Genomic DNA, 57,671 nt, shown 5'->3' on the forward strand with positions numbered 1-57,671 from the left:
CGGCGATTACTATCATCCACCACATCATCGTGCACTAAAGTTGCGGTATGAATAAGCTCAATTACAGATGCACCACGATACGTTCGCTCGTTTACAATACCACCCGAAACCATTTTAGCGGTTAGAAAAACAAACATCGGACGCATTTGTTTTCCTTTTCTATTTACGATATAATAAGTAATACGGTTCAGTAAAGCCACCTTTGAGGTCATCGATTCATGGAACTTTTTTTCAAAAAGTTCCATCTCGTTAAAGATGGGCTGTTTTATTTGAGAAGTAATATTCATTTCGATCCCAAATATACTATTTTAAATAAAAAAACGTTGTCTATTTTAAGTTAGTATAACAATAATTTATGCATAAACTTAAAAAAACTCTACCAAGAACGTTTTTTATAAAGCCTAATTTGAATTCATTATTTAAAAGTAAAACCCCTTAACCTATTTATTATGAAAACAAAAGTTTTATTTATTGGAACATTAGTCGCTTTATCTTTTTTTGTTAGTTGTAATTCTGATGAAAAAACAAATGACGGAACTACTGCAGCAATTTCTAACAATGAAATTATTACTACTTCTAAAATTGATGCCTCAATTGAAGATGTGACTAATATTGCTGAAGATCAATTTAACGCACAACAAAATATCACTGCTAAACCCAGTGGTCCCGTAAAAAGCTATTTACCAAGTTGTGCTACTATTACAACAGTTTTAACGAACAATACCTGGACAAAAACAGTCGATTTTGGCATTGAAGGATGTACACTGAATAACGGAAATATTGTTAAAGGAAAAATGGTTATCTCATTCTCCAATGATTTCTCTTCTTCTACTCAAACTATCAGTTATACTTTTGACGGATTTTACCATAACGGCAAAAAACTTCAAGGAAGCAAAAGCATCGTTAGAACTATAAAAACAACTAATTTATTGGCAACAGAGCATCCGGTTTTGACCGCAACGATCGATATGACCATTACTTTTGATGATGGCGGTGTTTATACAAGAAAAGGCTCATTGGTAAAAGAAATGGTTGCTGGTTATGATACCTGGTTTGATTGGGAAGATGATGCTTATTTAGTAACAGGAAGCGGAACAACAACTTTTCCTAATGGAGATACTTTGTCGGCCGAAATTACAACTCCGCTTGAATTTGATTCATCATGCAGAAAATCATTTGCTGTAAAAGGGGTTGTTTCTATTACCAAAAATGGAGCTGTTGCTATTGTTGATTTTGGAGACGGAAGCTGTGACACTCTTGCCAAAGTAACAAAAGATGGGGTAACGGAAGAAATTGATTTGAAAAAATAAGAATCCTTTTTGCTCCAAAAAAAAGCATTAAGAACAAGAATCTCTCTCGTTTTTAATGCTTTTTTTATGTTACCAAATGTAACCCCTACGGGACATTTTGAGGTTTGCGTTTATTCTTTTGCTACCAACATTTAATTCCTAACGGAATATCTCGGAGAAATTATTATTGTTAAACATAATACCTATTGAACATTTTCTTTCAATATCTAATTCCTAAAAATATCTCGGAGAGATTACATCTTGGTAGAAAAACATTAATGATGATGATTTTTTGTCCCGTAGGGACTACACCTATATCACTAATATAAATTTATCCTTCTTTATTTGCTAATTGCCCACAAGCTGCATCAATATCTTTTCCGCGGCTGCGACGCACTTTTACTATAATGCCAATATTTTCTAAAGCTTTTATATAAGCCATTATAGACTCTTCTGAAGCTTGTTGAAACTCTCCGTCATCAATTGGGTTATATTCGATTAAATTAACCTTACATGGTACGTATTTACAGAATTTCACCAAAGCATCAATTGAAGCTTTATCGTCATTGATTCCTTTCCAAACTACATATTCGTACGAAATCTTATTTTTTGTTTTTCTATACCAATATTCTAATGATTCTCTCAAATCTGCCAATGGGAAGTTTTTACTAAAAGGCATGATTCGCGCACGAATTTCATCAATTGCCGAGTGCAAAGAAACCGCCAATTTGAATTTTACATCGTCATCGGCCATCTTTTTAATCATTTTCGGGATTCCTGAAGTCGAAACCATAATACGTTTTGGCGACATTCCTAAACCTTCCGGTGAAGTAATCATATCGATTGCTTTGATTACATTATTATAATTCATCAAAGGCTCGCCCATTCCCATAAAAACAATATTCGAAAGTGGGTGATTATGATATAAACGGCTTTCTTTATCAATGGCAATAACCTGATCGTAGATTTCTCCCGGCTCCAGATTACGCATTCTTTTTAAACGTGAAGTAGCACAGAAGTTACAATCTAAACTACAACCTACCTGACTCGAAACGCAAGCTGTTGTTCTGGTGTCTGTTGGTATCAAAACTGATTCTACTACTAAACCATCGTGCAAACGAACGGCATTTTTTACTGTCCCGTCACTGCTGCGCTGCATGGTATCAACCTTAATATGATTGATTACAAAATTATCTTCAAGCATAGAACGCGTTGCTTTGGCAACATTCGTCATATCATCAAAACTGTGTGCTCCTTTGCTCCATAACCATTCATAGACCTGATTTCCACGAAAAGCTTTGTCATTATTTTCGACAAAAAAATCTCGCAATTGATCTTTTGATAAGGCTCTTATGTCTTTTTTCTCAATTTGCATGGTGCAAAGTTACTAAGTATTTATGGAAACCTTTTAATTCTGAAAAAACTTTACCATTAATCTTTCAAAATTATAAATTTTGGCACAAGAATTGTCTTGCTCTCAAAAGGAAAATAATCTTACAAAGCGCGCAGTCATTTAAAAATGTGTATCTTTATTTTTCAGCTTTATAACCTTTAAATTTTTATAACCTAAAAAAGATCATTCATTATGAAAAAACAAATTTTAAGTTTAGCTGTTGTTGCTTTATTAGCATCCGCTGTTCAATCATGCGAGAAAAAAGAGCCAAAACCAGCAGAAGACGAGTTAACTCTTGGAAACAAAGTCGATTCTCTAACAACAGATATCAAAGAAGTAAAAGACAGCGCAGTAAGCAAAACAGAAAATGCTGCCGAAGATGTTAAAGATGCTACTAAAAAAGCTGCTGATGACGTAAAAGACGCTACGAAAAAAGGCGCTGAAAAAGTAGAAAATGCCGCAAAAGCTGCCAAAGACGGAACAGTAAAAACAGCCAAAGACGTTAATGACGCTTTGAAAAAATAATCTCTTCCGGATTCAAAATTGAAACCACTCGCCGTTGCGAGTGGTTTTTTTATGCAAAAAAATGAGCCAATATTTTTTTGTATTTTTGCATTCAATTTTTGAAGACACTACAAGATGCATTTTATTTCACAAGACCTAGAAGACTATATCGAACAACATTCTGAAAACGAACCGGAATTGTTAGCCAAACTCAACAAAGAAACATACCAGAAAATACTTTTACCTAGAATGTTAAGTGGACATTTTCAGGGTCGCGTTTTAAGTATGCTATCTAAATTGATTCGTCCGGTTAATATTCTTGAAATTGGAACTTATACTGGTTATGCTGCTTTGTGTTTGTGCGAAGGAATGCAGGAAAACGGACAATTGCATACTATTGACATTAAGGAAGAATTGGTCGATTTTCAACGTAAATATTTTGATGCGTCTCCTTGGGGAAAACAAATTTTTCAACATTTAGGAGAAGCCGTTGATATTATCCCAACTTTGCATGTTAAGTTCGATTTGGTTTTTATTGATGCCGATAAAGAAAACTACCTGAATTACTGGGAAATGATTGTTCCAAAAATGAATAAAGGCGGAATTATCTTGTCCGATAATGTTTTATGGAGCGGAAAAATCCTGGAACCGGTTCACCCAAATGATGTTAGCACAAAAGTGCTTTTAGAATACAATTTACTTTTAAAGAACGATCCTAGAGTTGAAACAGTTTTATTACCTATTCGCGATGGTTTGACTGTGAGCAGGGTACTTTAGAGGAAAGGTTCTGAGTTTCTGAGGTGCTAAGGTTCTAAGTTTTTTTTTCAATTTACAAAGAAACTTCAGCAACTTAAAGATTCTTTTAAAAATACTCAAGACCAATATTTCAATTGCCTCCTGCTTTAGCTGGAGGAATAAATTTAAATCATCATAAATGGCTTTAGCCGAAATCGTTGTGTATTTTGACTAAAGCCATTTTCTATACAACTTCATTTTACCTCCAGCTAAAGCAGGAGGCAATTTAAAAAATACTTATAATGAATTATAGCAATGAAATAAATTCTGAGGGTTTTGCAATTATTGATAACGTTTATTCTGAAAATGAAATCGAGAAGCTAATTTCGTTAATTGAAAATGTAACAGAGAATTCAAACGAGAATACGACTTTTAGAAAATCTCAAGATCTATTTGCTATAAGACAATTTCACAAGGAAATTCCCGATACTTTACCTTTTATTTTCAATCAAAATTTAAAAGACGTAATTGAATCAACTTTTGGAAAAGGATATTTTATTACGAAATCAATCTATTTTGATAAGCCTGAGAAATCAAATTGGTTTGTGGCTTACCATCAGGATTTGACTATTTCTGTTGATAAGAAAATAGAGATTGAGAATTTTGAAAATTGGACTGTAAAGCAAAATCAATTTGCTGTTCAACCACCAAAAGAAATTCTCGAAAATAATTTTACAATACGAATTCATATTGATAAAACAACAAAAGACAATGGCGCTTTAAAAGTCATAAACAATTCGCATTCAAAAGGAATTTTGAGAATTGAAAATCTGGGAATTGAAAATGAAAAAGAAACGATCTGCGAAGTCGAAAAAGGCGGAATCATGATTATGAAACCTTTACTATTTCATGCCTCAAACAAAACTACAAACAACGAAAGACGAAGAGTAATTCATATTGAGTTTAGCAAACAAGAACTTCCAAATGGATTACAATGGAGTGAAAAAAGTTTATAAAAATTCTGAGATACTAAGTTCCTGAGCTTTCTAATTGAAGACTTAGAAACTTAGTGCCTTAGCAACTTAGAACCTCTTTAAAAAAAACTATCCTGGAAAATAAAGCGGTTTTAGTTTTCGATATACTAAATAAAGTAAACTTCCGAAAAGTGCTCCAAAGAAATAACCTGTTAGAATATCTCCCGGATAATGCAATCCTAAGTAAATTCGGCTATAAGCGAAGATTAACGGCCATAAAAACAAGAATCCTAAGTACTTGAAATGACGTTTTAAAACTAAGAATAAAAACGTAGCAACTGCCATTGTATTAGCTGCATGCCCTGAGAAAAAACTAAATGATTTTCTAACCTGAACAACACGAATAAACGAATTGATTTCGGGATTATTACACGGACGCAGACGCTGAAAATTGTATTTAAACAAATTGGTAACCTGATCTGTAAAAGTCAACAAAACAGCTATAAACAATACAATATACAAAGTTTGTTTTCCTCCTACTTTTTTATAAATAAGATAAAAAAGAAGTAAAAAAAATGGCGTCCAATTCAATTGACTGGTAATAATAAGCCAAAGTTTATCGTATGCTTCTGAACCTAATCCGTTAAGATATATAAATAGATTTGTATCTAATTCTTTTATTTTTTCAAGCATTATATTTGGCGTTTTACAGGTCCCGAGATTGTATCTATGTCTTCTTTTACTTTATCTATTTCTGTTGCAGTATCTCCTAATAAATTAGTCGAGTCACCCATTATATTAGCTTTAGCATCGCTAATTTGGGCATTGATATTTCCAGTTATATCAGTAAGGGATTTTGTATCAAGACCATTAGCCTCGGCACCTTTCTGAATTTCGCTTTTAATATCGTTGGTTGCATTTTTCAATTGAGCCATTGCTTTCCCCATTGTACGGGCAATTTCCGGCACTTTGTCTGAACCAAAAAGCATTAGAACTATAAATAGTATGAAAACTAATTCTCCTCCTCCTATACCAAACATATCTTTAATTTTTGTGTGCCACAAAGATATTAAATTTTGTAGCTGACAGTTTTAAAATTTACTTAAAAAAAAAGACTCTGAAAAGAGTCTTTTTCCTTTTATCTTTAGTCAAATTTTGACTTTTCTTCTACTTTTGGCCAAGAATTATTGGTTACATCAATATCTGCGGTCATTAATTTTGGATCTATCTGAATGCTTTTGATTGCTTTATCAGTTGCATAAACTTTCTTAGCAGTATCATTATTCTTTCTCCAGATTTGAGCCGGATATTGATAATTTTGTTTTGAACCATCTTCATAAGTGATCTCCACAAGAATTGGCATAATCATTCCGCCTGGTTTATTAAATTCTACTTCATAGAAATATTTAGGCGATTTTAAACCTGCTTTTTCTTCTACAGTAAAAGTTTGATCTACATAATCTGATAACAATTTAAAATCAGCTACTTTCAACGGTTTTTTAGTTGAAGCATTAACCTCGGCATTATCGTTGGAAACTAAGTATACAAATGGGCCTTTATCAAATCCGAAACGTCCTTTTCTAACTTTTACATCTTTGATATCTGTAGTTGGAGTATCAGAAACATAGTATTGTTTTACCTCTTTGATTCCGATATCTACGAAATCTGTTGAGTAAAACCATCCTCTAAAAAACCAATCTAAATCTACAGCAGAAGCATCTTCCATAGTTCTAAAGAAATCCTCAGGGGTTGGGTGCTTGAACTTCCATCTGTTTGCGTATGTTTTAAAAGCATAATCAAACAATTCTCGTCCCATAACAACTTCTCTTAAAAGATTAAGTCCTGTTGCCGGTTTTCCGTAAGCGTTATTTCCAAATTGAGCAATAGTTTCAGAGTTTGACATAATTGGCTCTAAAAACTTCTGATCTCCGCTCATGTAAGGAACAATGTTTTTTGCAGGACCACGTCTTGATGGGAAATTTGGATCTAATTCCTGTTCTGCCATATATTGCATAAATGAGTTCAAACCTTCATCCATCCAAGTCCATTGACGCTCATCAGAGTTTACAATCATTGGGAAAAAGTTGTGTCCCACTTCGTGAATTACAACGCCAATCATTCCGTTTTTAACCTCTTTACTAGTCACTCCATTTTCGTCAGGACGACCATAATTCCAACAAATCATTGGATATTCCATCCCTTGATCTTCTGCAGAAACTGATACTGCTTTTGGATAAGGATAATCAAATGTGTGAGATGAATAACTTTTTAAAGTATGCGCTATAGTCATTGTCGAAGTTTCTCCCCAAAGCGGATTTGCCTCTTTTGGATAAACTGATTCTGCCATTACAATTTTATTACCCAATTTTACGGCCATTGCATCATAAATGAATTTTCTTGACGAAGCAATTCCGAAATCACGAACATTTTTAGCACTAAATTTCCAAGTTTTTTTCTTTTCAGAGAAACCTTTTTCAGTTACTTCAGCTTCAGCTTGTGTAACAATTACAACTGGTTTGTCAAATGATTTTTGAGCTTGTTCATAACGTTTTACTTGTTCTGGCGTAAAAACTTCTGCTCTGTTTGTCAATTCTCCTGTTGCATCGATTACATGATCTGCAGGAACGGTAATATTTACATCAAAATTCCCAAAAGGTAAAGCAAACTCTCCGCTTCCCCAGAACTGCATATTTTGCCATCCTTCAACATCGTTGTAAACCGCCATTCTTGGGTAGAACTGAGCAATTACATATATTTTGTTTCCGTCTTTTTCAAATAATTCATAACCTGAACGTCCATTTCCAGTTTCCTTTCTATAGTTATTGATATTATACCACCATTTTACGGAAAACGAGATTTTTTCTCCCGGTTTTAAAGGAGTTACCAGATTAATACGCATCATAGTTTCATTGATCGTATAAGACATCGCATTTCCTTTTGCATCTTTTACATATTCAATATTAAACCCACGCTCTAAATCTTTTTTCAAATATTTATTCGAAAAACCATCTAACGGTAAAACCTGGCTGATTTTTTCGCTTTCGGCTAAAGTAGATTGCGTATTTGCTTTTGCCTGATTTTGATCTAATTGAATCCATAAATACTCTAAACTATCCGGAGAATTGTTCGAATAAGTAATCGTTTCTGAACCACTTAATTTTGAATTTTTATCATCTAATTCAACATCAATCTTATAATCTGCCTGTTGTTGATAATATGCTGGTCCTGGTGCACCGGCTGCTGTACGAAACATATTAGGCGTTGCCAACAAATCATACATTTGACTGAATTTGTTAGTATCGTATTTACCTTGTTGTTTGGGTGCAACGGTGGTGGTCGTTTTTTCCTGAGCGATAAGTATTGCAGGAAAAAGCAATAATAATGAAAGTTTTTTCATAAATTTTTACTGGTAATTTTGTCAGGGTGTGAAAATAACAATTAAAATAATAATTTTATATATTATTTAATACTTTAACAATTCTTTCCTTGAAGATTCTGTAAAGAGAACACTTCTTTTAGTACCAAATGCCGTAACATGTGTAATATTCTGTTGTTCAGCATTCCAATCTACTAAAATAGTATTTGAAATCTCAATTGTCTTAAATTTCTCAATATCCTTTATTCTGGAATAACAAACCAAAACATCATCAGACTCTACTTCTTTAGATAAAAAAGTGATCGTTTTTGATTGTCCGTTTATTTTTATCGTGAAATTTTCAGAAAGGTATTTCTTTAACAAATCAACATCGGCCTGAGTTTCTTTCTCAGTACCGATGTATGTTTTTTTATGGTATTTTTTTTCGATTCCGTTATTCAAATCATCCACAAAGATTCGCGAAGTAATTTGAATCATTTTTTTTTCGGCCGCATAATTGACCTGAAAAACACCCATATAAAATTTATGGAATGCAAAAGCAGAAAGCGATAAAAACAATACTCCTAAAAGAGGATAAATAAATCTATTTTTCGGCAACATTTGCTTTTTGAAATTCTTTATTTTTATTAACCATAAAATCCATTAATTCAAACTTCTCTTCTGGTTTTAAGTGTCTTTTAGATTCCGGATCATTAGAACAATACATTAAAAACAAATCAATTTCATCGTTTTTCAATCCTAATGTTTTAGTAAAAAAGTCCGGCGAAAAATTAGCTCTGGAATATTGAATAAAAGCCATATCGTCAATAACTTCTGGTTTTACCTCATCTTTATTTTTAGTCAGAATCTTTTTTACATCTTTAAAAATTCGAACAAAATCTGTTCCGTATTTAATGGTTTGATCAGAGTACATTGCGATATTTTTTGCTGTAGATTGTTTGTCATCTTCAAACTGCATATCAACATATTTCTGAGTATCTTTATCTAGTGATTTTACTTTTAAATCTTTGCGAACAACAACTTCTTTCAATTGATTATTAGCCAAATCCAATTGAACCACAAAAAGCACATTTGAACAATCTTTTTCTGTCAGAACAACTTTTTTCGCCTGAAATGCCAGACCTGTAAACAATAAAGTATCCTTTGGTTTTGCCATAATATCAAACAACCCGCCTGAACCAATAAAAGTTCTAACGTTTGCATTAATGTTCATCACATAACCGCTTTCTATAGCCAATTTACTATTGACAACTTGCCCATGTAATGGCTTCCTTGAATTATTTTGTCCCAGCGCAATCTGGCAAAATAAGCACACAACGAGTATTCCTAGTCTATTTTTCATTTTCGAGAATTATTAAATATCTTCTTGCTAAATCTGTTATTAAAAACATACTCATTGTTTTGTTTTTAGTATTCAAAGATACGGCAAATTCAGCATCATCTACACAATATAATTGAAATCCTTTGATATCATCTACCGGAATTTTCAATCGATCTGTATAATAATTCTCTTCAAAAAGGTACTCCATTTTTCTAAATAGCATTTCCTTTTTCTCCACATTTACCTCTTTTTTAAGCATTGTGGTTCTTCCTGAAATCATGTTCAGCAACTTATCGACAGAAGTCGAAGTTGCTGTGTAAACTTTTCGTTCTGCTGGCGTATATTTTTTTTGTCCGTATGGAATTATGCCTAAATTTTCGGCTGTGATATTGGCATTTTCATTTACAACAACTTCTTTTAATTCAATTTCTTTTGCTGTCATTCTTATCAAAATCGAAGTCGCTGCCAAATCTTCTGCAGTAATTCTATGTTTGAGAGGTTCTAAATTAACGGATGAAAAAACTAAAACATCACCTTCTTTTCCAAGAATCGAAAACATTCCGTTTGAATCTGACATAGCAGAAACCTGTGAAGTATTATTAATAATATTTACACCGTCAACCGAAGTAGTTTTCTCTACAATCTGACCCATGATTTCTTTCGAAGCTGTGTTTTGTCCGAAACTAATCTGAACCACTATTAGAAGAAAAACTAGTATACTGTTATTTATTTTCACTCGCTATTATTTCTTTGTATTTTACAGCTAATTCTGCTAATAAAAACTCTGTCGAAGTTTTATTTTTTGAATTTAAGATTGCCGTAAATTTATCATTATCGACTGCATAATATTCAAATCCTTTTACGTACTCAAGCGGAATTTGCAGTCTATTTACAAAATGATCCATACTAAACATACGCTCTAAAAGTTTCATAAAAACCTCCTTTTTCTCCACTATAACCTCTTTTTTTAGCATTGCAGTACGACCTGATAAAAAATTAAACATAGGATCTGCAGAAATAGAACCTCCAGCCATTGTTCCGGCATTAGCCTCAGGATTCAAAGCGGTAGCCGTATGCAATTTCCTTTCAGCCTCTGTATATCTTTTTTGTCCCTGAGGAATAATCCCCAAAGATGTCGCATTAATTCCGTTATAATTTCGAACCACAACTTCCTGCAATTGATGCATTACCATATTCAGTTTTACAGTAAAATGAAGATCTGAAAAATTTTCAGCAGTAATCAACACTCTGTTTTCTTTGAACTGAATAGACGAAAAGACCAATGTATCACCTTCTTTGGCTGCAATAGAAAAAGCGCCCGTCTCATCTGTAGTTGTCATAACTTCAGTTTGAGCATTAATAACATAAACACCTTCTAAATCAGATGTGTTTGCCGTTATTTTTCCGTTAATAACACTACGATCCTGGCTCTGGGACCAACTAGTCTGCCCCAAAACAATCATCAAAATACATGCAACCTTATTGATCAAAATGCTGAAAAATTAGAATTATTCTTAAAGGTGTAAAAATATCTTAATGTATTCCAAATTTAGTATTAAGGAGTTGGTAAAAATATGTTAATTAAACCCCATTTATCTCCTGCGAAAAAAGAGTTTTAATATCTTTAACAGAAACAATCTGAGTTAAAATTTTATGAAAAGCATCATCATTGCCAGCACCTCTACTCTACACGGAGGCAGCTATTTAGAGTACATACTACCTACATTAGAGTCACATTTTAAAAATTGTAAAAATATCTTATTCATTCCTTTTGCGCGTCCCGGCGGAATTTCGCATGACGAGTACACTGAAAAAGTAGCTCAGGCTTTTGCTTCTATTAACATTTCTATAAAAGGGATTCATGAATTTGCAGATGCCGAAAATGCCATAAAAAGTGCGGAAGGAATCTTTACCGGAGGAGGAAACACTTTTTTACTCGTTACTCAATTGTACAAAAACAATATCATGCAGGTTCTTGCAGAAACAGTAAAAAGCGGAACTCCGTATTTAGGAACCAGTGCAGGAAGCAATATCTGCGGTTTATCAATGCAAACCACAAATGATATGCCTATAATCTATCCCCCAAGTTTTCAGACTTTAGGATTAATTCCTTTCAATTTAAATCCGCATTATTTAGATCCCGATGATCAGTCACAACACATGGGCGAAACACGCGAAACAAGAATTAAAGAATTTCATGCCTTTAATTCGATCCCTGTTTTAGGATTAAGAGAAGGAAGCTGGCTTGAAGTTAAAGGAGACCAAATAACTTTGAAAGGAAACTTAAAAGCACGTTTATTCAAACAAAATAGCGACCCTGAGGAATTAGAAACCGAAAGCGATTTGAGTAACTTAAAATAAAATTCCAAATATTTTTAAATTCCAAATTTCAAGTTTAAAACGATTAATGCAAAAGAATTGGAATTTGGAATTTAAAAATATTAGAATTTACAAACCTACTCTAAAGCAAAAATCCCCAAACAAATTGTTTGAGGATTTTGAAGAGCGAAAGACGAGGCTCGAACTCGCGACAACCAGCTTGGAAGGCTGGAGCTCTACCAACTGAGCTACTTTCGCATTAATAGGGTGCAAATATAATAATTAAATCTTTTAAAAAAAATAAAAATCAAAAATTATTTTATTTTGATAAAAAAACCGAAACATTTAAATTCCGGTTTTTTAGAGCGAAAGACGAGGCTCGAACTCGCGACAACCAGCTTGGAAGGCTGGAGCTCTACCAACTGAGCTACTTTCGCATTACTGTGGTGCAAATATAAAAAATAAATCAAGCTAAAAACAAGCTTTTTCGCAAAAAAAATCAATAAAAAACAACAATTATTTATAACTAATTTAAAACTAAAAAGTTATATATTTATTTATTTTACACAAATCATGAATATTATTAAAGAAATACCCTCAAAAGAAACTTATATCGTTCGTCAACCTGTTCTAAGAAAAGGAAAACCTATCGAAAGTTGCGTCTTTGAAGGTGATGATCTCGAAACGACACATCACTTTGGTTTATTTGAAAATAAAAATTTAACAGGAATTATTTCACTATTCAATAAAATCAACCCTATCTTTACCGAAAAAAATCAAGCTCAGATTCGAGGAATGGCCGTTTTAGAAAACCATCAGAAAAAAGGAATTGGAGAAGCTTTAGTAAAACATTGCGAAAAATATTGCAATGATAGCAATGTCGATTTAATCTGGTTCAATGCAAGAACGGCTGCTGTTGGTTTTTATAAAAAAATGAACTACGAAACTCTGGGAGAAGCATTTGACATTAAAGATGTTGGTGAACATTATTTAATGTTTAAAAAATTATGACATGAGAAAACTTTACCTTTTTTTAGTAATATGCTTATTTATTAGTTGTAAAAAAGATACACCTAAACCCGCCCCTATTGTCAAAAAAAAGGTACCCTTAATTATACTTACTGACGAAAGAAAAGTACAAATAGATACTGCAACAATAAATGTTTTTAAGAGCGAAACCTTAAAACAATTCTATAACGCTTCTGAAAACCAAACAGTTTGGGGAAATCTTAAAAAAAGAACATACGTTTTATCACAATTAGAAAAAGCAGATTTACTTGGCTTAAATCCTGAAGACTACAAAGCTTCTAAACTCAAAAAATTTGAAAGCAGAATTAGTACACTAAATGATGCTGATTTGGCAACTTATGATATTCTGTTAACATATAACTTTGAAAAATACCTGAATCACCTTTATAAAGGAAAACTAGATCCAAAGACATTATATACAGACTGGGATCTGGAAGAAAAGACATTTGATGTAAACAATGTTCTGATAAAAGCATTTAACAAAAATAAACTGGACAGTATTGTTGACAATATTCAGCCAAAATCTCATACATACAAACAACTTTTAAAAGCACTTGAAATTATCGATACGTTTCCGGATGACGATATCGGAACAATTACTCTTGATTCTCTGACAAAAAAAATAACTTTAAATGACACTAACAGTAATTTAATCAATATCAAAAAAAGACTATTGTTTTGGGGAGATATGTCCGGAAAAGATACTTTGAGTAAAATTTACAACAGAAAGACTTTCGAATCAATCAAAAAGTTCCAGGAAAGACACGGTTTAGCACCCGATGGGGTTATTGGCACAGGAACTATAAGTGCTTTAAACTATTCGAAAGACCAAAGAAAACAACAAATTATTGCTAATTTAGAGCGTTGGAGATGGTACACTACAAATTTAGCCGATAATTATTTTATCATCAATATCCCGAATTACAGCTTAAATGTTGTCGAAGATAAAGACACCACTTTAGTTCGAAATATTGTAGTGGGAACCATTAAAAGAAAAACTCCGATTATCACCTCAACTCTAAAAACAATTGTTTTTAACCCAACATGGACTGTTCCGCCAACGATATTAAAAGAAGATGTAGTTCCGGCAATGAAGCTCAACAGAAATTATCTGGCAAACAAAAACATAACTATATATGATACTACAGGAAAAGTTGTAGATCCAAATGCATGGAACGAAAACAAACCCAACAGTTATCGTTATGTGCAAAGTCCGGGATATAATAATTCGTTGGGATTAATGAAGATTTTATTTCCAAACCATCATAGCGTTTACCTGCATGATACTAATCACAGAAATTACTTTGGAAGAAGTAATCGTTCACTAAGTTCAGGCTGCGTTCGTATTGAAAATCCTCTGGAATTGGCCGAACATATTTTAGATGATCCCGAAAAATGGTCAAGAGAAAAGATTGATACTCTTATTGTGACCGAAAAAACAACCAGCGTAAAAATAATTAAAAAATACGCTTTGTATCAATGGTACTGGACCGCTTGGAGCGAAAAAAATCAGCTCATTTTCAGAGCTGATATTTATAATTTAGATCTTGATTTGTACGCTAAATTAAGAAATTAGCTTTTCTTCCATCGCAAAACTTCTTGACGGATGATAAATATACAAACACGATTTATCTTTGATAGTTTCTATTATTTCATCCGTTAATTCCATAGGAATCGCAGGACAACCTTGGCTTCTGCCTAATCTTTTATTACCTCTTATGAAGGATTCTGAAACATAATCGGCGCCATGCATAACTACTCCTCTTTCGCGGGCGTTATCATTTACTCCGTTTTCAAGACCATCTAAACGAAGAGAATCTCCATGTTTTCCTCTATAGATTTCACCTGTTGCATAAAAGCCTAAACTACTTTTATAAGAGGAGTTTGAGTTTGAAAATGCAGATGCAAATTCTTCTCCGGTATTTCGTCCATGAGCAACTAAGGAATTGAATAAAATAGTATTTGTTGTCAAATCAATCACCCAAAGGCGTTTTGAATTTGATGACAAACTAAAATCAATCAATGTCAAAATATTTTTTTGAATAATTCCTCTTTCTTTTAATAAATAAAACCCTTTTAAAGCTTCAGAAAAAGTTTTAAGTTCAGGTAAATTAAAGTTATTGGAATTCAAAGTATTGTAAACACTTTCAATTTTTGCATCAACAGTAAGTTTCTCAACTTTGGCGAAACTTTTTGTTACAGTCTTTTTAATTTCGGGTGTGCTTTTTGAATCTTTACCAAAAGACAATAGCAAAAACACAAGCAACGGATAAATCTTATAAATCATTGAATTTCTTTAGGTTAAACAATAGGATTTGGGTTTGGCAAAAGTATAAAAAAAATGCACTTATCAAAATATATCCCTGTAAATCAGGGGTCTTTTGGTTAAACTTTAACAAAACCAAAGTAAAAAATTAGCATTTGGAGCAAAAATCATTTTTATTTGTAAGAGTTTTACTTATCATAAAAATCTTAGCATTTTGAGCCACTTTCTTAAAGAAAACTTAACCAAATAGCATTTTTTATAATTAAAACTGTAACATTCCGGAAAAATTGTTGTCTATTAACATAACAGACATTACAGACGCGTTTATTTTAAATATTTCATGAAAAAAGCACTTTTTTTAATTCTTCTTTTATCAACTTTCTCAGGCTATTGTCAGAAAAAAGTTTTGCAAACCCAATCGACTTCGCAAAGCATTACTATTGATGGAAAACTGGATGAATCGGCATGGAAAAATGCTTCGATAGCAACAGATTTTGTAATGTATGATCCTGACAATGGAAAACCGATTCCGGAGAACAGAAAAACAGATATTAAAGTTTTATATAATAATGACGCCATTTATATTGGCGCAATGCTTTATGATGACGAGCCTACCAAGATTCTAAAAGAAATTTCGCAGCGCGACAACTTTGGAACTGCCGATCTCTTTGGCGTTTTTATTAATGGCTTTAATGACGGTCAACAAAATTTTGAGTTTTTTGTTTCTGCTGCCGACGTACAAGGTGATTGTATCATGACAGATGCCAACGGCGAGGATTATTCCTGGGATGCCGTTTGGATTAGCAAAGCAAAAATAACGGATAAGGGCTGGGTAGTCGAAATTAAAATTCCGTATGCTGCCTTGCGTTTCTCAGGGGAAAACAAACAAACCTGGGGTATAAATTTTTTCAGAGATATAAAACGAGAGCGTAAAAAATATACCTGGAATTTGATTAATACCAAAATTGGAACATTTACACAACAAAATGGTGATTTGACAGGAATCGAAAATATCAAACCTCCTACCCGATTGTTTTTTCTGCCTTATGCTTCTTATTATTTGAATGCTGCTGATGGACAAAAAACTTATGGCACAATAAAAGGCGGTATGGATATTAAATACGGAATTAGTGATGCTTTTACGCTAGATGCTATTTTAGTTCCTGATTTTGGACAGGCAAAATACGACGATCAAATTTTAAATCTTGGTCCGTTTGAGCAGCAATTCAATGAAAATAGGGCCTTTTTTACCGAAGGAACTGACTTGTTTAATAAAGGTAATATATTTTACTCGAGACGTATTGGCGGAAAACCATCTATTGATCCTGAGTTACATGATAATGAAGAAATCATTGACAATGTTCAGAACGTTAATCTAATCAATGCTTTGAAAGTTTCAGGACGAACAAAAAACGGATTAGGAATTGGAGTTCTAAACGCTGTTACTGAAAAAACTTATGCTACTATAAAAGATACGATAACGGGAGAAACAAGACGCATAATTGTAGAACCTTTAACAAATTATAATGTACTGGTTCTGGATCAACGCTTTAGAAAAAATTCTTCGATAACGTTTATTAATACAAATGTTAGCAGAAACGGTCATTACAGAGATGCAAACCTAACCGGATTAGTTTGGGATTTGAACACAAAAGCAAATACCTATAACTTATCAGGTAATATCAAATACAGCTTTATTAATGCTGCTGAAGATAAAAACGGGCTTTTTTCAACTATCAGTTTTGCCGAGACCAGCGAAAAATACCGCTATAGCGTAGGTTCTGATTTTGTAACCAAAGATTTTGATCCGAATGATTTGGGAATTAACTTTTATACTAATTACTATAACTTTTATGGCAATGCTAATTATAGAATTCTAAACCCTACAAAACTCTTCAATAAATTTAAAGTTGACTACGATATGTATGTCGAGTTCAATAAAGAATCAGGAAAAGTACAAGACAATAAAATAAGTTCTGAAGTAAATGTTACATCAGTAAATAATAATTATTACGGCTTTGGAGTTACTCTTTTTCCGCTGGAATCTAATGATTATTACGAACCCAGAGCAGAAAACAGGTATGTTATTATTCCCAGAAGAATTGAAGCATGGGCAAGTGTGTCCACCAATTACAACAAGAAATTTGCTATTGACTTAAACCCATCTATTGCCATTGCCGATGAATCCGGACGAATTGCTTACGGGGCTGATATTGGTCCGAGATATAGATTTAACGACAAACTGTTACTAACTTATACTTTTAGTTTTTTAAGACGAAACAACAATAAAGGGTATATTGATCGTTATGACGATGATAACATCGAAAACACTCCCGAAACTATTGTTTTTGCGAATAGAAATGTAATTACATACGCAAATACGCTAGGCGGAAAATATGCTATAAACAGTGCCATGACAATCAATCTGGCGGTTCGTCAATATTGGTCATCGGCTGAAAACAAGGATATTTTAGAACTTGAACCAGACGGAACTCTGGCTCCTTATCCACAATATACCGAAAATAAAAACTCAAGCTTTTATTCCTGGAATACTGATTTATCGTATTCCTGGTGGTTTGCGCCCGGAAGCCAACTTTCAGTTTTATACCGTAATAATGCTTCAAATTTTGAACGCATTATCAACAAGAATTACAAACATAATGTTACAGATTTATTGAACAACGATGCTTTAAAACACATTCTTTCAGTAAGTGTTAAATATTTTATAGACTATAATGCTGTCAAAAATAAGATTAGAAACAGAGCCTAGCGTGAATTAATTTTAATATTTTTAGTGTTCTACGACTAAATTAATATTTTTTAATACGCTTCATTTTATTAACCGTAAATTGTAGTAATGCTTTCGTTCACATTTTATAAATGGTTTATCTTTGTAAAAAACTAAAAATGATGAATAAAAAAGTAATTCTAATGATTTTAGACGGTTGGGGAAAATCTCCTGACCCTAAAGTATCTGCAATAGACAATGCAAATGTTCCTTTTATAAACAGCCTGTATAAAAATTACCCAAACGCACAACTTCGAACTGACGGATTAAATGTTGGCTTACCTGAAGGTCAAATGGGAAACAGTGAAGTTGGTCACATGAATCTTGGTGCCGGAAGAATTGTATATCAGGATTTAGCCAAAATAAACTTAGCCGTAGCACACAAGACACTTGCAAAAGAACAAGTACTTGTTGATGCTTTTACATACGCTAAAGAAAACAATAAAAAAGTACACTTTTTAGGATTAGTTTCTGATGGAGGTGTTCACTCTCATACTTCTCATTTACGTGGATTAATCGACGCATCGCAAGAATATGGTTTAGATAAAGTTTTTGTTCACGCATTTACAGACGGTCGTGATGTTGACCCGAAATCCGGAGCAAAATACATTCAGGATTTAGAAGATCATATTAAAGATACACCGGTAAAAATCGCTTCAATCATTGGTCGTTACTATGCAATGGATCGTGACAAACGTTGGGAGCGTGTAAAACTAGCTTACGATTTAGTAGTAAACGCTATTGGAACTCCATCTAAAAATGCCGTTGCGAGTGTTCTTGACAGTTATGCACACGATGTTACAGATGAGTTTATTGCTCCAATTTTAATGGTTGATGCAAATGACAAACCACTGGCAACTATAGAAGAAGATGATGTTGTAATTTTCTTCAACTTTAGAACTGACAGAGGCCGTGAACTTACAGAAGCGCTTTCGCAACAAGATTTCCACGAGCAAAACATGCACAAATTGAACTTGTATTATGTAACGCTTACAAATTACGACGAAACATACCAAAACGTAAAAGTTGTTTACAACAAAGATAATATTACCGAAACTCTTGGTGAGGTTTTAGAAAAAGCGGGTAAAAAACAAATTCGTATTGCTGAAACAGAGAAATATCCGCACGTGACATTTTTCTTTTCTGGCGGAAGAGAAACTCCTTTTGAAGGTGAGTCTCGTATTTTGAGAAATTCTCCAAAAGTGGCAACTTACGATTTACAACCGGAAATGAGCGCATTTGAACTTACATCTGCACTTGTTCCTGAATTGAACAAAGGTGAAGTTGATTTCGTTTGCTTAAACTTTGCTAACGGAGACATGGTTGGTCATACGGGAATCATGAGTGCTGCAATTAAGGCTTGTGAAGCTGTTGATGCTTGTGTAAAAGAAGTTATCGAAGCGGCTCTTGCCAATGATTATACTACAATCGTAATTGCCGATCATGGAAATTGCGAAACAATGATTAATCCTGACGGAAGCCCAAATACAGCACACACAACAAACCCAGTGCCGATTATTCTGGTTGATAAAGAATTAAAAAATATCCAAAATGGTGTTCTAGGTGACATTGCTCCTACTATTTTAGAATTAATGGGAGTTCAGCAACCTAACGCAATGACTTGTCACTCGTTATTGTAGAAATCCATTTTATTATATAAGAAAAGAGACATGTTTTAATAATTTGTCTCTTTTTTGTTTTTAAACACAAATCCACGTTAAGTTTTCTTGTCAATTTCGACGAAGGAGAAATGACAAAATTGGGTGTATTTCTTCTGAATAAGTACTACATCACAAAATAATGGTAAGTCCATTCAACACAATAGATCAAGATTCCGATAAGTCCACCAACCAAAGTTCCGTTGATTCTGATGTATTGCAGGTCTTTTCCAATTTCTAATTCTAGTTTTTCAGAAACCTCTTTTCCATCCCAACTTTTTACGGTTGACGAAATCAAATCTCCAATCACTTTTTTATTGTTTAAAAGAATAGAAAGTAAATCGTTTTTGATAAAATTATTGATCTTGTCAATCATTACAGGATCTTCTTTTATTCCGCTTCCAAAACCTTGAATCAGACTGGAAATATTTTTCTTAATTGAAGAATCTTCCCCTTTTTCCAAATCATTGGTAATTGACAATTTTATCTCGTCCCAAATTCCATTGATGTAATCCTGAACTTCTTTTTTTCCGGCAAAGCCAAGAATCATCGTATTGATTTTTATCCTCATTTCTTCTGAGTTTTTCACTTTATCCAGAAAATCATAAACATATTCGTCAATCTTAATTCTAATAGCGCTTCCCGGTTGTTTGGCTTCATTTAGAAAATCTGCCAATCCATTAAAAACGCCTTCTGTAATGCTTTTATCGGCTAAGCCAAAACTCAAAAATGGTGTTGATTCTTTTACTTTCCTTCTGATCAAATCTTTGTTATTAGTGAGTTCCGTGCTCATCACGTTCAAAACATTGGTGAGCAATTCGTCTTTTACGTTTCCTTTCTGCAAAGGTTCTAAAGCCAGCGCAACCCATTCTCCAAAGTTAATTGCTTCCAGTTTTTCTTTGAATTGAGTTTGAATAAAGTGTTTTATATCTTCATCTTTTAATGTTTTCAAAACTCCCGGAATGACATTTACAGCCACCAAATTGGCAATTTTATTGGCGTTTTCGTCATGCGAAAGCCATTCAGAAGCTTTTGTAGCAAAGTTGAATTCTTCTATTTTAATTTCCAATTTTTCACGATTCAGAAATTCTTCTGAAACAAAATTTCCCAGATTTTCACCAATCTCATTTTTCTTAGTCGGAATAATGGCAGTGTGCCAAATCGGGATTCCTAACGGATGACGAAACAAGGCTACAACCGCAAACCAATCTGCGATTCCACCCACCATTGCCGCTTCGCTAAAAGCCTGCAACATTGGAATTTTGAAATAAATAGCAATAATAAATAAAAGTACCGCAACACCTAAAAGTGCCAACGCATTTCCTTTCATTTTATTTAAAGCTTTTTTCTTGGATATATTTTCTTGATCTATAGACGTTTCCATAATTACAGTAGTTTTAAGTATCACTAATTTACGGCTTTTCTGTCAAATACTAAGTCTAAGAGATTTTGAGTTGAATTTAAAAAATTAAGGTTTGCCACGAATTTCACTAATTTTCACGAATAAATTTTGACGCAAAATCATTGTTTTTAAAATCTGCACACAAACTAATTAGTGAAAATTCGTGAAATTCGTAGCAAAAATTTAGACTATTCCATTTATGTTAATTCATAAAATTCGTGGCGAAAATTTTTAAATTCATCAACCTAAAAAAATAATATTAAAATCGTACTTTTGCGAACTGAAAATCTGAAAAATATGATTATCCAAAAAAGTAGAGAGGAAATTGAATTAATGCGCGAAAGTGCTTTAATCGTATCGAAAACATTAGGAATGATTGCTTCTGAAATTAAAGAAGGAGTTACCACATTATATCTTGACAAATTAGCTGAGGAATTTATCCGTGATCACGGTGCGGTTCCTAGTTTCTTGGGATTATATGATTTTCCGAATTCACTTTGTATGAGTCCAAACTCTCAGGTTGTACACGGAATCCCGAATAATACGCCATTGAAAAGCGGTGATGTTATTTCGGTAGATTGTGGTGCATTCAAAAATGGATATCATGGTGATCATGCTTATAGTTTTGAAATTGGAGAAGTTGCTCCTGAGGTAAAAAAACTTCTGCAAGTAACTAAAGAATCTCTTTATGTAGGAATTAGAGAATTTAAAGCTGGAAATCGCGTTGAAGATGTTGGAAATGCGATTCAAAAATATACTGAATCTCACGGTTACGGAGTTGTTCGCGAATTGGTTGGTCACGGTTTAGGGCAAAAAATGCACGAAGAACCAGAAATGCCAAACTACGGAAAACGTGGTCGCGGAAAACTTTTTGTTGAAGGAATGGTTGTTGCAATTGAGCCAATGATTAACATGGGAACAAGAAACATCAAACAACATAAAGACGGCTGGACAATTACAACTGCTGACGGAAAAGCAAGTGCACATTTCGAACACGACGTGGCACTAATAGACGGAAAACCAGAATTATTATCGACTTTCCAATACATCTATAAAGCCTTAGGAATCGTAAGCAACGAAGAAGACGAATTCAGAAAAGTGCCGTTAGTTCTATAATTAAAATTCAACCCCGAATAAAACCCTGTGAAAAAACTATTCAAACTAGTATTAAATACAATCCCGCGTCCATTATTAATTCGTTTAAGTTATGTGGCACGTCCAATTTTGGCACTTTCATTAAAAGGAAGTCGATTTACTGACCCAATTGACGGGAGAAGTTTCAGATCGTTTTTGCCGTATGGATATGGAAAACAACGTAACAATGTGCTTTCGCCAAGTACACTTTCGTTAGAAAGACACCGTTTACTTTGGTTGTATTTAAACGATCAGACTGATTTTTTTACAGCACCAAAAAAAGTACTTCATTTTGCTCCGGAACAAGCTTTTTATAAAAGATTCCGCAAGCAGAAAAATCTTGATTATACTACAACTGATTTATTTTCGCCTTTGGCAGATGTAAAAGCAGACATTTGTAATTTGCCTTTCAAAGACAATGAATACGATGTTATTTTATGTAATCATGTTCTAGAACATATTCCGGACGATACAAAAGCAATGCAGGAATTGTTTCGTGTATTGAAACCGGGTGGAATGGCAATTTTGCAAATTCCACAGGATTTATCTAGAGCTGTAACTTTTGCTGATGATACTATCACAGATCAAAAAGAACGCGCTAAGATTTTTGGACAATACGATCACGTTCGTATTTATGGCCGTGATTATTTTGATAAACTAAGAAGCATTGGTTTTATCGTAATCGAAGAAGATTATACGAATAAAATCTCTCCTGAATTGGTTGAGAAATATTGCTTAGCAAAAGGTGAAATTATTCCGCTTTGTTTTAAACAAGAAAACTAAACAGTTTTTTTACCATATAAATTCCTTTAAAAAGTTTTCAAAATAGCAATAATTTGAAAACTTTTTAAATTTTAGTCCACGCCCAAATCACAATTAAACTCAACCCCTAATCTTGGAACTCTCAAAATCATTTCAATTTTGTTTTGACATCAGTTTTGAAAAAAATCTGAATATCTTTATCCCAACTGCTTACGTCATCGACAATACCGATGATATTAAATATTTAGACAAAAAAGCAAGTACGGACGTACTGGAGAGTTTTGGAATCGCTTTTGAAAATTTAGATTCTAGCACCAAAAAAATACTCACTGCTTGTGAATCTTTAAAGTCTGATTTTATTTTCAAAAAATTCAGTGCCAAAATCAAATCGGCAAAAACAATTGCTGATTTGCAAAAAGACTCCAAAATTGAATTTGCCATTCGTCAGCATTTAAAATTTAACTTAGAATCCTTTTACAATCTAATTGTAAAAGAACAATATCCGTTATCTGCTAATATGAGTGCCGAAAAGGATTTTTATCGTTGGAGAGTCGATACAACTTCGTTAGATTTTGAACCTCAAATTCAATTTGACAAACATAAAGAAGGAATTACTTATACCCTATCTTTAAAAGAAAACGAAACTTCATTTTTACCAATGGATAAAAGTGTCGATATTCTTTTGGACGAACCGGGCTGGTTAATTGTCGATAAAAAATTAGGACAGCTAAAAGATCTTAATTCTAAGAAACTTTCGCCTTTTTTAAAGAAGAAATCAATCGAAATACCTTCGAAATTAGTTGACAATTATTTTAAGAATTTCATTCCTGAAATAGCCAAAAAAATAGACATTGACGCGACCGGTTTCGAAATTAAACTTCGGGACAAAATCATTTCGTGTACGATTCAGCCCGTTTATGATTTCTTTAAAAGCTGTTATTATCTCAACCTTTATTTTGATTATAACGGCTATATATTTGACGCCAGTAAAACTAAAAAAACACATTCGTTTGTTGATTTTGGTCTTATAAATGAACCAAAAATAATTCAGTTTAAACGAAGTTCTGATGAAAATTCATATACAAATAAATTACAGGAAATTGGTTTAATAAAAGTCAAAAACGAATTGTTCGGATTAAATTCAGATAATGAAATTCATGATCCTTATACCAATATTCAATTTATTATTGATCGTAAAGAAGAACTGGAAAGTTTAGGATTTACGATTGAAAATCTGAAACTGGAAAGCAAAGAAATCATTACAGAAAATCATACTGTTGCAACTTCAAAAGGAGAAACAAAAGAAGATTGGTTTGATATTAAAATAATTATTTCTGTTGGAACATATAAAATTAATTTCAGCGAGATTATTCCGAATATAAAAAGCAAGGAAAGACTCTTTTTACTGCCTGATGGAAACTATTTTCTGATTCCTTTAGAATGGCTTAGTAAATATAGTTCACTGGCAAAATTGGCTAAAACCGAAGATGGAAATCTGCTTTTACGTAAAACTAATTTTGCGGCTTTGGATGCGATTCCGGAAATCAAAGACGATGTAAATCCAATTCTCCAAGCTGAATATGTGTCTTCTGATTTATTAAAAGCAACTTTGCGACCTTATCAAATTGATGGAGTAAAATGGCTTTTGAGTCATTTTAATTCAAATCTAGGCGCTTGTTTGGCTGATGATATGGGACTTGGTAAGACTTTACAAACCTTAGCCGTTCTGGTTGCCGTACAGGAACAATTAGGTTTTACAACGAAAACAACCAATTTTGATTTGTTTCAAAACGAAACTACAATCGAAAAAGAACCTTTAAAAACGTTAATTGTTTTACCGTCTTCATTGGTTTTTAACTGGTATAACGAAGCTGCAAAATTTACACCGCATTTTTCGAAAATGCAATATGTTGGAAACGATAGAAAGCAATTACAGAATCGCTTAGAAACATCAGATTTAATTTTCACGAGTTACAGCATTGTTCATCGTGATATTTCCATTTTAGAAAAATATAATTTCCGTTATTTAATTTTGGACGAAAGTCAATACATTAAAAATAAAGATTCTAAGATTTTTAAAGCCATAAATAAAATCAATGTCTCTCATAAAATCGCTTTAAGTGGTACGCCAATCGAAAACTCTTTGGACGATTTATGGTCGCAAATGCAGTTTATAAATCCTGATATTTTGGGTACTTATGCTTTTTTTGCCGAGAATTTTAAAATTCCGATCGAGAAAAAGCAAGACGAAAACAGCTTATTAGAATTAAAAAATCTTATTCAGCCTTATATCTTAAGAAGAACAAAAGAGCAGGTTTTAAAAGATTTACCGGAATTAACAGAGCAGATTTACTATTGTGATATGGATCCTGAACAGGAAAAATTATATGAAAAAGAGAAATCTAAAGCTCGTAATTTTTTACTAAAAACTGACGGTTCAAGTCCTGACAAAATCAGCATTATCAATACTTTGATGAAGTTAAGACAGTTGAGTAATCACCCGAAAATGGTCGATCAGGAATCTGAAATTGATTCCGGAAAATATATTGCGGTTACTAATTATCTTGAAACTTTAGTAAAAGGAAAACAAAAAACCATCATTTTCAGTTCGTTTGTTACTAATTTGAGTTTTTATACCGATTGGTGTAAGGAAAACAAAATAGCGTATTGTGAAATTACAGGCGAAACTCCTGCGAAGAAAAGAGAACAGCAGATAAATTTATTTCAGGAAAAAGAAGAGCCTTTGTTGTTTTTTATTTCACTAAAAGCCGGTGGCGTTGGATTGAATATTACCAAAGCTTCTTATGTTTTGTTTTTAGATCCCTGGTGGAATCCTTTTGCTGAAAAGCAAGGAGTTGGAAGAGCGCACCGAATTGGACAATTAAATAAAGTAAATGTGATTCGGTTTATTTCGAAAAATACTGTGGAAGAAAAAATCATTAAACTTCAGGAAAACAAAAAGCTGTTATCTGATTCACTTTTAGAAGAAAGTTTTGTCAATGACGAAATCGAAGTTAATCTAGAATACATCTTGGGTTCTTAACAACTTGTTTTCAAAACCAATAAATTGGCATCATATTCGTTATATAAAATTGTTATATTTACAATCTTACAACGTAATATGATGCCAAAATTTTTATTTAGAAATCTCCTTCTGCTTTTTATTTTTGCTTCTGCGACAGCTCAGGAAGTACAAACCGAAGTAGTTCCTCCATACAATATCAAAACTGTTTCTTTTATTCAGGGCGGTAATAATGTTGTTCCGATATTTCAATTGGGCGATACTTTTCAATTTCAATTTGATGATTTATTTGGTAATGAAGCTAATTACTATTTTGAAGTAACACATTGTGATTACAATTGGGTTCCAACTGATATTCCAAAAACAGATTATATAAGAGGTTTCGATAATCAGAGAATTACAGATTACTCGAATTCATTCAACACCCTTCAGGTTTTCTCTCATTATCGACTTCCTTTTCCAAATCAGTTTACTACTGAATTGAGGATTTCAGGAAACTATATTTTGAAGATTCTTAATGAAGACAGAGAAGTTGTTTTTTCGAGAAAGTTTATTTTGTACGAAGATCATTCGACCGTAACGGCTCAGGTAAAAAGAAGCCGCGATGTTACGAATATAGACTACAAACAAAATCTGGATTTTGCAGTATTGTCAAACGACATTGTTTTTCAGACTCCATTACAAAACGTAAAAGTTCTTTTATTACAAAACGGGAATTTTAATACCGCTATTAAAAACATTCCACCACAATATACAATCGGAAATCAACTAGTATATAAATATAATAAAGAAACCCAGTTTTGGGGCGGAAACGAATTTTTATATTTTGAGAATAAAGACATACGTGCCGGAAGTAATAACGTAGCAAGAGTTGGTGCAAATAATGACATCTACAATTCTTATTTGTACACAAATCTGGCACGCGCCAATCAGATTTATACTTTAAATCAGGATGTGAACGGAAACTTTGTTGTCAAAAATATAAACGCCGCCAGTAACGAAATCGAAGCTGATTATGCCTGGGTTTATTTTAGCTTGTCTGCTCCTACTTTTAGATCATCAACCAAAGACATTTATATTACCGGAATGTTCAACAATTACAGCTTGTCGCCGGAATACAAAATGGATTATAATGCAGAAAAAGGATTATATGAAAAAGCGGTTATGATTAAGCAGGGTTTTACTAATTTTCAATACACAATTGCCGACAAAAAAGGTGCGATTGACAATGAAAATGCGATTGATGGAAATTTTTATCAAACTGAAAATGAGTACACCATACTAGTTTATTACAAAGAAACCTCTGATCGCTATCAAAGAGTTATCGGAAAAGGAAATGCAAACTCTATAAACATCATAAATTAAAACATTGCTCCTCATTCATTAAAACATTGTTAAGGTTTCGGGCGGAATGATTTTTTTTTGTAGATTTGCACATATAACGCACACATATATACTACTTTAGTATGGTTTCTCAAATTACAAGAGGCATAAAAATATCTGTTTTGACTAGTTTTGAAGGTACTTACTTCAAGAACTACAAGATTCATTTTGCCTTTAGTTATGTTGTTACAATCGAAAATCACAGCAAAGATTCTGTTCAGTTGACTTCTCGTCACTGGGAAATTTTCGACTCTCTAAACGATTTAGAAGTTGTTGACGGAGAAGGCGTTATCGGAAAAAAACCAGTTTTAAAACCTGGAGAAAATCACACTTATAGTTCTGGTTGTTTGCTATCATCTCCTTATGGAGCGATGAAAGGTCATTTTAATATGATCAATTTTACTACAACAAAAACATTCAAAGTTATTGTTCCAACTTTTAGAATGTGTGCTCCTTTTGCCTTAAACTAAATTATAGTTTAAAAACTGCATTTTTTATCGTTATCTAAATCATAAATTTGTCAAATTATTAATTTATCCTTTGTACTTTTGTGCAACGTTAGATTATTCGTAACAATCAAATCGTCTAACGCCTAAATTGTCTAATTATCTAATTTTAAATAACATGCTAAAAGGATTCTTTCATGTACCAAAAGCGGTAAACGAACCGGTAAAAGGCTACGCACCTAACTCACCAGAAAAAGCAGCTGTTCAGGCGGCTTATACCACAATGTGGAATTCTAAAATTGACGTTCCTTTATATATCGGAAGCGAAGAGATCAGAACTGGAAATACAAGAACAATGTCAGCTCCACACGATCACAAACATATCGTTGGAACTTATCATTTAGCTGAAAAACAACATATCGAAAAAGCAATTGCTAATGCTCTTGAATCAAGAAAAGCATGGGCAAATATGGCATGGGAACAACGTGCTGCTATTTTCTTAAAAGCTGCTGAACTTATCGCAGGTCCATACAGAGCTCGTATTAACGCAGCTACAATGATTGGACAATCTAAAAATATTCACCAGGCAGAAATTGATGCTTCTTGCGAATTAATTGACTTTTTACGTTACAACGTAGAATTCATGACGCAAATTTATAACGATCAGCCAAAATCAGATTCTACAACTTGGAATCGTTTAGAATACAGACCTCTTGAAGGGTTTGTTTACGCTATTACTCCTTTCAACTTTACTGCTATTGCTGCAAATCTTCCTGCAAGTGCTGCAATGATGGGTAACGTTGTGATCTGGAAACCAAGTGATAGCCAGGTTTTCTCTACACAAATTATCATTGAAGTTTTCAAAGAAGCTGGTGTTCCTGATGGAGTTATCAATGTTGTTTTTGGAGACGCTTTAATGATTACTGATACTGTTTTAGCAAGTCGTGATTTCGCTGGAGTTCACTTTACAGGATCAACTCATGTATTTAAAGATATCTGGGCTAAAATTGGTGCAAACATTCACCATTACAAAACGTATCCAAGAATCGTTGGAGAAACTGGTGGTAAAGATTTTATCATTGCACACCCAAGTGCTAACGTAAAACAAGTGGCTACAGGAATTGTTCGTGGAGCATTTGAATTTCAAGGGCAAAAATGTTCTGCGGCTTCAAGAGCTTATATCCCACAAAGTTTATGGCCAGCTGTAAAAGAACAATTAATTGCTGATGTAAAATCTATGAAAATGGGTTCTCCGGAAGATTTCGGAAACTTCATCACTGCAGTTATTCACGAAGGTTCTTTTGATAAATTAGCTAGTTATATCGACCAGGCTAAAAAAGATGCTGACGCTGAAATTATTGTTGGAGGAAATTACGATAAATCAGTTGGATACTTTATTGAGCCAACAGTTATTGTAACTACAAACCCAAAATATACTACAATGGAAACCGAATTATTCGGACCGGTAATTACTATTTATGTTTATGAAGATGCTAAATGGGAAGAAACTTTAGAATTAGTTGATACTACTTCTGAGTATGCTTTGACAGGAGCTGTATTTAGCCAGGATCGTTATGCTATTGAAGTAGCAACTACGAAATTGCAAAATGCTGCAGGTAACTTCTACATCAACGATAAACCAACAGGAGCTGTTGTAGGAATGCAGCCTTTTGGTGGAGCAAGAGCTTCAGGAACTAACGATAAAGCTGGTTCTGCATTGAACTTATTACGTTGGGCTTCTCCTAGAACTATCAAAGAAACTTTTGTAACTCCAGAAGATTACAGATACCCGTTTTTAGGATAATTTTTTAGTTTCAAGTTTCAAAGTTTCAGGTTTCAAGTTAGAAACTTTGTCAATATAAAAAGCCGAATCTTTTAATTAAGATTCGGCTTTTGCTTTATAATATGATTTATTTATTGTCTATAATGTAATCATTAACCTCTAAAGCATTTTGAGTATTTTTTTTCTTTAAAATCTATAATTCAAAACTCGAAATAGTATGAAAACTATCTGCTTCTTTATTTTTTTCTCCTTCAAAAGTATCATAATTCACAACCAGCAATTTTCCTTTGTAGACAATAGTTTCACAAGGATTATCTAATTGTCCGTCGGAACCGTTTGCGTTTTCATTTTCCCAAACCAATGAAATTGTATTGGTATCTAAATTCAGCTGATGCACACTATTATTTTCATAATTGGCTATAAAAATGGAGTTTCTTTTTTCGTCGTAAAAAAAGCCATCACAACATTTTAATTTATCGGAATCAAAAACAACCTTTTTAGATTTCAATTTTCCATCTGCAAAAAACTCCATTTTAGTAATCACGCCATCGCCAAAGTTTCCGGCGTATAAATTTCCTTTTTTATCAAAAGCAATTCCATCAATTCCGATAGATCTCTTGGTAACTTCAGGCTTTAAAGTAAAAGTGGCAATTAGATAATCTTTCTTATTTGACGGATTCAAAACGATATTTTTCTTGTTTAATTCTTCCAATGAAAAACTATAAATACCGCTTTCTCTTCTGTTTTCAAACAAAGCATCAGTTATATAAACTCTGTTTTTAGACCATCTTACCGCTTCTCCAAAATTAAATCCTTCGGCCAAAACCTCCGCATTTATTGGTTTTCCGTCTTTTACAATAACTCTGATTAATCTGGAGAAATTCTCATTTCTGGTAAAAAACTGATTGTCCATTATATATAAATTCCCATCAGGTCCAAATTCCATTCCCATTGGGTGTACTTTTTGTGTAACAGGATGCAATGGCAATTTGTCGAACCAGGTTATAGGTTTATCATTTTTATCAAAAGTTAAAATTTTACTTCCATACTTTTCAAATGAAATTGGGTTTGTAATAGCCAGAAACAAATTTCCTTTTTTATCCAGAGCCATTCCGTCTGGAGTTTGGCAAGTTTCACCTAAGTCTGCAAACAAAGTAGGCTTGATTACTTTAGAAGTTTCATTATATTTAATTTCTTGTTTGTTTTCTTGAGAAAATAAATTTGAAGTACTCATTAAAATCAGAATACCGATTGCGTTTTTAATTATTCTTTTCATTTCGTTTTTAGGTTGGTTTATTATTTTTAAGAGATTTTACTTTAGCATTTCACTTAGAAGCGCCACCAATACAAGGATAAGTTTGATCATAATTGCTTTTTAAGCGAATATAACTGGAAGAAGTTCTGAGAACTACAAGCGCAGTTGAAAAGGTCATTTTAGCATTCAAATAATGAATAATTCAATTCAATTGTGTTCGTATGCTGAAATGCTGTTTTTGAAAGCAAAAACTCATTATTTATAGCAACAAACAAAGCTTACTTCTATATTTTGCTATCTTGCCCCCAATTAAAATACCTTATGAATTTCATCAAAAAACTGGATTTAAAAAGAATTGCACTTCATTGTATCTACTGGATTTTCTTTTTATTCTTTTATATTTCCAATAAGTCTGATAATGAAAATTATTATGACTTTACATTTATTTACACCTTTAAAATTTTAGCACAAGCATCTGTTGGTTATGGCTTAATATATTGGATTATCCCAAACATATTAAACAAAAAAAGATACCTGCTTTTTATTGTTTCGGCTCTAGGCTGGCTTTATTTTGTTTTTGCTCTTTTAATGATTTTAAAGTTTTATTATCTCGAACCAAAATTTCCGGATTTCTTTAAAGATTGGTTTGGACATAAGATGACAGTTCCTGAAAGACTGACTTCAGGAAAACTGATTTTAAGAGAATTTTCTTTTATTACTTATCCCGTTATTATCTTAGGTTTTATAAGTTTTAACCGCAAACAACAACGTCTATTAAAACTGGAAGAAGAAAAAAAATCAATGGAATTAAAGGTTTTAAAGAATCAATTAAATCCACATTTTTTGTTTAATACTTTAAATAATTTATACACTTTAACCTTAAAAAAAGATGATAAAGCGCCTGAAGTAATTGCTAAATTATCTGAAATTCTGGATTTTGTATTATACCGTTGCAACGAAGATTATGTTTCGATCGAAAAAGAAATCGCCTTAATCGAAAATTATATTGCATTGGAAAAACTCCGCTATAGCGAAAACAGATTAAATATTTTATTTACTAAACACATTCAGTATAATCATAAAATTTCGCCATTAATTGTATTGACTTTTATAGAAAATGCCTTTAAACATGGGGTAATTAATGAAACCGAAAAAGCAATAATTCGCTTGCATTTAGAAAGTAAAAAACAACAAATCATTTTTAGTATCGAAAACACAAAGCCTAAAAATGAATTTTCCCGAATTTCGGATAAATCAAAAATTGGACTCGAAAATGTTCGAAAGCAACTTGATTTATTGTATCCAAAAAAACATCAATTAGAAATTGAGGAAACCCAGTATAATTATACTGTCAAACTTTATCTTACTCTTTAAACCAAAACCACTATCTAATCTTATGAAGAAACATTTAATTAATCTATTCCTTTTTTGTTCTTTTATCTCTGCAAGCAGCCAATCTAAATCCGTAGATACTTTGGTCGATGTTGGAAATCATAAATTACATTTCAAGATCGTAAAAGGCAACGGAACTCCAATTCTTTTTGATTCGGGTGGAGGAAATGATGGTTCTGTTTGGAATTCTATTTTGGAGAATCTATCAACTATTACAAATGCTCCTTTAATAACCTACGACCGTGCAGGTTTTGGAAAAAGTACAATCGATACCTTACAAACTGACGAATCAAAACATGGTATTATAAGCAGTATTGAAGATCTGGAAAAAGGGCTTAAAAAATTGGGCTATGATAAAGAAATCTTGTTAGTTTCTCATTCTTATGGAGGTTATCTTTCTGCACTTTACGCTTCCAGACATCCTAAATTAGTTAAAGGAATTGTTTTAATTGATGTGAATCATAATTATTATGAAGACGGTGTTATCGAAAAAGTAGTCGCTACACAAGACGAATTAATTTCACAATGGAAGAAAAATAATAAAGGAACTTATTTTATGTCGGCAACAATTATTGAAACCGTAAAAATAATGAGTAAAATTTCGATCCCGCAAAGTATTCCGGTTGTTGATTTCGTCAACGGAATCCCTTTCTTAAAAGCAACCGAAGAAATTGAACGCTGGAAAGAATGTCATAAAAAATTTGTTGCTAATAATCCCAACGTTACCGGCATTACTGCAAATGGTTGCGGTCACGGTATTTGGGTTGGTAATCCGCCTTTAGTAATTACAGCAATTGCAAAAATGTACGCCAATACTTCTAAACAAAAATCTGAAATTCAGGAGCGTGCTTTGCAATATGCCATAACAGCCAACAATGAAGAAAAAGCTGAGGATATTGCTTTCAACCACTCTGAAGATGATTTGAATACCTGGGGCTATCGATTGCTTGGGAAAAATGAAAATCAAAAAGCAGCAGAAATTTTCAAACTTAACATGCTTCTTAATCCTGCAAGTGCAAATGTGTATGACAGTTATGGAGAAGCATTATTGAAAACAGATCAAAAAGAAGAAGGTATCAAGATGTACAAAAAATCGCTTGAGCTTAATCCTGAAAATAAAAATGCAAAAGAAGTTTTGGAAAGAGTAACAAAAAACAACTCAAAACTGCTAAATTAGATTTTAAAATATTTATTCTTTTTGGAATGAAACACAAATGTATTATTGTTGACGACGAGCCTTTGGCAAGAGAATTAATTGCTTCTCATTTAGCAAATTTTGAAAGTTTCGAGCTAATCGATTCGTTTGAAAATGCATTAAAAGCCTATACATTTTTGGAAACAAATACCGTCGATTTGATTTTTCTGGATATTGAAATGCCTTTACTAAAAGGAAATGACTTTTTGAAGAAACTTAAAAATCCGCCAAAAGTGATTTTTACAACTGCTTATCGAGAATATGCAATTGAAGGATATGAACTCAACGTTATAGATTACCTTTTGAAACCAATAACTTTTGATCGTTTTTTTGTTTCAATCGAAAAATTCAAACAATTACAAACTCCAAAGAAAGAAATCAGCGCAGCAACTGAAAATCATATTTTTGTAACCAGCGGCAGCAAGAACATCAAGATTATCTTTGACGAAATTCTGTACATCGAAAGTTTAAAAGATTACATCACCATTCATCTTGAAAACGGAAAATCGCATCATATTAAACAAAACATTTCAGTCTTTGAAAAATTGCTAAATTCTAATTTTGTTCGGATTCATCGTTCTTTCATTATTCAGACAAAAAAACTGACGGCATATTCTAAAAACGAAATTGAAATAAACACAATAGAAATTCCAATTGGAACCAGTTATAAAGAAAATTGGTTGAATCACCTGGAAACAATTATTCTAAAATAAAAAAATCCGAATCTTACTTAATTATAAGATTCGGATTTTGTTTTTTTACTGCTAGCCATTTACAAGAAAATTACTTCGCCATTATCCAGCATTTCTTTCAAAATTAGGCTTTTTACTATTCAGCAGTTAATACTTTTTCTTTTAAAGGAACCATTTTTGCAATTGATACAGATACATTTCCTTCCGATTCTTTAGTCTGACAAAATGCATTTAAACTAAAAAGTGTAATTAATAAGCTCATTTTATAGAATGCATTCTTCATATTTCTAAGTTTTAATGGGGCTCGCGGAAATCAAAACTATAAAAAAGAAGTTATTCAATTACAGCAATTTAGAAATATACAATTCATCAATTCTATTTCACTGTATAACAACATCATAATTTCATATTCGCAACAAATTGCAGTACTTTTCTTATTATATTGATTCTCAATCACATACATCAACAAAAAACTTATTAGAACACTAAAGAAATAAGCATCCCAATAAATTTGCCTCAAATAAAAACAATTTTTAAAATTAGATGAAATTGATTCAAAGCAATTAAAAATCAACTCATTATAAATAATAAAACTTACAAAAATAAAAATAATAACAAAAATGAAAAGCTTAAATACTCCGGACATTATTTTAAAATCAAAAAGCATAGGTCATCCAATTGATTTTAAATGGACACGAAAAAGAATACACCAGTTTCTAGATCCACTAGACGAAAATATAGAACTGGAAAATGTCTTAAACGGTATTAATCACAAAGCCACTGTTGGACTTGCAGCTGCTTTATTAGAATGGATCCATTGCCGTTTTTCAGGATATACTAAATCAGCAAATGATATACAACAACGCATAGAAGCACTTTGGTGCTCAATAGACAATCCCGAAAATACAACACCTTTATTCTTTGACCAGAATCTTGATATGCCGGCATCAGGTTCTGTAAACGGACCTATTTGGATTGCGCTAATGAATGTTAGAATGATTGATGTAAGATATAGAAAAGGTTCATACTTTATTCAAAATGAAATTATTGGATTGGTTCTATTAGCGCGATACGTAACACCTAAAGAGAAGTGTTTTGATAAATGGTTCAATGATACAATAATAGAATTAAATCGTTTATATCCATCTACATACAACTACAATGACTTAGATGAAACTGATGAAGCTATCTATGATTCATCAAACGAACCAGTTATTTGCCGCGACTTTTTCTTTAACCCTGAGTTCGAGTTCACACCAGAAAACTCAGAAAACGCACTTACAGCTTTCATTGAAAATTTAGATCCTAAAGCAAATCCATTTTTACAATTATCACAAAAAGCATCTTAATTATTATTCACTTTTGATATGCAAAAACCCGATAAAATACTTAAAAGTACTTATCGGGTTTAATTATTGTAAGAAGTTCGATTAAAAATTACACTGTAAATTTTAAAGGCAAATGCACTACTTTTTTGGTTTCAAAAAACTCATCTTCAAAAATGGTTGATAAGTCATATAAAGTCGCTTTCGGAAAATCTTTTAGTTCTTCTGCCAAATCGCCTCCTTTAAGATATAGGATACCATTTTTCAAAGTGTGTTTGTGTTGCTTTTTGATTTTATCTTTTATCCACGAAACAAAATCAGGCATGTTGGTTACGGCACGGCTCACGATAAAATCGAAATCTCCTTTTACCAATTCAGCACGTTTTTGTTCTGCTTTTACATTTTTTAATTCTAATGCATCAACAACACCCTGAACCACTTTAATTTTTTTGGCAATAACATCAATTAAATAAAAACGTGTTTCCGGAAAAAGAATCGCCAATGGAATCCCCGGAAAACCTCCGCCGGTTCCAACATCAAGAACAGTTGCTCCCGGCTCAAACTTCATGATTTTTGCAATTCCAAGCGAGTGCAAAATGTGTTTAATATATAAGGCATCAATATCTTTACGCGAAATAACATTGATTTTTTCATTCCAATCGTGGTATAAAAAGTCTAATTTTTGAAATTGTTCGATTTGAATATCGGTCAAATCCGGAAAATATTTCAATATCTCATCCATTGCTCTAATTTTTTAACAAAAGTACTACTTTACGATTGAAATATTTAACTCAATTTTGCAAATTGAAAATTTATAATAATTACCTTTGAAACCTATTTAAATTAATTATGAATAACACTGCGCCTACATTTGCTAAGCAAGACAATCTGAAGTTCTTCAGAACACTTAACTCACGAGTAAACAATTACTTCAAGGAGAACAACATTCAGAAAACCGGAAACTGGAAGCTGCACTTAAAAGCTGTTATTCTTTTTGCTGTTTTTCTAACGCCATACTTTTTGATCTTAACGCTAGACATGCCATTTTGGGCACAATTGCTTTTAAACATTCTAATGGGAGTTGGAATGGCCGGAATTGGAATGAACGTAATGCACGATGGAAATCATGGATCTTACTCGTCTAAATCTTGGATCAACAAAATTATGGGTGGAAGCATCTATGTACTAGCCGGAAATGTACACAACTGGCAAGTACAACACAATGTACTTCACCATACTTATACTAATATTCACGGACATGATGAAGATCTTGATGCCGGAAGAATTATCCGTTTTACACAAAATGCCGAATGGCACCGTTTTCATAAATTTCAACATTATTATTCTTTCTTCTTATACGGACTTTTGACTTTTAATTGGGCTTTAACAACCGATTTCAAGCAAATGAAAAATTACCTGAAAAGAAAATTATCTTACGGAACACCACAAAGTCCAACTAAATTATGGACCGTTTTAGTAATCACAAAAATAATCTACGTTTTAATCTGGATGGCTTTGCCAATGATCTTAGGCGTAACATGGTGGAAAGTTGTTATTGGATTTTTTGTAATGCATTATACTGCAGGATTAATTTTAAGTATCGTTTTTCAATTAGCACACGTAGTGGAGGAAACTTCAAATCCGGTTCCTAATGAAGATGGAGAAATGGAAAACACCTGGGCAATCCACCAATTGTACACAACAGCAAATTTTGCTCCAAAAAACAAAATAATCAACTGGTTTACAGGAGGATTAAATCACCAAATTGAGCACCATATTTTTCCAAACATCAGTCATATACACTATGGAAAAATTGCCGAAATCGTAAAACAAACAGCAATCGAATGCAACTTGCCATATCATGAATTCAGAACCATGAGAGGAGCTGTTATTGCACATTACAAGCATCTTAAAGATCTTGGAATGAAACCTGAACTAGCATAAAATCTATTAATAATTAACCTTCCTTAATTAAAGTTGAAATTAAGGACATTCAAAAAATTTATAATGAATCATATTCTTTCAGACAGAATCAACAACTTAGCGACATCACAAACATTAGCAATGGCTGCTTTAGCACGCGAACTAAAAGCACAGGGAAAAGACATTATCAGTTTAAGTTTAGGCGAGCCTGACTTTAATACACCTGATTTTATTAAAGAAGCTGTAAAAAAAGCAGTAGATGAAAATTACAGTACTTATTCTCCAGTTGAAGGTTTTTTAGAATTGAGAGAAGCTATATGCAGAAAATTCAAAAGAGACAATAATTTAGAATACAAACCAACTCAAATTGTAGTTTCTACGGGAGCAAAACAATCTTTATACAACATTGCGCAAGTAATGTTAAACGATGGTGACGAGGTTATTTTACCTGCACCTTACTGGGTTTCTTATTTCGAAATTGTAAAACTTTCTGGTGGAGTTCCTGTTGAAGTTCCAACGTCTGTAGATACTGATTTTAAAATTACACCAGCACAATTAGAAGCGGCAATCACACCAAAAACAAAAATGATGTGGTTCAGTTCTCCTTGTAACCCATCTGGATCTGTGTACAGCAGAGAAGAGTTAACAGCTCTTGCAAAAGTGTTAGAAAAACACCCAAATATATACGTAGTTGCTGACGAAATTTATGAGCACATTAATTTCTCAGGAACTTTCTGCAGCATCGGTTCAATTCCGGGAATGCTAGAAAAAACAATCACTGTAAACGGAGTTGCAAAAGCATTCGCAATGACAGGATACAGAATTGGTTACATTGGAGCACCAGAATTCATCGCAAAAGCGTGTACAAAAATTCAAGGACAAGTAACTTCAGGAGCAAATTCTGTGGCACAACGCGCTACAATTACTGCTGTAGATGCTGACCCTAGCGTATTAAACCACATGGTTGAGGCTTTTCATGGCCGTAGAGATTTAGTTGTTGGATTATTAAAAGAAATTCCAGGAATAAAAATCAACGTTCCAGAAGGAGCATTTTATGTATTCCCAGACGTTTCTTCTTACTTTGGAAAAACATTAAGAGGAACCGAAATCAAAGACGCAAACGATCTTTCAATGTATCTTTTAGCTGAAGCTAATGTAGCAACTGTAACAGGTGACGCTTTCGGAAACCCAAATTGTATTCGTTTCTCTTACGCAACAAGCAATGACATTTTAAAAGAAGCGTTACGCAGAATCAAAGAAGCTTTGACTGCATAACAACATAATAATTTTATTAAAACGGCTTAAGGTTCAAAGTTTCATCACTTTATACTTTAAGCTGTTTTTTTATGCTTATTTGGGCGTGTCCCTCCGGGTCGGGCTATTCGCTACAAGTCCTCGCACTTCCTTCGTCAGGCTGTGGGCTATTCGCTGCTATCCCTCACGCAAAACGGTAATAAGAACATTTTCACTTTCAAAGAACATCAAATTAAATCTGCTTAATCTGCCAAATCTGCAAGAGAAACAAATTCTTACTTTCAAAATTCCCATTCTACAATATTATAAATCAACATTATAATTCTGTAAAACATTACCCACAGTAAATTCCCAACTTTGTATTATACATTAATTTAAATATTAACATCATGATACATACAGAAGAAACCACAACAGAAACAGTTCATACATTAGAAGGATTAATTTCTATTTTGGAAGATGGAAAACTAGGATACACAAATGCTGCTGAGCATGTAAACGACCTGTCTATTAAAGCAGAATTCTTAGATTACGCAAGAGAACGTGCACTATTCATAGTCGAATTGCAAGACCAAATCAATAAACTGGGAAAATCAACAGACACTTCTGGCGGAGGTGCTTTAGGAGCTTTACACCGAACATGGATTGATATTAAATCGTCATTTACTGGCGGAGATACCGAAGCAATCATTAATGCTTGTGTTACGGGAGAAGAAGCTGCCGTAGAAAAATACAAAATGGCACTTGAAAAAAACGAACTTGAAGGCAGTCAAATTGCAATCATTTCGAAACAATTAAACAGTATTCAAAATACATTGGATAAAATTAAAGGAAAAAGATTGTCATAATAATTGGCACTATTTTTTTGGGAGCGGAAACTACTTGGTTTAATAACCAAGTAGTTTTTTTTTATTTTGTAGGAATTTAAAAATAAATCTCTACTTTCGCCCCGACCAAAAAAATATAAATTCTCAACCAAAAAATGTTTCATGAATCTAGCATTACGCAATTCGTTCTTAATTTTAATTTTTACATTATTCTTTAGCAATCAGGCAAAAGCCCAAGCAGAAGGTAATTCCATTAAAGGTTCCATAGGTTTTGCTTCAAGCGGCTCTTACTACATTGAAAATTACGGCAGTCAAGAAGAAGTTGATGTTATGGGCGGTGGTCCATATTTTCAAGCAGAATATATCATTGGATTAAAATCATGGTTTAGCGTACGTCCATATGTGGGAGGCATCTTTACATCTGTTGAAAAAAATCAGACGCTACAAAATCAACCTCAATACAAAGTAACAACCAATGCTTTTTTACTTGGAGCAAAAGTTCGTCTATGCGCACCAATTCCTTGGGTTGCACCTTTTATTGAAGGAGGCATTGGTACTTCGATAGGTAAATTCGAAACATTTACACCAAATATTAATTTTAACAAAAGCGACGTGTTACTACATATTCCTTTCAGTATTGGATTAGCTATTGGTCGAAGAAATAATTTTGAAATTGGCATATCAGGCTACTTTCACCCCGCAGCTAAACAATCGTCTGGGGTATTTGCTGTAGGATATAATTTTCCGTTAGATTAAAAACGAAATATATATTTTGACATAAAAAATCTAAATATTTATAATATTTCAAGAACAGAAAAACTACTTGGTTAATAAACTAAGTAGTTTTTTGTTTTATTAAAAACTGAAATAATATATTTTTATATCAAATTCTATAAAATAAAAGTATCAAATGAAAAAAGTAATTTTAGATTTAGCGGTAACCCTGGACGGTTTTATTGAAGGTCCAAATGGAGAAATCGATTGGTGCATTATGGACGATGATATGGATTTTGATGGGTTTTTATCTGACATTGACACTATTTTTTATGGTCGTGTAAGTTATGAATCGTGGGGTAATTTTCAACCGGATGAAAATGCAAATTCAGGCGAAAAAGCATTATGGGAAGGAGTACATTCAAAAAAGAAATATGTTTTTTCGAGTCAAAACAAAAAAGACGATAATGCTATTTTTATAAATTCTGATATTTCACAAATGGTAAATGAACTTAAAAACCAATCAGGAAAAGATATTTGGTTGTACGGTGGAGCAAGTCTTATTAAAACATTTATTCAATTAAATCTTATAGATGTGTACAGAATATCAGTTCACCCAACAGTTTTAGGAGGCGGTAAACCATTGTTTGAAGATTTAAAAAACCGCATTGAACTAAAGCTGCTTAAAACAAATATTTTCAAATCGGGAGTTGTACAACTTATCTACGAACCAATCAAATAAAATCAAACCCCATTTATCATCATTCCATATTAGTTAACTATTTCAAAAAAAGTCACTTCAGCATTAGCAAACTCGAAATATTTATAAGAACTTTGCAAACTTTTTTCCGTGAATACCACAAAAGCCTAAAGTACTAAAAATGAAGAAGAAGATTGAAATATTAGCTCCTGCTAAAGATTTAATTGGGGGAATGGCAGCCATAAATAGTGGCGCCGATGCAGTTTATATTGGAGCTCCACAATTTGGAGCACGTTCAAATGCCAACAATTCTATCGAAGATGTTGCCGCTTTGGTACAATATGCGCATTTATTTAATGCTCAGGTTTTTGTAGTAATGAATACCATTTTGTACGACAACGAACTAGAAACGTGTCGCCAAATGATCTGGGAGTTATACGAAATTGGTGTTGATGCCCTGATTATTCAGGATATGGCGATTATGGAAATGGAGCTCCCTCCTATCGTACTTCACGCCAGCACACAAGCCAATAATCGTGATGCCGATAAAATTAAATTCCTAAAAGATGCCGGAATCAAACGTGTGGTTTTGGCCCGCGAATTGAATTTGCATCAAATTAAAACAATATACGACGAGGCTGATGTAGAATTAGAGTTTTTCGTAACCGGAGCATTATGTGTTTCTTTCAGTGGAAACTGCTATATGAGTGTAGCAAACGGTGAACGCAGCGCCAATCGTGGGTCTTGCGCCCAAAACTGTCGTTTACCTTATAACTTAATCGACGGAAACGGAGAAACTTTAATCAAAAACAGTCACTTACTTTCGATTAAAGATTTAGATATTTCAGATCAGATTCCGAATTTAATTGAAGCCGGAATCGTTTCTTTTAAAATCGAAGGAAGATTAAAAGATGTTGTTTATGTAAAAAATAATGTATCGTTTTTACGTCAAAAATTAGACAGCTTCTTAGAAGGTTCAGGAAGCGACAAATACACCAAAGCTTCATCTGGAACTTGTACCTATACTTTCGATTCTTCTTTAAACAGAACTTTCAACCGCGGTTATACCGACTATTTTGTAAACGATAGAAATCATAGTATTGGATCTTGGGAAAGCCCAAAATCAAAAGGACAATATATTGGTAAACTAATCCGAACTGTTGGAAACGCTTACGAAATTGAAAACGGCGAATTACTAAACAACGGCGACGGACTTTGTTTCATCAACGAAAATAACGAAGCCGACGGAATCTACGTAAACAAAGCCGAAAACGGTAAAATTTATCCAAACGTTTTAAAAGAAGTAAAAGACGGAACTTTCATTTATAGAAATAATGATGCTGCTTTTATTAAAATTGTAGAAAGAGAAGACAGTGCCGTTCGAAAAATCAGCACAACTTTATTACTTACAGAAAATGAAACTGGTTTCGAATTAATCGCAACCGATGAAGATGGAAATGTAAGTACTGTTACTTTAGAACATTCTAAAGAACAAACTAAAACCGGCGAATCAATCGAGGAAAACATCAAAACGCAATTGGCAAAAACAGGTTTTACGCCTTATACAGCCAATGAAATTAATGTAATGTTTTCGCAAAACTGGTTCCTTCCTATTTCTAAAATCAACGAAATGAGAAGAACCGTTTACGATCAGTTAACCGAAATTCGTTTGGCAAATTACAAACGTGAAGAACATCAAATAGTAAAAACGTCACATCCGTATCCTGAGACTAAACTTGATTTCATGTACAATGTTTCGAACAAAACGGCTCGTAAATTCTACGAACGTCATGGCGTTACAGAAATCGAAAAAGCATTCGAATTGCAATGGGATCCAGGAAAATCTCGTGTAATGACTACTAAATATTGCATTAAATACGAATTAAAAAAATGCCCAATACACCAAAAAGACATAATGGGTGTTAAAGTAAAAGAACCATTGGTATTAAAACAAGGCGAGTTGGAATACAAACTAAAATTCAACTGTAAACCTTGCGAAATGGAAATCTGGGAAAAAGATGCCGAATTCGAAATCGAAGAAGATCATTTTCATTAAAATACAAACCGATACTTTTTAAGTGTCGGTTTTTTTATTTTGGGCGTGTCCCGCCGAAAAGGCGGGTCGGCTATCCGCTACAAGTCCTCGCACTTCCTTCGTCAGGCTGTGGGCTTTCCACTTCTATCCCTCACACACAGTATAAAACGAGAAAATTTGTGTTTACTAACCACAATTATTTCCACAATCTTGTCATTTCGACGAAGGAGAAATCCTCGTAAGTAACTCCATTCCAATAAGCCAATCTTTGTCAAGCTCCTCGCGAGGATTTCTCCTTCGTCGAAATGACAAACTGTATGGTTACTTTACTTAAAAATTAAATTTCCAATTAAATTAAAATCTGCCGAATCTGCAAAATCTGCGTGAGAATAAATTCCATTTTATTTATCTTTACTCTCAAAACTAAATTTAAATGGAAACCAAAAATAGCATCCAAAAACATTCAATTATTGCTGGAATTTTGGTGTGCTCCATTTTTCCATTTTTAATCTTTTCAAAAAGCTACTTTATTGATCTTTGCATCCAAATATGTGATTTCGGCATCTTTTGGAATCCAGTATTCTGGGGAATCATATTTCCATTATTTGTAGTTTTTCTATTTTGGAATACCGCAAAAAAAATCAATTTTTCATTAAATCAAATAAGTTATTTCCAAGCTTGCTCTCAATTTTCTTTTGGAGTAAGCTCAAAATTTATAATTGCTCTTTTCACACTTTATATAATTGGATTATTTTCTAATGGAATATCTGTTGTATTGAAATCACAAATTCCTTATCAAATTTTATTTTCGCTATTAATGATTTTATTTTTATCATTTGTATTAATGATTTTAACTTTTATAAGCAGTTTAATAATTGTAAAATCAAGCCAAAATACCCAATCTTTAAATCAAACAAAATGAAAATACTACTCCTCGGTTCAGGCGAATTAGGCAAAGAATTTGTCATTGCCGCGCAACGAATCGGACAAACCATAATCGCAGTTGACAGTTACGAAAATGCTCCGGCAATGCAAGTTGCACACGGTTTTGAAGTAATCAATATGCTCGACGGCGAAGCTCTTGACCGAATTGTAGCCAAACACAAACCAGACTTTATAGTCCCTGAAATAGAAGCCATTCGTACTGAACGTTTTTATGATTACGAAAAACAAGGCATTACTGTTGTTCCTTCTGCGAAAGCAGCAAACTTTACCATGAATCGTAAAGCCATTCGTGATTTAGCTTCAAAAGAACTTGGACTAAAAACAGCCAAATATCAATACGCAACTTCTGCCGAAGAACTGCAAAAAGCCGTTCAGGAAGTTGGAATTCCTTGTGTAGTAAAACCTTTAATGTCTTCTTCAGGAAAAGGACAATCAACTATAAAAACCGAAAGTGATATCGAGAAAGCATGGCAATACGCTGTTGCAGGATCTCGTGGCGATGTTATCGAAGTTATTGTAGAAGCATTTGTTGATTTTCATTCGGAAATTACACTTTTAACGATTACTCAAAATAATAATCCAACTTTGTTTTGTGCTCCAATTGGACACAGACAAGAACGCGGCGATTACCAGGAAAGCTGGCAACCCGCAAAAATTTCTGAAGTCGATTTGTATGAAGCTCAGGATATGTCCGAAAAAATCACAGAAGCATTGGGTGGCGCAGGACTTTTTGGTGTTGAATTTTTCCTAACCAATGATGGTGTTTATTTCTCTGAACTCTCTCCTCGCCCACACGATACCGGAATGGTAACTTTGGCAGGAACGCAAAACTTCAACGAATTCGAATTGCATTTACGTGCGATTTTAAGCCTTCCAATTTTCGAAATTACATTAGAAAAAGCCGGAGCAAGTGCCGTAATTTTAGCTTCGGAAGATTCTACAAATCCAACATTTACCGGAATCGAAAAAGTAGCCGCTTTACCAAAAACTGATTTCAGAATTTTTGGAAAACCAACTTCAAGACCGTATCGACGAATGGGCGTTGTCTTAAGTCACGATTCGCTGGCAACTCCAATCGAAGAAATTGTGGAACGCACTAAAGCAACTTCTAAATTAATAACTGTAAATTCTTAAAAATGAAAAAAGCAATATTTCTATTATTCCTATTTGTTGGAATCGCAACCCAAGCACAAGATAAAAAAACAACCGAAAAACCTCAAATTGCAGAAACCGCTTGTGGCGAATGCCAATTCGGAATGAAAGGTAAAAGTTGCGATTTAGCTGTTCGCATTGACGGAAAAGCTTATTTCGTTGACGGAACAACAATCGACGAACACGGAGATGCACATGCCAAAGATGGTTTTTGCAATACAATTCGCAAAGCTTCTGTTACCGGAAAAGTAGAAAACGGTCGTTTTAAAGCCACATCATTCACTTTGCTTAAAGAAAAATAATGGAATTGATTCTTGAAAATATTGCCAAACACGTTTCGCTGACTCCTGAGGAGCAAGCGCATTTTTTATCTAAACTAGAAACACATACTTACAAATCCAAAACTATTTTACTAAGTGCCGGCGAAGTTTGTAAACATTCTTATTTTGTGAATTCGGGAATTTTAAGAAGTTTCAATATCAATGATAATATTGTCGAACATGTTCTTTCATTTGCCTGTGCAGGTTGGTGGATGAGCGATATGTACAGCTTTTTTTCGCAAAAACCGGGACAACTTTTTATTGAAGTTTTAGAAGATTCCGAAGTGGTTTCACTTTCTAAAGAAAATCAGGAACAATTGTATCTTGATATTCCAAAATTAGAACGTTTTTTCAGGATTTTAATCGAAAACTCATTGGTTGCCAATCAACAACGATTGATGGATAATTTAAGTCTAACCGCCGAAGAACGTTTTGAGAAATTCACTACCAAATACGGAACATTAGCTCATAAAGTTCCTCAAAAACAAATTGCATCTTTCATTGGTGTTACACCGGAATTTTTCAGCAAAATGAAAGCACGACTTTTAAAAAAATAGTTTTTTGCCACAGATTTCACAAATTTTCACTAATTAAAATTCGCGTGAATTCATGAAATTCGTGGCAACATTTTTTTTAAATCATTCTAATCTGTGAAATCTGTGGCAAAAAACAAAAACACGGCTAAGCAGCCGTGTTTTTTTTATTGAATTAAAATTGCTCAACCTCCGTTGAATGTTTCATTGCGGTTGTTGAAGATCTTCCAATTGTTACGGTATTTTGAACCGCATCAAAATAAGAAGTTCCCACAAAAGCCTGATGTTTTACTGCTCTGAATCCGTTTTTCTGTAAAGCGAATTCTCTTTCCTGCAATTCAGAATATCCTGCCATTCCGCGTTCTTTGTATGCTTTAGACAATTCGAACATACTAGTATTCAAAGCATGGAAACCTGCCAAAGTAATAAACTGGAATTTATAACCCATCGCTGCCAAATCTTCTCTAAAAGTTTCCATTTCTGCAACAGATAGTTTTGCAGCCCAATTAAATGAAGGCGAACAATTGTAAGCCAACATCTTATCCGGGAATTCTTTTTTCATGGCGTCAGCGAATTTTTTAGCATAAACCAAATCTGGATTACTAGTTTCCATCCAAATCAAATCAGCATACGGCGCGTAGCTTAAACCTCTTGCAATTCCCTGATCGATTCCGCTATTTACATAGAAGAAACCTTCATTTGTTTTTTCGCCTGTGATAAATTTATGATCTCTTGGATCAGCATCACTGGTTAATAAATTAGCTGCATCAGCATCTGTTCTTGCCACGATAAGCGTTGAAACTCCCATAACATCTGAAGCCAGACGCGCTGCAATCAGTTTATTAATCGCTTCTTGAGTAGGTACCAAAACTTTACCACCTAAGTGCCCGCATTTTTTAGCAGAACTCAATTGATCTTCAAAGTGAACTCCAGAAGCTCCTGCTTCAATCATTGATTTCATAAGTTCGAATGCATTTAGATTTCCACCAAAACCAGCTTCGGCATCAGCCACAATCGGAACCAAATAATCTTTTTTATCTTCAACCTGATTTACCACCTGAATTTGATCAGCACGTAATAAGGCACTATTAATTTTTTTAACTACCATTGGCACACTATTTACCGGATAAAGCGATTGGTCAGGATACATTTCTCCAGCCAAATTTGCATCAGCAGCAACTTGCCATCCACTTAAATAAATCGCTTCAAGACCAGCGTCGACTTCCTGAATCGCCTGATTTCCTGTTAAAGCGCCCAAACCAGCAACATAATCCTGACTTTTTAACTTTTTCCATAATTTTTGCGCTCCCATTTTAGCAATAGAGTGCTCAATTTGATATGAACCCTGAAGCGTAACTACTTCTGTCGCAGTATAAGGGCGTTCAACACCTTTCCATCTTGGGTTCGTGATCCAATCGTTAATCAATTCCTGAATTCTGTTTTCTGTTGTTTTCATAAATAATATAGTTAAGTTGGTTAGTAAGTAATAAAATTTGCAGTCGCAGTTTTCTACTGAGACTCTAATATTTTTCTTTGAGTTTAATTTCAACACGTAGAAACATAGCTTTCTTTGTGGTTAAAGGCATTTCATTTATTCAAACAAACATAGCTATGTGTGAAAAACTAGTTTTTTTTATAAAACTTTTTTTGTTTACACTTTAAACCTATGTTTCTATGTGTTTAAAAAACTCAAGATTTCTTTATAAATATTTGTAACAAGGAATGGTTAAAAAATCAACAAAATCGGGATTTACAACCAATCTGTCTAAGACTTTTTCAGCAAGAGGAAATTGTCGTTGTTCGTGAATTTCTTCTCCCAACTCGTCTTTGATTTTTTTGAATTCATCCAAGGCCAATTCGTGATAATAAGCCAAATCTAATTTTCGATCATTATCTAAAACCACTTTGTTTTGCAGCCACTGCCACAATTGTGATCTTGAAATTTCAGCTGTTGCAGCATCTTCCATCAAATTATGCAACGCCGCTGCACCTTGTCCGTTTAGCCATGAAGCCAAATACAAGACTCCAACATTGATATTTTTGCGAACACCGTTTTCGGTTATAATTCCAATTGGTGGTTCAATCAAATCGTCTTCCGTTATTTTGCGATGTTCTCTTTTAATGTGAATTTGATTTGGAGTTGGCATTCCGGCATCAAAAACCGATTTTGCCAAAGAAACCAAATCCGGATGCGCTACCCAGGTTCCGTCATGACCGTTTCGAACTTCGCGTTCTTTATCTGTTTTTACTTTTGCAAAAGCAACAGCATTCGCTTCCTCATTATTCTTAATCGGAATTTGAGCCGCCATTCCGCCAATTGCATGAATTCCTCTTTTATGACATCTTTGAATCACTAAATTCGAATACGCATTCATAAAAGGCGAAGTCATATTTACCTGATCACGATCCGGAACAATGAATTTTGGATTTTTTCTAAACTTTTTGATATAAGAGAAAATGTAATCCCAACGTCCACAGTTCAATCCTACAATATGTTCTTTCAACTCATAAATGATTTCATCCAATTGAAAACTTGCTGTTATCGTCTCAATCAAAACCGTCACTTTGATCATGCCGCGTTCTAATTTTAAATAATCTTCAGTAAAATCAATTACAGTATTCCACCAGCGCGCTTCCAGATAATGTTCTAATTTTGGAATATAGAAATACGGTCCTGAATTATTTTCCAATAATCTTTTATGATTATGAAAAACATACAATCCAAAATCTACCAAAGAACCAGAAACTTCATTTCCATCAACTAAAAGATGTTTTTCCGGCAGATGCAATCCTCTTGGGCGAACAATTAGCGTTGCAATCTTTTCATTTAATTGATACGATTTGTGTTTAGCCAAATCTGTATACGAAATTGTTTTATTTACAGCGTCGATCAAATTCAGTTGACCGTCCATTAAATTTTGCCAGGTTGGTGAAGTACTATCTTCAAAATCAGCCATAAAAGTTTTCGCTCCCGAATTCAATGCATTGATTATCATTTTGCGATCAACCGGTCCGGTAATTTCTACTCTTCTATCCAACAAATCTTTCGGAATTTCTCCAGCTGTCCAATTGCTTTCTCTGATGGCTTTGGTTTCTGCCGGAAAAGCTGGCATTACTCCCTGATCAAAAGTGACTTGTTTTTGATCGCGCTGCAACAACAATATTTTTCGTTGCGATTCGAATTTTCGATGTAAATCGGTTATAAAAACAATCGCTTCTTCAGTCCAGATCTTTGGATAAGAAAGGCTCTTTTCGGCTAAAAATTCCATTGCCGTCTCGGTAATCTCTAATTGGTTTTTCATAGCTGCTGATTTTAATTAGTCATCAATTGTTTTCTCATTTTTTGTCATTTAAAGACAATTATTATCATAACAATCTGACGGTTAATATTTTCTACACCACAATATTAGAAAAAAGTTTTTTACAAAACAAGCGAACGTTCGCTAAATATTAAAAATAATTTTTTTGCGATTATTTTTTAAATGTCTATATTTGATTTATGGATATCGAAAAAGACTATATAAAGCTGATATTTGGACTAAAACTGAAGCAAGTTCGAACTCAAAAAAATCTTTCACTTTTTGGCTTAGCCAAATTGACAAATCTTTCAAAATCGTACTTAAACGAAATTGAAAAGGGAAAAAAATATCCAAAAACGGACAAAATTTTGCTTTTATGCGAACATCTGGACGTGACTTACGACCAAATGGTGTCTTTAAAGCTTGATAATAACCTCGCTCCGATTGGAGAAATCTTAAAATCGGGAATTTTAAAAGAGATTCCATTAGAACTTTTTGGCATTCAGGAAGCCGATTTAATTGATATTATTGCGAATGCTCCGGCAAAAGTCAATGCCTTTATTAGTACGATTATTGAAATTGCTCAACATTATAATTTAAGCAGAGAAAGTTTCTTTCTTGCTGCTTTACGATCTTATCAGGAAGCACACAGTAATTATTTTGAAGATTTAGAAGAGAAAGTAATCGCGTTTTCAAAATCCTTCCAGATTAATTTAGATTCCAAAATCAGTATTGAAGAACTAGAAGCCATTCTTAAAGAAGAATTTGACTATAAGATAAAAGAAATAGCTTTTACAGATCAGGAAGCTTTAGAAGATTTACGCTCCATTTATGTTCCAAAAAGTAAAACGTTATTACTTTCAACAGAAATTGACAATCCGCAAAGAGCTTTTATTCTAGCCAAAGAAATTGCTTATAATTACTTAAACCTATCTGATCGTTTACTGACTTTCAGCTGGATTAAGTTTGAAAACTTCGATCAGGTTTTGCATAATTTTTACGCTTCTTATTTTGCGGGAGCCTTATTATTACCAAGGCAGTTAGTTGTTGACAAAATCAATGATTTCCTTACTAACGAAAAACCAAATCCCGAAGAATTTGTTGCTTTAATAGAAAGTTTCGAAGTTTCTCCTGAATCATTCTATCAGAGATTAACCAATTTATTACCAAAAGATTTTCATCTGAAGAATTTATTCTTTTTAAGAATGTCCCATAAAATTGGTTCTGATTTTTATCAGATTAAAAAAGAATTACACATTACCAATCAGCAAGAACCGCACGCCAACGAAACTAACGAGCATTATTGCAGAAGATGGGTTTCGGTAAAAACCATTGATGAAGCAATCAAACAAAACAAACCTCACTTTTTTGATGCTCAAATTTCAAGTTATGTTCATAGCGGAAATGAATATTTGGTTTTTTCATCGGCCACAAAAGATCCTTTTATAAAAGACAACATTCGCAGTATTTCTGTTGGAATTTTGATTAATCCAACAATGAAAAAGAAATTCAAATTCATTGAAGGAAAACCTTTAGTGAAAAGAATTGTTGGGGTTACTTGCGAAACCTGCGATGTAAAAGATTGCCTGGAAAGAGCTGCGCCGCCAATTGCTTTAGAAAAGAAAAAACGCCATGAGAATACTGATGCGGTTGTGCAGCAGTTTATTAGTCAATATAGTTAATTAGACTTCTTAGCCTTTCTTAGATATTAGACTTCTTAGATTTTTAGATTTATACACAATATTGTCAATTCCGAGGAACGAGGAATCTTCGCGAGAAACTCCGCATGCAAAATCGCCAATCTTTGTCGAGCTTCTTGCGATGGACGGATTGAAATCCATCCCTACAATATCTTTTGTTCCTTCGGAACGATTGAAAAAAACCTTTGAACCTTTGAGCCTTTGCGCCTAAAAATTAGAACCCTAAAGAACTTAATCTACATTAAGTGCTTTTCCTCTATGTCCATCGTAAATTTGTACTATCAAAATAACAAAACACATATCATTATGGAAAATATAGTATTGCACAAAGCAGAAACAAGAGGAAATGCAAATCACGGATGGCTTAATGCTTATCACAGTTTTAGCTTTGCTAGCTGGTACAACCCTGACAGAATTCAGTTTGGTGCACTTCGCGTTTTAAATGACGATACGATTGCTGGCGGAATGGGTTTTGGAACGCATCCTCACGACAATATGGAAATCATTACGATTCCGCTAGAAGGCGATTTAGCACATAAAGACAGTATGGGAAATACTGAAATCATCAAAAATGGTGATATTCAGGTAATGAGTGCCGGAACCGGAGTTCAGCATAGTGAGTTTAATCCAAATACAGATCAGCAGACTAAATTATTACAAATCTGGTTGTTTCCAAACAAAAGAAATGTAACGCCACGCTACCAACAAATTACTTTGGATGTTGCAGACAGGCATAATAAATTGTCTCAGATTTTATCTCCAAATGCAGACGACGAAGGTGTTTGGATTCATCAGGACGCTTGGTTTCACATGGGAAATTTTGATGCCGGAATTGCTACAACATACAAACTAAAAAAAGAAGGAAACGGAGTTTACGCTTTCGTTTTAAAAGGAAATGTAGCTATAAACGGTCAGGAATTGAATACCCGTGACGCAATAGGAATCTCTGATTTTAAAACTTTAAACATAAAAGCAAATACCGATGCTGAGTTTCTTTTAATGGAAATTCCCATGAATTATTAATTCGAAAAACACAACTAATACTTTTTCTCGATAAACGATAATTAATCTGAATTTCAGATTGTTATCGTTTATTTTTTTTTCCTATTTTTTACAAAACTCAAAAAGAAAGATTAATTTTATAAGAGAAAATTGGTCTGACTTTAAGATAAAAACTAATCCTTAAAACTTTCAACCATGAATCCTGATAATCTAACCAAAGAATACACAAATGGAGAAGTCACAATTGTATGGCAATCCGGAAAATGCATTCACTCTGCTAATTGTGTAAAAAATAATCCTGATGTTTTTCATCCAAAAGAAAAACCATGGATTACAGCAGAAGCCTCAACAACTGAAAAAATCATAGAAACAGTTCGTAAATGTCCATCAGGCGCATTGAGTTTTTATATGAATAACACAAAATAGTTTTTTTTGCTACAGATTAAAATAATTTTCCAATCGATGTCAAGTTGCCACGAATTCCACGAATTTTCACGAATTAATTTTTATAGATTGTGCTGAGAAAAAATTCGCGCACATTCGTGGAATTCGTGGCAACAAAAACATTTTCAAAATACTTTCAAACCACATTTTTTATTTCTTAATCTAGGTTAAGTGTGCTACGATTACTCTCACCGTAACTTTGCCCTATCAAAATGAAATTAATATTTAAAAAATAAAAACTATGGCAACTACAAAATGGTCAATTGACCCAACACATTCAGAAATTGGTTTTAAAGTTAAACACATGATGTTTACAAATGTTTCAGGAAAATTTGGAACTTACGATGCTACAATCACTACAGATGGAGACAACTTCGAAAATGCTGATATCAGTTTTTCTGGTGATATTGCTTCTGTTGATACTGCAAATACAGACAGAGATGGACATTTAAGAAGCGGAGATTTCTTTGATGCTGAAAATCACCCAAAATTAACTTTCAAAGGTTCATCATTCAAAAAAATAAATGACGGAGAATATGAATTAACTGGCGATTTAAACATTAAAGGTGTTTCGAAAACAGTAAAATTTCCTGTAGAATTTAGTGGAACAATGACTGATCCTTGGGGAAATACAAAAGTAGGTTTAAACATTGAAGGAAAAATTAATCGTAAAGATTGGGGCTTAAACTGGAACTCAGCTCTTGAAACTGGTGGTGTTTTAGTTGGAGAAGAAGTTCGTTTAAACATTGAATTGCAATTCGCAAAACAAGCTTAATCATAGTATTTTCAATTTAATTTGGCTGGTTGAGAACCCTGTACTTTTTTAAAAGTGCAGGGTTTTCTTTTTTTAAAAAAGTTTGCCACGAATTTCACGAATGTGCACGAATTTTTTCTCAGCATAATCTATAAAAACTAATTCGTGAAAATTCGTGAAATTCGTGGCGAAAAAACTCATCGCAAAGTATTTCGAAATTCTGTTGGAGAAAATCCGGTTTGTTTTTTGAAGAATCTGGAGAAATAAGAATAGTCTTCGTAGCCAACAGCAAATGCAACTTCGTTTATAGACAATTGTTTATCGATTAACATTCGTTTAATTTCGAGAATTATGCGATCCATAATTACTTCTGTTGCGGTCTTTTGTAAAATTTCATTGCAGATTCTATTTAAATGTTTTAATGTGATATTTAATTTCTCCGCATAAAACGACGGCAGTTTTTGAGTTTTAAAATATTCTTCTAAAAGCACTTCAAAAGCACTGATTTTAACATTATACGAATGCGTTTGATGCGAATAGGTTTCGCTATATTTTCTGGAAATTTCTATGTGAATGCAATCTAATAAATTCAACATTTTGTCTAATTGCAGCTTATTATTTTGATTATTCTCCTGAATCAATAAATCAAAATAAGGTAATATTTTTGGTATTTCACTTTCCTCAAAAACCATTTCCGGCCGATTGTGAATGGAATGATAAAAATTGTAATCATTGATTTTTTTCTGTCCGAAGTACAAATTATAAAGTTCCTGCGAAAAAATAATTACAAAGCCTTCAACATCTTCAGACAAATTCCAATGATGCATTTGTCCTGGCTGCAAAACAAACAAACTTCCCCTTTTTATTCCGAATTGATCGAAATCAACTTCATGTAATCCCGAACCTTTCGTGAAAAATACCATTAAATAAGAATCGTGTCGATGTGGTTCTTCGACAAAACTGTGGCTTTTTAGATGCTCTTTAAAAGTATTGATATAAAAATCACGGTGAATATCATTGCAGCTAAAATTCTGAACACTATAAACAGGATACTTTTTCATACGCAGATAATATTTATTTTTTAAAGGAATATGAAATCACCATTCTTTAATTTGGAATTTAAATTTTGGCAATTTAACTAAAAATGTCTTTATTGTGCTATAAGTAGCGAAGATATAAAAAAGGATTTAAAAGATTCTAAAATACCTTTGTACAAATAAAAATCAACAAGATCATGTCAAGTGCATTAACTCATATTCTAAGCAACGAATGTCCTATTTGTCATAAAGGAAAAGTTTTTAAAGACAAGAATATTTTTCTGAATTTTGGCTTACCAAAAATGAACGAATATTGCAGTCATTGTAATTACAAATTCCAAAAAGAACCTGGATATTTCTTTGGCGCTATGTACGTAAACTACGGATTAACAGTCGCTCAGGGAATTGCAACGTATTGTATCGCACAGTTTTTCTTTGAAACAAATTTCGATTTAAGAATCATTCCAATTATTGCTGTTGTCATTACTTTACTCACTTCTTTTAATCTCCGATTTTCAAGATTAGCATGGATTTACATGTTTAAGGATTATACAAAATAAAAAAATGTTATTTTTGCCTTTCTATTGAAACTAATTTTCAATTTAAAAAAATTCAATCTTAAATTAGACAAATGAAAGCATACGTATTTCCGGGTCAGGGCGCACAGTTTACAGGAATGGGCAAAGACTTATATGAATCATCGGCTTTAGCCAAAGAATTATTCGAAAAAGCTAACGAAATTTTAGGTTTTAGAATCACTGATATTATGTTCGAAGGTACTGCCGAAGAACTAAAAGAAACTAAAGTTACACAACCTGCAGTATTTTTACACTCAGTTATTTTAGCCAAAACTTTAGGTGAAGATTTTAAACCAGAAATGGTTGCAGGACATTCTTTAGGCGAATTCTCTGCTTTGGTTGCCAACGGAACTTTATCTTTTGAAGATGGTTTAAAATTAGTTTCTCAACGTGCTCTTGCAATGCAAAAAGCTTGCGAGATCACTCCGTCTACAATGGCTGCGGTTTTAGGTTTAGCGGACAATATTGTTGAGGATGTTTGTGCTTCTATCGACGGAATTGTTGTTGCTGCAAACTACAACTGCCCAGGACAACTGGTAATTTCAGGAGAAACTTCTGCTGTTGAAAAAGCCTGTGAAGCGATGAAAGCTGCCGGAGCAAAACGTGCTTTAATTTTACCTGTTGGAGGAGCATTTCACTCTCCAATGATGGAACCTGCAAGAGAAGAATTGGCTGCTGCGATTGAAGCAACAACTTTCTCTACTCCTATTTGCCCAGTATATCAAAACGTAACAGCAAGTGCTGTTTCTGATGCAAACGAAATCAAAAAGAACTTAATCATTCAATTGACTGCTCCTGTAAAATGGACACAATCTGTACAACAAATGATCGCTGACGGCGCTACTTTGTTTACTGAAGTTGGCCCAGGAAAAGTGTTAGCTGGTTTGATTAATAAAATCGACAAAGAAGCGGTTACTGCGAATGCTTAAATTTTAGTCGCAGTTTTTAGTTTTCAGTTTAAAAACTATATCTATAAAAAATCCTCATAACGAAATGTTTATGAGGATTTTGTTTTTTATAGTTCTTTTACTTCTTCACTGTAATTATTTATAATTCCAGTTATTAAATAATTATGATTTTTTCTTTCAAAAAAAATGTACCAAGTTGTTCTAGCATTAGCTTTATAAAAAATATAGTTAGAACCTAAATACCGAAGTCTTTTGGGTGTTTTTTTATGTGGAAATTTAGAAATACTTGAAATGACAAAATCCACTATTTTATCTATATAATTTTGTGCAGATTCAGCAAAACCAAAATATTCTTCTTTAAAAAGAGTAAAAACCAAATCATCGAAATATTCCAGAACGACATTTTCAAAAATTACTTTTTCCAAGGATAAGCTTTTATTCTTTTAGACATTTCAGCTTTAAATTCCTCCGGTGTTAATCCTTTTTCAAACTCAGCATCAAAATCAAAAGTATCGCGATCTATTCCTTTAAATTGAGGTTTCTGAACTTCATATTCTACTCTTGGCTCTTCAACCTTATTATTCTTCTCATTTTCTTTTTTCGGCTCCATAATTCCTACATTTTAATCTTACAAAATTACAAAATAAATTGACTCAAAATGAAAATCCCAAATAATATAAATTATTTGGGATTTTTAATACCGAACATAAGACACACTGCTGTGCGTCTCTACGAAAACTGTGACCGCGACTGAAAACTTATTAAGAACGAACTTTTTGCTCCCATTTCCAGGCACTTGCCATTGCTTCGTCTAAGTTTAATTGAGCTTTCCAGCCTAAAACATTATTTGCTTTATCTGTATTTGCATACGCCTCGGTGATATCACCTTCACGACGTGGCATAATTTTATACGGCAATTTTTTATCGCTTACTTTTTCGAAACTATTAATTACTTCAAGAACTGAACTTCCTGTTCCGGTTCCTAAATTAAAGGTTTCTACTTTTTGTAAATTCTTTTTATTGAATAAACGCTGTAATGCAATAACGTGTGCTTTTGCTAAATCTACAACGTGAATATAATCACGAACAGCAGTTCCGTCCGGAGTTGGATAATCATCTCCAAAAACAGATAATTCTTTACGTAATCCTACTCCGGTTTGCGTAATAAAAGGCACTAAATTCTGAGGAACTCCTAAAGGTAACTCTCCAATTTCATTACTTGAATGCGCTCCAACCGGGTTAAAATAACGTAACAAGATTGCACTGATATTAGTAACCTTAGCTGTATCCGTGATAATTTCTTCCCCTATTTGCTTCGTGTTTCCGTAAGGAGACATTGCTGCTTGTACAGGAGCATCTTCTGTAATTGGCATTTTTTCGGCTTGACCGTAAACCGTACAAGAAGAACTAAAAATAAAACTTGCTTCAGGCTTTTGCTGTAATTCCTGCAACAAATAAACTAATGAAGCAATATTGTTTTCATAATACAACAAAGGCTGCTCAACACTTTCTCCAACTGCTTTTGAAGCAGCAAAATGAATTACTCCGGTAACATCGTTGTGTTTTTTAAAGAAATCCCGAACTGACGCTTTTTCTCTTAAATCTAACTTTTCAAATAAAGGCGTTTTTCCTGTAATGGCTGTAATTCCTTTTAAAACATCTTCTGTAGAATTCGAAAGATTATCAATTATCACTACTTCAAAGCCTTCATTTTGCAATTCGACTACGGTGTGAGAACCAATAAATCCTAATCCTCCTGTTACTAATACTTTCATTTTGTGGTTGTTTTGTGCTGTTGTTATTTGGTTTAACTTTTATATTATTTATTTAAAAATTCTAAAACAGAATCTGTAATAAATTTGATTTGCTCATCGTCCAATTCTGTATGCATTGGCAAAGCAATTACTTCTTTTACTAACTGATTTGTTACAGGAAATTGCTCTTCTTTGTAACGAGTATCAACATACGCTTTTTGAGAGTGCAACGGAATTGGGTAATAAATTGCACACGGAATTTGCTTATCCTGCAAATGCTGTAATAAAGCATTTCGATCGGCATCAACAATTCTCAATACATATTGATGAAAAACGTGATCATTTTCGT

General features: G+C 33.3%; 56 protein-coding genes and 2 tRNA genes (2 of these 58 running past the window's edge). 35 read left to right on the forward strand and 23 right to left on the reverse strand.

Annotation, left to right across the window (positions count from 1 at the left end):
- On the reverse strand, positions 1-287 hold the 5' portion of the coding sequence (locus LPB88_RS13890; protein ID WP_110836668.1) for a polyprenyl synthetase family protein. Its footprint begins 691 nt before the window's first position; 287 of the gene's 978 nt are visible here — the first part of the coding sequence; its start codon is at positions 285-287; its stop codon lies beyond the left edge, outside the window.
- 162 nt (positions 288-449) lie between these two features.
- Between LPB88_RS13890 and LPB88_RS13895 the strand changes: the two genes are divergently transcribed.
- A complete protein-coding gene (locus LPB88_RS13895; protein ID WP_230716305.1) occupies positions 450-1,310 on the forward strand; it encodes a hypothetical protein in 861 nt (286 codons plus the stop codon).
- A 310-nt stretch (positions 1,311-1,620) separates the two neighbouring features.
- Here LPB88_RS13895 and rlmN read toward each other — a convergent pair whose 3' ends face one another.
- Positions 1,621-2,664: a 23S rRNA (adenine(2503)-C(2))-methyltransferase RlmN gene (rlmN, locus tag LPB88_RS13900; RefSeq protein WP_230716306.1), complete on the reverse strand. Its 1,044-nt coding sequence runs from the start codon at positions 2,662-2,664 to the stop codon at positions 1,621-1,623.
- Positions 2,665-2,874: 210 nt separating this feature from the next.
- Here rlmN and LPB88_RS13905 point away from each other — a divergent pair, with 210 nt between their 5' ends.
- The 3 genes from LPB88_RS13905 (at position 2,875) to LPB88_RS13915 (ending at position 4,937) form a co-directional block, all read left to right on the forward strand.
- Complete coding sequence (locus tag LPB88_RS13905) at positions 2,875-3,207, forward strand: hypothetical protein (RefSeq protein WP_230716307.1); 333 nt, start codon at positions 2,875-2,877, stop codon at positions 3,205-3,207.
- Between the two features lie 114 nt (positions 3,208-3,321).
- The gene (locus LPB88_RS13910) at positions 3,322-3,963 is read left to right on the forward strand and encodes an O-methyltransferase (protein ID WP_230716308.1); all 642 of its coding nucleotides are present in this window, start codon (positions 3,322-3,324) and stop codon (positions 3,961-3,963) included.
- A 260-nt stretch (positions 3,964-4,223) separates the two neighbouring features.
- Positions 4,224-4,937, forward strand: coding sequence for a phytanoyl-CoA dioxygenase family protein (locus LPB88_RS13915; protein WP_230716309.1), 714 nt, complete (start codon positions 4,224-4,226; stop codon positions 4,935-4,937).
- Positions 4,938-5,024: 87 nt separating this feature from the next.
- Here the strand turns inward: LPB88_RS13915 and LPB88_RS13920 are convergent, their stop codons facing one another.
- The 7 genes from LPB88_RS13920 to LPB88_RS13950 form a co-directional block, all read right to left on the reverse strand.
- Positions 5,025-5,588: a phosphatase PAP2 family protein gene (locus LPB88_RS13920; protein WP_230716310.1), complete on the reverse strand. Its 564-nt coding sequence runs from the start codon at positions 5,586-5,588 to the stop codon at positions 5,025-5,027.
- Entirely contained in the window at positions 5,588-5,935 is a 348-nt protein-coding gene (locus LPB88_RS13925) for a twin-arginine translocase TatA/TatE family subunit (RefSeq protein ID WP_230716311.1), read from the reverse strand. Before LPB88_RS13925 ends, LPB88_RS13920 begins: the two co-directional genes overlap by 1 nt.
- A gap of 104 nt (positions 5,936-6,039) precedes the next feature.
- Complete coding sequence (locus LPB88_RS13930; RefSeq protein ID WP_230716312.1) at positions 6,040-8,292, reverse strand: M1 family metallopeptidase; 2,253 nt, start codon at positions 8,290-8,292, stop codon at positions 6,040-6,042.
- Between the two features lie 66 nt (positions 8,293-8,358).
- Positions 8,359-8,871 (reverse strand): DUF6702 family protein, encoded by a 513-nt coding sequence (locus LPB88_RS13935; RefSeq protein WP_230716313.1) that lies wholly within the window; start codon positions 8,869-8,871, stop codon positions 8,359-8,361.
- On the reverse strand, positions 8,855-9,613 hold the full coding sequence (locus tag LPB88_RS13940; RefSeq protein ID WP_230716314.1) for a hypothetical protein: 759 nt from the start codon (positions 9,611-9,613) through the stop codon (positions 8,855-8,857). Before LPB88_RS13940 ends, LPB88_RS13935 begins: the two co-directional genes overlap by 17 nt.
- Positions 9,603-10,328, reverse strand: a complete 726-nt coding sequence (locus LPB88_RS13945) for a carboxypeptidase-like regulatory domain-containing protein (protein WP_230716315.1) — start codon at positions 10,326-10,328, stop codon at positions 9,603-9,605. The genes LPB88_RS13940 and LPB88_RS13945 overlap by 11 nt, the downstream gene beginning before the upstream one ends.
- The gene (locus LPB88_RS13950) at positions 10,315-11,082 is read right to left on the reverse strand and encodes a carboxypeptidase-like regulatory domain-containing protein (RefSeq protein ID WP_230716316.1); all 768 of its coding nucleotides are present in this window, start codon (positions 11,080-11,082) and stop codon (positions 10,315-10,317) included. The genes LPB88_RS13945 and LPB88_RS13950 overlap by 14 nt, the downstream gene beginning before the upstream one ends.
- 163 nt (positions 11,083-11,245) lie before the next feature.
- Here LPB88_RS13950 and pepE point away from each other — a divergent pair, with 163 nt between their 5' ends.
- On the forward strand, positions 11,246-11,953 hold the full coding sequence (pepE, locus tag LPB88_RS13955; protein ID WP_230716317.1) for a dipeptidase PepE: 708 nt from the start codon (positions 11,246-11,248) through the stop codon (positions 11,951-11,953).
- A 143-nt stretch (positions 11,954-12,096) separates the two neighbouring features.
- Here the strand turns inward: pepE and LPB88_RS13960 are convergent.
- Positions 12,097-12,169: transfer RNA gene (locus LPB88_RS13960), tRNA-Gly, on the reverse strand.
- Between the two features lie 106 nt (positions 12,170-12,275).
- Positions 12,276-12,348 (reverse strand) — tRNA-Gly (locus LPB88_RS13965).
- A gap of 136 nt (positions 12,349-12,484) precedes the next feature.
- Between LPB88_RS13965 and LPB88_RS13970 the strand changes: the two genes are divergently transcribed.
- Positions 12,485-12,922, forward strand: coding sequence for a GNAT family N-acetyltransferase (locus LPB88_RS13970; protein WP_230716318.1), 438 nt, complete (start codon positions 12,485-12,487; stop codon positions 12,920-12,922).
- A 1-nt stretch (position 12,923) separates the two neighbouring features.
- On the forward strand, positions 12,924-14,516 hold the full coding sequence (locus LPB88_RS13975) for a murein L,D-transpeptidase (protein ID WP_230716319.1): 1,593 nt from the start codon (positions 12,924-12,926) through the stop codon (positions 14,514-14,516).
- Here the strand turns inward: LPB88_RS13975 and LPB88_RS13980 are convergent.
- Positions 14,505-15,227: a murein L,D-transpeptidase catalytic domain family protein gene (locus tag LPB88_RS13980; RefSeq protein WP_230716320.1), complete on the reverse strand. Its 723-nt coding sequence runs from the start codon at positions 15,225-15,227 to the stop codon at positions 14,505-14,507. The two genes, LPB88_RS13975 and LPB88_RS13980, sit on opposite strands and share 12 nt — an antisense overlap.
- 319 nt (positions 15,228-15,546) lie before the next feature.
- Here LPB88_RS13980 and LPB88_RS13985 point away from each other — a divergent pair, with 319 nt between their 5' ends.
- A complete protein-coding gene (locus LPB88_RS13985) occupies positions 15,547-17,976 on the forward strand; it encodes a DUF5916 domain-containing protein (protein ID WP_230716321.1) in 2,430 nt (809 codons plus the stop codon).
- Between the two features lie 140 nt (positions 17,977-18,116).
- Positions 18,117-19,634 carry a 2,3-bisphosphoglycerate-independent phosphoglycerate mutase gene (gene gpmI / locus LPB88_RS13990; RefSeq protein ID WP_230716355.1) on the forward strand — a complete coding sequence of 506 codons (1,518 nt, stop codon included), beginning with the start codon at positions 18,117-18,119 and terminating at the stop codon, positions 19,632-19,634.
- Between the two features lie 145 nt (positions 19,635-19,779).
- On the opposite strand, the gene LPB88_RS13995 is transcribed toward gpmI, so the two are convergent.
- Positions 19,780-21,036 carry a DUF445 domain-containing protein gene (locus LPB88_RS13995; protein WP_230716322.1) on the reverse strand — a complete coding sequence of 419 codons (1,257 nt, stop codon included), beginning with the start codon at positions 21,034-21,036 and terminating at the stop codon, positions 19,780-19,782.
- A gap of 315 nt (positions 21,037-21,351) precedes the next feature.
- On the opposite strand from LPB88_RS13995, the gene map reads away from it, so the two are divergent.
- The 6 genes from map (at position 21,352) to pruA (ending at position 29,605) form a co-directional block, all read left to right on the forward strand.
- Positions 21,352-22,170, forward strand: coding sequence for a type I methionyl aminopeptidase (map, locus tag LPB88_RS14000; protein ID WP_089354223.1), 819 nt, complete (start codon positions 21,352-21,354; stop codon positions 22,168-22,170).
- Positions 22,171-22,197: 27 nt separating this feature from the next.
- A complete protein-coding gene (locus LPB88_RS14005) occupies positions 22,198-22,971 on the forward strand; it encodes a class I SAM-dependent methyltransferase (RefSeq protein WP_230716323.1) in 774 nt (257 codons plus the stop codon).
- A 112-nt stretch (positions 22,972-23,083) separates the two neighbouring features.
- The gene (locus tag LPB88_RS14010) at positions 23,084-25,993 is read left to right on the forward strand and encodes a DEAD/DEAH box helicase (RefSeq protein ID WP_230716324.1); all 2,910 of its coding nucleotides are present in this window, start codon (positions 23,084-23,086) and stop codon (positions 25,991-25,993) included.
- Between the two features lie 81 nt (positions 25,994-26,074).
- Positions 26,075-27,337, forward strand: a complete 1,263-nt coding sequence (locus LPB88_RS14015) for a DUF5103 domain-containing protein (RefSeq protein ID WP_230716356.1) — start codon at positions 26,075-26,077, stop codon at positions 27,335-27,337.
- Between the two features lie 101 nt (positions 27,338-27,438).
- Complete coding sequence (apaG, locus tag LPB88_RS14020; RefSeq protein ID WP_008467225.1) at positions 27,439-27,825, forward strand: Co2+/Mg2+ efflux protein ApaG; 387 nt, start codon at positions 27,439-27,441, stop codon at positions 27,823-27,825.
- 154 nt (positions 27,826-27,979) lie between these two features.
- Positions 27,980-29,605 (forward strand): L-glutamate gamma-semialdehyde dehydrogenase, encoded by a 1,626-nt coding sequence (gene pruA / locus LPB88_RS14025; RefSeq protein WP_110836655.1) that lies wholly within the window; start codon positions 27,980-27,982, stop codon positions 29,603-29,605.
- A gap of 172 nt (positions 29,606-29,777) precedes the next feature.
- Here the strand turns inward: pruA and LPB88_RS14030 are convergent, their stop codons facing one another.
- A complete protein-coding gene (locus LPB88_RS14030) occupies positions 29,778-30,860 on the reverse strand; it encodes a hypothetical protein (RefSeq protein ID WP_230716325.1) in 1,083 nt (360 codons plus the stop codon).
- Between the two features lie 300 nt (positions 30,861-31,160).
- Between LPB88_RS14030 and LPB88_RS14035 the strand changes: the two genes are divergently transcribed.
- Genes LPB88_RS14035 through LPB88_RS14045 form a run of 3 tightly spaced genes read left to right on the forward strand, consistent with a single transcriptional unit; the run spans position 31,161 to position 34,139 of the window.
- Positions 31,161-32,213 carry a sensor histidine kinase gene (locus tag LPB88_RS14035; protein WP_230716326.1) on the forward strand — a complete coding sequence of 351 codons (1,053 nt, stop codon included), beginning with the start codon at positions 31,161-31,163 and terminating at the stop codon, positions 32,211-32,213.
- 22 nt (positions 32,214-32,235) lie between these two features.
- Positions 32,236-33,408: an alpha/beta fold hydrolase gene (locus LPB88_RS14040; RefSeq protein ID WP_230716327.1), complete on the forward strand. Its 1,173-nt coding sequence runs from the start codon at positions 32,236-32,238 to the stop codon at positions 33,406-33,408.
- 26 nt (positions 33,409-33,434) lie between these two features.
- Positions 33,435-34,139 (forward strand): LytTR family DNA-binding domain-containing protein, encoded by a 705-nt coding sequence (locus tag LPB88_RS14045; RefSeq protein ID WP_230716328.1) that lies wholly within the window; start codon positions 33,435-33,437, stop codon positions 34,137-34,139.
- A gap of 115 nt (positions 34,140-34,254) precedes the next feature.
- Here LPB88_RS14045 and LPB88_RS14050 read toward each other — a convergent pair whose 3' ends face one another.
- The gene (locus LPB88_RS14050; RefSeq protein ID WP_230716329.1) at positions 34,255-34,401 is read right to left on the reverse strand and encodes a hypothetical protein; all 147 of its coding nucleotides are present in this window, start codon (positions 34,399-34,401) and stop codon (positions 34,255-34,257) included.
- A gap of 337 nt (positions 34,402-34,738) precedes the next feature.
- Here LPB88_RS14050 and LPB88_RS14055 point away from each other — a divergent pair, with 337 nt between their 5' ends.
- Entirely contained in the window at positions 34,739-35,467 is a 729-nt protein-coding gene (locus LPB88_RS14055; RefSeq protein WP_230716330.1) for a hypothetical protein, read from the forward strand.
- Positions 35,468-35,555: 88 nt separating this feature from the next.
- Here LPB88_RS14055 and rsmG read toward each other — a convergent pair whose 3' ends face one another.
- Positions 35,556-36,185 carry a 16S rRNA (guanine(527)-N(7))-methyltransferase RsmG gene (gene rsmG / locus LPB88_RS14060; RefSeq protein ID WP_230716331.1) on the reverse strand — a complete coding sequence of 210 codons (630 nt, stop codon included), beginning with the start codon at positions 36,183-36,185 and terminating at the stop codon, positions 35,556-35,558.
- Positions 36,186-36,292: 107 nt separating this feature from the next.
- On the opposite strand from rsmG, the gene LPB88_RS14065 reads away from it, so the two are divergent.
- From LPB88_RS14065 to LPB88_RS14110, 10 genes are all read left to right on the forward strand, one after another.
- Entirely contained in the window at positions 36,293-37,387 is a 1,095-nt protein-coding gene (locus LPB88_RS14065) for an acyl-CoA desaturase (RefSeq protein ID WP_230716332.1), read from the forward strand.
- A gap of 63 nt (positions 37,388-37,450) precedes the next feature.
- A complete protein-coding gene (locus LPB88_RS14070) occupies positions 37,451-38,641 on the forward strand; it encodes a pyridoxal phosphate-dependent aminotransferase (protein ID WP_089354208.1) in 1,191 nt (396 codons plus the stop codon).
- A gap of 368 nt (positions 38,642-39,009) precedes the next feature.
- Positions 39,010-39,468, forward strand: a complete 459-nt coding sequence (locus tag LPB88_RS14075; RefSeq protein ID WP_230716333.1) for a PA2169 family four-helix-bundle protein — start codon at positions 39,010-39,012, stop codon at positions 39,466-39,468.
- Between the two features lie 141 nt (positions 39,469-39,609).
- On the forward strand, positions 39,610-40,203 hold the full coding sequence (locus tag LPB88_RS14080) for a hypothetical protein (protein ID WP_230716334.1): 594 nt from the start codon (positions 39,610-39,612) through the stop codon (positions 40,201-40,203).
- Positions 40,204-40,357: 154 nt separating this feature from the next.
- Complete coding sequence (locus LPB88_RS14085) at positions 40,358-40,903, forward strand: dihydrofolate reductase family protein (RefSeq protein ID WP_230716335.1); 546 nt, start codon at positions 40,358-40,360, stop codon at positions 40,901-40,903.
- Between the two features lie 139 nt (positions 40,904-41,042).
- Positions 41,043-42,917 carry a U32 family peptidase gene (locus LPB88_RS14090; protein WP_230716336.1) on the forward strand — a complete coding sequence of 625 codons (1,875 nt, stop codon included), beginning with the start codon at positions 41,043-41,045 and terminating at the stop codon, positions 42,915-42,917.
- A gap of 412 nt (positions 42,918-43,329) precedes the next feature.
- Positions 43,330-43,818: a hypothetical protein gene (locus LPB88_RS14095; RefSeq protein ID WP_230716337.1), complete on the forward strand. Its 489-nt coding sequence runs from the start codon at positions 43,330-43,332 to the stop codon at positions 43,816-43,818.
- Positions 43,815-44,975, forward strand: a complete 1,161-nt coding sequence (purT, locus tag LPB88_RS14100; protein ID WP_230716338.1) for a formate-dependent phosphoribosylglycinamide formyltransferase — start codon at positions 43,815-43,817, stop codon at positions 44,973-44,975. Before LPB88_RS14095 ends, purT begins: the two co-directional genes overlap by 4 nt.
- A 2-nt stretch (positions 44,976-44,977) precedes the next feature.
- On the forward strand, positions 44,978-45,295 hold the full coding sequence (locus LPB88_RS14105) for a DUF6370 family protein (RefSeq protein ID WP_230716339.1): 318 nt from the start codon (positions 44,978-44,980) through the stop codon (positions 45,293-45,295).
- Positions 45,295-45,870: a Crp/Fnr family transcriptional regulator gene (locus LPB88_RS14110; RefSeq protein ID WP_230716340.1), complete on the forward strand. Its 576-nt coding sequence runs from the start codon at positions 45,295-45,297 to the stop codon at positions 45,868-45,870. Before LPB88_RS14105 ends, LPB88_RS14110 begins: the two co-directional genes overlap by 1 nt.
- Before the next feature lie 151 nt (positions 45,871-46,021).
- Here the strand turns inward: LPB88_RS14110 and aceA are convergent, their stop codons facing one another.
- Together aceA and aceB are read right to left on the reverse strand one after the other, a co-directional pair.
- A complete protein-coding gene (gene aceA, locus LPB88_RS14115) occupies positions 46,022-47,302 on the reverse strand; it encodes an isocitrate lyase (protein ID WP_230716341.1) in 1,281 nt (426 codons plus the stop codon).
- Between the two features lie 244 nt (positions 47,303-47,546).
- Complete coding sequence (gene aceB, locus LPB88_RS14120) at positions 47,547-49,148, reverse strand: malate synthase A (RefSeq protein WP_230716342.1); 1,602 nt, start codon at positions 49,146-49,148, stop codon at positions 47,547-47,549.
- A 197-nt stretch (positions 49,149-49,345) separates the two neighbouring features.
- Here aceB and LPB88_RS14125 point away from each other — a divergent pair, with 197 nt between their 5' ends.
- The 4 genes from LPB88_RS14125 (at position 49,346) to LPB88_RS14140 (ending at position 53,066) form a co-directional block, all read left to right on the forward strand.
- On the forward strand, positions 49,346-50,827 hold the full coding sequence (locus tag LPB88_RS14125) for a helix-turn-helix domain-containing protein (RefSeq protein ID WP_230716343.1): 1,482 nt from the start codon (positions 49,346-49,348) through the stop codon (positions 50,825-50,827).
- A 324-nt stretch (positions 50,828-51,151) separates the two neighbouring features.
- Positions 51,152-51,868 (forward strand): pirin family protein, encoded by a 717-nt coding sequence (locus LPB88_RS14130; RefSeq protein ID WP_230716344.1) that lies wholly within the window; start codon positions 51,152-51,154, stop codon positions 51,866-51,868.
- 174 nt (positions 51,869-52,042) lie between these two features.
- Entirely contained in the window at positions 52,043-52,273 is a 231-nt protein-coding gene (locus LPB88_RS14135; RefSeq protein WP_230716345.1) for a (4Fe-4S)-binding protein, read from the forward strand.
- A 259-nt stretch (positions 52,274-52,532) separates the two neighbouring features.
- The gene (locus tag LPB88_RS14140; RefSeq protein WP_230716346.1) at positions 52,533-53,066 is read left to right on the forward strand and encodes a YceI family protein; all 534 of its coding nucleotides are present in this window, start codon (positions 52,533-52,535) and stop codon (positions 53,064-53,066) included.
- A 176-nt stretch (positions 53,067-53,242) separates the two neighbouring features.
- Here LPB88_RS14140 and LPB88_RS14145 read toward each other — a convergent pair whose 3' ends face one another.
- The gene (locus LPB88_RS14145) at positions 53,243-54,106 is read right to left on the reverse strand and encodes a helix-turn-helix domain-containing protein (protein ID WP_230716347.1); all 864 of its coding nucleotides are present in this window, start codon (positions 54,104-54,106) and stop codon (positions 53,243-53,245) included.
- 173 nt (positions 54,107-54,279) lie between these two features.
- On the opposite strand from LPB88_RS14145, the gene LPB88_RS14150 reads away from it, so the two are divergent.
- Entirely contained in the window at positions 54,280-54,642 is a 363-nt protein-coding gene (locus tag LPB88_RS14150) for a DUF983 domain-containing protein (protein WP_089354191.1), read from the forward strand.
- 71 nt (positions 54,643-54,713) lie between these two features.
- Positions 54,714-55,589 (forward strand): ACP S-malonyltransferase, encoded by an 876-nt coding sequence (gene fabD, locus LPB88_RS14155; RefSeq protein ID WP_230716348.1) that lies wholly within the window; start codon positions 54,714-54,716, stop codon positions 55,587-55,589.
- An 86-nt stretch (positions 55,590-55,675) separates the two neighbouring features.
- Here the strand turns inward: fabD and LPB88_RS14160 are convergent, their stop codons facing one another.
- The 4 genes from LPB88_RS14160 to LPB88_RS14175 all read right to left on the reverse strand — a co-directional run.
- The gene (locus tag LPB88_RS14160) at positions 55,676-55,993 is read right to left on the reverse strand and encodes a hypothetical protein (protein ID WP_230716349.1); all 318 of its coding nucleotides are present in this window, start codon (positions 55,991-55,993) and stop codon (positions 55,676-55,678) included.
- On the reverse strand, positions 55,981-56,178 hold the full coding sequence (locus tag LPB88_RS14165; RefSeq protein WP_089354188.1) for a hypothetical protein: 198 nt from the start codon (positions 56,176-56,178) through the stop codon (positions 55,981-55,983). Before LPB88_RS14165 ends, LPB88_RS14160 begins: the two co-directional genes overlap by 13 nt.
- Positions 56,179-56,329: 151 nt before the next feature.
- The gene (galE, locus tag LPB88_RS14170) at positions 56,330-57,343 is read right to left on the reverse strand and encodes a UDP-glucose 4-epimerase GalE (RefSeq protein WP_230716350.1); all 1,014 of its coding nucleotides are present in this window, start codon (positions 57,341-57,343) and stop codon (positions 56,330-56,332) included.
- A gap of 44 nt (positions 57,344-57,387) precedes the next feature.
- Positions 57,388-57,671: the 3' portion of a DegT/DnrJ/EryC1/StrS aminotransferase family protein gene (locus tag LPB88_RS14175; protein ID WP_230716351.1), read on the reverse strand. 850 nt of this gene lie beyond the right edge of the window; 284 of the gene's 1,134 nt are visible here — the last part of the coding sequence; its start codon lies beyond the right edge, outside the window — the gene reads right to left on this strand; the stop codon is at positions 57,388-57,390.

The sequence above is a fragment of the Flavobacterium sp. JAS genome, from assembly GCF_020991455.1.
Lineage (GTDB): Bacteria > Bacteroidota > Bacteroidia > Flavobacteriales > Flavobacteriaceae > Flavobacterium.

Bases quoted from the DNA above. Each gene is read 5' to 3' on its own strand.
- LPB88_RS13895 (WP_230716305.1), top strand. From the start codon at position 450: ATGAAAACAAAAGTTTTATTTATTGGAACATTAGTCGCTTTATCTTTT.
- rlmN (WP_230716306.1), bottom strand. From the start codon at position 2,664: ATGCAAATTGAGAAAAAAGACATAAGAGCCTTATCAAAAGATCAATTG.
- LPB88_RS13905 (WP_230716307.1), top strand. From the start codon at position 2,875: ATGAAAAAACAAATTTTAAGTTTAGCTGTTGTTGCTTTATTAGCATCC.
- LPB88_RS13910 (WP_230716308.1), top strand. From the start codon at position 3,322: ATGCATTTTATTTCACAAGACCTAGAAGACTATATCGAACAACATTCT.
- LPB88_RS13915 (WP_230716309.1), top strand. From the start codon at position 4,224: ATGAATTATAGCAATGAAATAAATTCTGAGGGTTTTGCAATTATTGAT.
- LPB88_RS13920 (WP_230716310.1), bottom strand. From the start codon at position 5,588: ATGCTTGAAAAAATAAAAGAATTAGATACAAATCTATTTATATATCTT.
- LPB88_RS13925 (WP_230716311.1), bottom strand. From the start codon at position 5,935: ATGTTTGGTATAGGAGGAGGAGAATTAGTTTTCATACTATTTATAGTT.
- LPB88_RS13930 (WP_230716312.1), bottom strand. From the start codon at position 8,292: ATGAAAAAACTTTCATTATTATTGCTTTTTCCTGCAATACTTATCGCT.
- LPB88_RS13935 (WP_230716313.1), bottom strand. From the start codon at position 8,871: ATGTTGCCGAAAAATAGATTTATTTATCCTCTTTTAGGAGTATTGTTT.
- LPB88_RS13940 (WP_230716314.1), bottom strand. From the start codon at position 9,613: ATGAAAAATAGACTAGGAATACTCGTTGTGTGCTTATTTTGCCAGATT.
- pepE (WP_230716317.1), top strand. From the start codon at position 11,246: ATGAAAAGCATCATCATTGCCAGCACCTCTACTCTACACGGAGGCAGC.
- LPB88_RS13970 (WP_230716318.1), top strand. From the start codon at position 12,485: ATGAATATTATTAAAGAAATACCCTCAAAAGAAACTTATATCGTTCGT.
- LPB88_RS13975 (WP_230716319.1), top strand. From the start codon at position 12,924: ATGAGAAAACTTTACCTTTTTTTAGTAATATGCTTATTTATTAGTTGT.
- LPB88_RS13980 (WP_230716320.1), bottom strand. From the start codon at position 15,227: ATGATTTATAAGATTTATCCGTTGCTTGTGTTTTTGCTATTGTCTTTT.
- LPB88_RS13985 (WP_230716321.1), top strand. From the start codon at position 15,547: ATGAAAAAAGCACTTTTTTTAATTCTTCTTTTATCAACTTTCTCAGGC.
- gpmI (WP_230716355.1), top strand. From the start codon at position 18,117: ATGAATAAAAAAGTAATTCTAATGATTTTAGACGGTTGGGGAAAATCT.
- LPB88_RS13995 (WP_230716322.1), bottom strand. From the start codon at position 21,036: ATGGAAACGTCTATAGATCAAGAAAATATATCCAAGAAAAAAGCTTTA.
- map (WP_089354223.1), top strand. From the start codon at position 21,352: ATGATTATCCAAAAAAGTAGAGAGGAAATTGAATTAATGCGCGAAAGT.
- LPB88_RS14015 (WP_230716356.1), top strand. From the start codon at position 26,075: ATGCCAAAATTTTTATTTAGAAATCTCCTTCTGCTTTTTATTTTTGCT.
- apaG (WP_008467225.1), top strand. From the start codon at position 27,439: ATGGTTTCTCAAATTACAAGAGGCATAAAAATATCTGTTTTGACTAGT.
- pruA (WP_110836655.1), top strand. From the start codon at position 27,980: ATGCTAAAAGGATTCTTTCATGTACCAAAAGCGGTAAACGAACCGGTA.
- LPB88_RS14030 (WP_230716325.1), bottom strand. From the start codon at position 30,860: ATGAAAAGAATAATTAAAAACGCAATCGGTATTCTGATTTTAATGAGT.
- LPB88_RS14035 (WP_230716326.1), top strand. From the start codon at position 31,161: ATGAATTTCATCAAAAAACTGGATTTAAAAAGAATTGCACTTCATTGT.
- LPB88_RS14040 (WP_230716327.1), top strand. From the start codon at position 32,236: ATGAAGAAACATTTAATTAATCTATTCCTTTTTTGTTCTTTTATCTCT.
- LPB88_RS14045 (WP_230716328.1), top strand. From the start codon at position 33,435: ATGAAACACAAATGTATTATTGTTGACGACGAGCCTTTGGCAAGAGAA.
- LPB88_RS14050 (WP_230716329.1), bottom strand. From the start codon at position 34,401: ATGAAGAATGCATTCTATAAAATGAGCTTATTAATTACACTTTTTAGT.
- LPB88_RS14055 (WP_230716330.1), top strand. From the start codon at position 34,739: ATGAAAAGCTTAAATACTCCGGACATTATTTTAAAATCAAAAAGCATA.
- rsmG (WP_230716331.1), bottom strand. From the start codon at position 36,185: ATGGATGAGATATTGAAATATTTTCCGGATTTGACCGATATTCAAATC.
- LPB88_RS14065 (WP_230716332.1), top strand. From the start codon at position 36,293: ATGAATAACACTGCGCCTACATTTGCTAAGCAAGACAATCTGAAGTTC.
- LPB88_RS14070 (WP_089354208.1), top strand. From the start codon at position 37,451: ATGAATCATATTCTTTCAGACAGAATCAACAACTTAGCGACATCACAA.
- LPB88_RS14075 (WP_230716333.1), top strand. From the start codon at position 39,010: ATGATACATACAGAAGAAACCACAACAGAAACAGTTCATACATTAGAA.
- LPB88_RS14080 (WP_230716334.1), top strand. From the start codon at position 39,610: ATGAATCTAGCATTACGCAATTCGTTCTTAATTTTAATTTTTACATTA.
- LPB88_RS14085 (WP_230716335.1), top strand. From the start codon at position 40,358: ATGAAAAAAGTAATTTTAGATTTAGCGGTAACCCTGGACGGTTTTATT.
- LPB88_RS14090 (WP_230716336.1), top strand. From the start codon at position 41,043: ATGAAGAAGAAGATTGAAATATTAGCTCCTGCTAAAGATTTAATTGGG.
- LPB88_RS14095 (WP_230716337.1), top strand. From the start codon at position 43,330: ATGGAAACCAAAAATAGCATCCAAAAACATTCAATTATTGCTGGAATT.
- purT (WP_230716338.1), top strand. From the start codon at position 43,815: ATGAAAATACTACTCCTCGGTTCAGGCGAATTAGGCAAAGAATTTGTC.
- LPB88_RS14105 (WP_230716339.1), top strand. From the start codon at position 44,978: ATGAAAAAAGCAATATTTCTATTATTCCTATTTGTTGGAATCGCAACC.
- LPB88_RS14110 (WP_230716340.1), top strand. From the start codon at position 45,295: ATGGAATTGATTCTTGAAAATATTGCCAAACACGTTTCGCTGACTCCT.
- aceA (WP_230716341.1), bottom strand. From the start codon at position 47,302: ATGAAAACAACAGAAAACAGAATTCAGGAATTGATTAACGATTGGATC.
- aceB (WP_230716342.1), bottom strand. From the start codon at position 49,148: ATGAAAAACCAATTAGAGATTACCGAGACGGCAATGGAATTTTTAGCC.
- LPB88_RS14125 (WP_230716343.1), top strand. From the start codon at position 49,346: ATGGATATCGAAAAAGACTATATAAAGCTGATATTTGGACTAAAACTG.
- LPB88_RS14130 (WP_230716344.1), top strand. From the start codon at position 51,152: ATGGAAAATATAGTATTGCACAAAGCAGAAACAAGAGGAAATGCAAAT.
- LPB88_RS14135 (WP_230716345.1), top strand. From the start codon at position 52,043: ATGAATCCTGATAATCTAACCAAAGAATACACAAATGGAGAAGTCACA.
- LPB88_RS14140 (WP_230716346.1), top strand. From the start codon at position 52,533: ATGGCAACTACAAAATGGTCAATTGACCCAACACATTCAGAAATTGGT.
- LPB88_RS14145 (WP_230716347.1), bottom strand. From the start codon at position 54,106: ATGAAAAAGTATCCTGTTTATAGTGTTCAGAATTTTAGCTGCAATGAT.
- LPB88_RS14150 (WP_089354191.1), top strand. From the start codon at position 54,280: ATGTCAAGTGCATTAACTCATATTCTAAGCAACGAATGTCCTATTTGT.
- fabD (WP_230716348.1), top strand. From the start codon at position 54,714: ATGAAAGCATACGTATTTCCGGGTCAGGGCGCACAGTTTACAGGAATG.
- LPB88_RS14165 (WP_089354188.1), bottom strand. From the start codon at position 56,178: ATGGAGCCGAAAAAAGAAAATGAGAAGAATAATAAGGTTGAAGAGCCA.
- galE (WP_230716350.1), bottom strand. From the start codon at position 57,343: ATGAAAGTATTAGTAACAGGAGGATTAGGATTTATTGGTTCTCACACC.